This is a genomic window from Paenibacillus roseus, assembly GCF_016424485.1.
Lineage (GTDB): Bacteria > Bacillota > Bacilli > Paenibacillales > Paenibacillaceae > Paenibacillus_D > Paenibacillus_D roseus.
Genome location: NZ_JAELUP010000001.1, coordinates 115,344 through 173,014, shown reverse-complemented (window position 1 = coordinate 173,014; position 57,671 = coordinate 115,344). Strand labels below are relative to the sequence as shown.

Below are 57,671 nucleotides of genomic sequence, written 5' to 3'. Positions count from 1 at the left end.
CGGCAAGGTCTCGCAACGACGGTCCCAAAGCAACCGGGGCACATCCCTGATCCTTAGAACAGTAAGGCCATTAGGCTTATGCATATCGCTGGCTACCTTGGCCAGCAGCTTGTTGGGCGCTACGCCAATTGAGCAGGGCAGGGACCACTCGGCGCGAATCCGATACTGGATCATCTCCGCAATTTCCAGCGGCGTTCCGAACGACTTGGAGCCTGTAATATCCAGATAACATTCATCGATAGACACCCTCTCGACAAGCGGCGTATACTGACGCGCAATGGACAGAAAACCGCGCGAATACTTCCGGTACAGATCAAAATCCGGCTTGATCAGCACAAGCTCCGGGCAATGGCGCATCCCTTCCCTTACCGTCATTCCGGTCTTGACCCCCCGCTTGCGCGCAGCATAAGAACTGGTCACAATAATGCCCTTGCGTAGCTCCACACTCCCGGCAACAGCCGTCGGGACGTTCTTGTACCGCTCAGGCTCCTCCGCTTCATGCACGGAGCAGTAGAAGGCATTCATATCCAGATGAAGGATTACTCTGCCGTTAGCAGGGTAGTGCTCATGAACCGACTTCATGACTCAGGCATCCCCTTTTCTCACCATCTCAATTAAAATGATACCTCTATCCTTCCAGATGGGCAACCCGGGCACATACTCAGATTGGGGAAAAGTGAATACGTATTGAAAAGGAGCCCCGCAGGGCTCCCTTTATCGATGGCTGAGTCAGAATAAGAAATTGAAATTATTCGATTCCGAGCATCCGGTTAATCATGACTGCCGCTTGAGCACGGTTGGCAATCCCCTTCGGCTGGAAGGTTGTCGCTGTCATGCCGTTGATGACTTTATTCTCGGTCAGAAGAGCAATCGCATCCTTCGCGTATGCAGCCATGCTGTCCTGATCCTTGAATTTTGCCAGCGCGGCACTCGCATCAGTTGCAGTTTTGCCTTTAACGGCCTTCAGCACATTTGCGCTCATAATAGCCATTTCTTCCCGGGTGATGGCACGATTCGGATCGAATTTGTTGCCGCCTACTCCCTGAATCAAACCTTTCTCCACAGCTGTAGCCACATACCCATAATACCAGACATTCGCCTCCACATCCGTAAAGTCTACCTTAGCTCCCGCATCGAGCAGATCAAATGCTCTAACGAGCATTGCAATGAACTCGGCGCGTGTCACTTCCTTCAATGGAGCGAACTTGCCTTCTGCTACACCTTGCAGAACGCCCTTCTTCGTCAAGGCTTCGATTGCTTCATCAGCCCAGGAGGCCACAGGTCCGAGGTCGGAGAACACTGGTGTTCCAGGTGTCTCTGGAGTTCCCGGATTTTCCGGGGCAACAGGCGTCTCTGGATCGACCGGCTTTCCTGGATCAACAGGGTCAACCGAGTCAACCGGGTTGGATGGCTGAGACGGGTAGTATGGTGCTGCATAGTCTGATGCAGTTGCATTGTAAATCGCGTTGGCAACCAGACGGAATTGCTTTTGACCATGTGCGCGGTGAAGCGGTTCATTAGCAAAATACGTCAGGTTCAGCTTGCCTATATTGTAGGTAAAGGCGACAACCTGATTTTTAATCGCCTGGTTGCCTGGCCACCAGCCGGCTTTAAAGTAATCGGCATCGTTGCTTACAGTGGCAATAACATTAGCGCCGCTTGGAACGGACGTAATATAAGAACCGGATACTGTGTACAAATATTCATTGCTGTCATACGGCGCTGTAATGACATGATTTTGCGACAGTGCCGATTTGAACAATCCTTCGTGCGTTCTGGCTGTTGTCTTGAAGACGAATCCGTCCAGCAGTTTGGATTTATCAAGACTTTCAAGTTCTGCTCTGCCAAGACCAATATAAGGCTTTCCACTGCTGACCAGATCCTTATTAAAGTTGTTTACCAGCACATCGCTATCCGCTTGATTGTCAACGAGGTTAAAACCAAGCTCTTTCAGCACATACGTAGGGAAAACTCCTGCTGTCGATACTTTAGCTGATTTAAGCAGTTTCCCGGAATTACTTGCACTGCCGTTAAACGGTTCAACTTCAAGGAAGAATTTCGACGAGACAGATTGCAGGCTCTCTTTAGAAATCAGGAAATCTCCCATTTCATAGTTCGCTCCGCTGCGGGTCAACATCAGCACTCTTTTGTTAGAAGCCAGCAATTCATTCACAGCTTTAATCGCGTCATTGTTCGTATTGCGCAGGACATAGTTGTCAGCATCCACAGCAATGGAGGTTGCAGGGATTTCTACCTCTGTTGCAACTGGAGTAGTTTTATTCTTGAAGACGTCCGCTTCCCGTACAACATAACTGTTGAATCCGCGCATGTCCGGGAAGTTCTGAATAATATCCGCGTACAAGGCGGAGAAATCGGATACGTTAATTCCGTCATACAACACCAGATTTGCAAAGCTGCGCTTCACCTGATGCATGTTGATGATGTAGCTGCCCGCAGGGTATTCAATTTCGCCTACTTTGACTGCATGCGTGGACTGCTCCACTTTCACATCGTTGCGCTGCAAGTATTGAACCATGCGGTATGCCTCAAGTTGGTTCTTTTGCAGTTTTTTGTCCAGCGGCAGCACGTAATACTCAGGGAAGAAGTTTTCATGTTCTCCGCGCGGTCTGCCAATTTCCTGATTTTTGGCATTGATCAAATACTTGTCGACTTGCCTGTTGTCAACATTATTAATTCCACGTTTGTAGATTTCAAGCTGGTTAATAAAGAGTTTTTTCGTATTTTTAGCAATATAGTCAATTGCAGCAATTCCTCCGAAGAACAAAGCTTTGGAAGACTCCTCATTCAAGGCAGGAATTTCGATTGTGTGACCCAAAGCACCTTGGTGCATCGCATAGACAGCCGTGTAAGCCGGAGAAGCATCGTCCCAGCCTGTTACTTGCGAGCCTGGCTTTGGAACATAGTTTGGATCTTCAGCTTTTTTGCGGTTTTCCTCATACGGAATATGGTAGCTTGTATAGGATGTGTTCGCAATTCCCGCTTCGCCAAATGCCGTTGCCAGCTCAAGCATATTGTCAATGACAAGGTCATATTCAATGTTAGGATCATGCGGCGGCGTACATGGCTCAATAAGGAAGCCCTCTACAAATCCATGGAAATCCAGGAACGAGATTGGCGACCATTTGGCAATCTGAGCTGTTACAATTTGTGTTTCCACTTGCGTCTGGTACGAATTGTCGCGGTTCAAGTCAAATTTATTGGCATTTTCCCGCGTGTTCAGGTAACGTCCATCAGGGTTTTGCGTGTAGTTGATCAGGAAAAAGACATGCTCCAAAGCTTGATCGACATTAAAATCAATGGATGTTTCTTCGCCATCCTCGCCTGTTGTTTTAAATGTGACGATTTCGTCCTGAGACAAGGCTTTGAACAAATCCAGAATCGCATCGACGCCCGGCGCTTCATCCGGGTGAATATTGTTGATCCAGATTGGCACTTTGAACTCTGTATTGCCAGATTGAATGGCTTCCTGCAAAGTCGCAGGGTCCTGCTTCATTGCCGGCAAGGTTTCGTTTAGATACTTGTCTACAGTTGCTTTGTCTTTCGCCAGAACCGTGAACTGGATATCACGTCCCTGAACGGATTGGCCCAGAACAGTCGTATCCATATAACGATCATTCAGCTCATTAGCCTTCTTGGTGATTTCTTCGATAGCAGGCTTAATTTCATCAAATGTATGATAGCCGTCATAGACGTTCAGCTTCATTTGGGTGGCTGCAAGCGTCTGTTCACCATTGTTCAGCGCCAATGCATATGTTCCGAGCTGCGACGGGTACAATGAGCGTACTACACGGCTGGAGAGATCATTGGTGGGGACATCCTCATAGACAGTCTGGCCTTTATCATCTTTAATTACGTTGCCGTTTTCATCCTTTTTAGCTACGCGCAACGTGTACAACAAGTCGAATTCAATTTTAGCTTTAACTGTATCACCAGTAACGGCAGGACCTTCCACCAGCTTGATGAACGGATTGCCGTCATACTTGCCGGATGATGCCTTCCACTGCTTCCAGGCATTCAACGGCTTGTCGCCAAACGTGAAATTCAGTTTGCTTGCGTCAACCTCTTGCCCATTCAGTTCAAATTCCACATCAATAACACGTTTCTCCGTCATGGAGACCTTGTTATTGCTGACGGTCAAGCTTTGACCAGCTGCACGATCAGCTGCAATATTGGCATCTGCCTGAGCTTCATCTGTTTGCTCTACTTGACTATTCTCATCAACAGACGGATTCGAATTTTCAACTTCTACAGCCGGCACATTCGCCCCAGTTTCCGGTTGAGCTGCAAAAATGCTTGGCGTCACAACAGATAAAGCCAGCACTAATGCCAGAAACATGGAGGTAAATTTGTAAAACAATTTGTTTCTCGACACTCTTAAATTCCCCCTTAAATAAAATAGATATATAAAGTTGAACGAAAGGAACGGAAGCGCTGCTCCACTTTCAATTCGTCAAACTAATATAGCTGCAATCAATAGAAGGTGAGTCGTATACCAAATTATGTATACAATATAAATAAGATAATATATTAAAACGTAAGGTATTATAACATCGTAGATTTGCATCGACAAGGATATTTTAATGTTATTTTAATCTTTTCTTAATGTAAGTGAATTCATATGATAAAATTTACATAATATGTATTTAAAAAGAATCCTCTGCTACTCAGCGTCCCTCCACCTAGAGGTCAACCACTAATTTTGGTTTTGAGCCTTTTAAAATTTAGTATTTGTACGGAAATAGAGCGCAACCAAAGAAGGGAAGAATTCTGGAGGTCAAGGAGAAGTTTTCTCGCGAGAATGGAGAGGTCATAGATTGATTATAGAAAGGGGATTTTGAGTAATGAGTCTGATTCAAATGTGATACTCTGTACCGTAAACGGCTTGACCTCTTTGGAGGGCAGAGCCGTTTACGGTTTTCCTCGTGCAATACCCAACTAATATATGCCCGCCCAACCCTTCATTCTTCCGCTTTCTGTATTTTCGAAGGATTGTTAATCTTGTAAGGGACAGGGTGTTTCGTCAGCTTTTTGGGGATTACTTTGGCGTCGAAAGTCAAGATGTCGCCTACTTCAAGCTCCAGCTTTTTCAAAGTTGCACTGTAGCTGGACCAGGCATCACCGATTTCAAGCTCAGATTCCACAATTGAAACCTGCTCATAAATGATAACCTCATCTTCACTTTCTGTGAAATGATTCGGCACGCTGGTAAATTCCTTTACCGTCGCAGTCATTTTCACTTTTTCCTCCGGCAATTGAAGCTTCTGCTTTTTCTCTTTCTTCGTCTTGGGTTTAACAGGCGGCGCTTCGGCTTCATTCTCCACATTGCCGAATATGTCGACAGCCTGCCCTTCGGAGTCCTCGTTATCTGATGCCTTCTCGCTCACAACTTTGTCTGCAATCGGGGCAAGCTCCTCAAACTGAACTTCCTCAACCGGTCTGCTGTCTTCCCGCACTTCAGCTTTCGCATTGCTGGAATTATCGGAATCTGCGATGTCCCCGGCATTTTTAGAGTCAGACGTTCCCTCCGCTGAAATCTCTTCGGCAAGCGCGGAAAATCGTTGCCCGTAGTTGGCTGCCTGCATTTCCTTCAAATACGAAGGATGAATACAATGCCGCTGTCCATTCTCAAATTCAATCACTGCCGTCAGTTTATCCACAAAACCTACAATTTTGCACTCCAGATTTGCGCCGCCCGCTTTATAGAAAAAGGCTTTTGTCTTCGATGCCTTGTCCGACAGCAGTCCCCATTCCTTGCATTGTGCGATCTGTTCCTCTTCGTTCTCAAAAGCTTGGTAAAAGTCTGGTTTAATCGTAAATGCATGTGCTGTCACAATTACACGACCTTTCTGCATCTCTCAGCTTCATCCAAATTTCACGAGTTAATCTTCTACACTTACGTTACATTTTTCCCGGCAAAATTGCAATTCCATATCACGTATCCATATAAAGGCGCACATGAAAAAGACATGCAGACTTGAATTCAAATCCTGCATGTCTCAACTGTTTCCCGATCCCATAGCCCTAAGAGCAGAAAGCCAAGCAGAGCGGATTTTACAATACCTTTGACAAGAAATCTTTCGTCCGAGGATGCTGCGGGTTCTCAAAGATGGCCCGCGGATCGCCTTCTTCTACTATAACACCGCCATCCATAAAAATAAGACGGTCGCCTACTTCGCGAGCGAATCCCATCTCGTGGGTGACAATGACCATTGTCATGCCGTTTTTGGCCAGCCGTTTCATGACATCCAGCACCTCGCCGACCATCTCGGGGTCAAGCGCCGATGTCGGCTCATCAAACAGGATCATCGCCGGCTCCATTGCCAGCGCTCTGGCAATCGCGATCCGCTGTTTCTGCCCGCCCGAGAGACTGTCTGGATAAGCCGAAGCCTTGTCCTCCAGCCCGACAGACTTGAGCAATTCCAATGCAATTTTCTTCGCCTGATCCTTACTCTGGTTTTTCAATTTCCGCGGCGCCAGCGTCAAGTTCTCCATGACACTCATATGCGGAAACAGATTGAATTGCTGGAACACCATTCCCATCCGCTGGCGGATTCTGTTCAGGTCTGACTGCTTTTCGGTTAACTCTTGCCCCTCAAACCAGATTTGTCCGCCCGTCGGCTCTTCCAGCCGATTTATACAGCGCAGAAACGTGCTCTTGCCCGAACCGCTCGGCCCGATGACAACCACAACCTCGCCCTTTGTAATCTCGGTGTCGATGCCTTTGAGAATTTCATTTTTGCCGTAGGATTTTCGCAGGCCGCTTACTCTAATCATCGTTTTTGCAGCCTCCTTTCAAGAGCGCTGAGCAACTTGGATAGTGTAAACGTAAGCACGAAATACATGGCCGCAGCCACCAGCAACGGTTCGAGCGGCTTGAATGCGGCCCCCTGTACCGTTCTGGCTGTATACATAATCTCCGCCGCGCCAATCGTAGAGACCAGAGAAGAATCTTTCACAATGATAATGAACTCATTGCCGATTGCAGGCAGCATATTGCGGAATGCTTGCGGGAGAATAATATGCCGCAATGTCATGCCATGCGACATCCCCAGCGACCGGGCCGCCTCAGCCTGTCCCTTGTCAATTGCATTGATGCCCGCTCGGAAGACCTCCGCCATATAGGCTGCACTGTTGATGGTGAGAGCGGCGATTCCGGCCTGAAATTTCGTTAATTCCAGACCAAAAGGCACTAATCCGAAGTAAATGATAAATACTTGAACAAGCATCGGAGTGCCGCGGATAATCTCAATATAAGTCGAAGATAGGGCCCTGAGGACCCATACCTTCGAAATTTTCATTAAAGCCAGGAAGATGCCGAATATCGTACCCAAGAGTACGCCGAAGAACGACAGTTGCAGCGTGACCCAAGCGCCATATAAAAACATCTCCCAGTATTTCGCCATAAAAGAAAAGTCCAGCGACATCAGCTTCTACTCCGTCCCTAAAATTATTCGACCAGTTCGTTTGCCTCAACTACGAAGCGCTCAATATCCCCATTTTCGTTCAACCGTTTAATAGTAGCATTAATTTTAGCAAGAAGCTCCTGGTTGCCTTTCTTTACGGCAATTGCATAGCCTGTCTCATCTTCAGGAAGATCGAATTTCACATCTGTTGCAATAGTGATGTCATTCTGAGTAGCCGCATATTGTTCTGCAACCGGCTTGTCCACGATAACAGCGTCTACACGACCTGTTTTCAGCTCCATAATCAGTTCAGGAAGCTTGGTGAGAGAAGTCAGCTGCGCCCCTTCTACCTCTTGACCAATTCCTTCTTGCAGTGAGCCTTTTTGTACGCCAAGCTTTTTGCCCTTCAGATCATTATAGGAGTTGAAATTGCCGACAGCATCCTTTTTCACCAGTACACTTTGCTCGCCCACATAGTAAATATCGGAGAAGTCAACAGACTCCCTGCGCTCTGCAGTCGGGTTCATGCCGGAGATTACAAAATCAAGCTTGCCGGTATCGAGCGCCATCAACAAGCTGTCAAAATCCATATCTTCGATTTTCAGTTCAGCTTCCGCATCTTTTGCTATTTCTTTGGCAATTTCAATGTCAAAGCCGACAATCGTATCTTTACCATCGATTATTTTATGGAATTCATATGGCGCAAAATCAGCACTAGTACCAACGGTCAAAGTCCCTTTATTGCCAGATGCGCCTTGTGAATTATTCGTGGTCCCTGTGCTATTATCCTTCTGCCCGCAACCTGCAAGCACCGTTGTGAGCATGACTGCCAAAATCAAAAGTTTCTTCATTATCTTCATCTCTCCCGCTTTTTTAATATTTTTATATATTTATTGGATCAAAACCAAAATTAGTGGTTGCCCTCTAGATAAGGAGGGAACGCTGCGTGGCAGAGGATTCTTCCGATCGCTGTTAAAGCCCGATTGCTTTATAGGATAGAGGCTAGCAGGGGGAATCGGGCTTAAAGGCGACCACGTTCGTTTCTCCACAATTCCTCTGCCCCTTCGCTGCTCCCTCCTCGATGTCAACCACTAATTTTTAGATTGAGCCATATTTTTTAGGCCATACTACAAATTGCAAAAACATATAGCGTCATATATCCTTCCAACTTCGTATACAATATACATTAAATTATGCAAGCATCCCATTTTTATGTCACTTATTATAACATCATGAATAGTGATCAACAACTGGTTTTTTCGAATGCACTTCCTTGTAATTTGCCTGTTCGTGTTATCCGCCTAACATAAATCTAACATAATAAATTCAACTCCATCTTGTACAACAGGAGTTCCAGTGATAAGATGTAAACATGGATAAAGAATTACTTTCGTTAATTATTATTCATTAATCACCATACCTATACGATCCATTTTCAACCCGCCGGGGATTTCCAAATAGGAAAAACACTTGAAACGACAAGGAAAATGGACTCCATTTACTTGAATGAAGCTGAATAAGAATTTTGATCGATTTATGCAAAATCGTGTATGAAGCATACACACATGCGCTTCATTCTGCTTATATGACCTGTAAGACCACAAGGAAGAATTGAATTCGCGTGATCCAATAGAGAGCGGCATAGAACACTTGCAACCAAAAGTGTACACTACACGACGAGCAATAGTCAATGTAAACAGCTAATTGATTTGGACGCGCTTTCTATAATTTAGCAATTCAAGTTTGCGAAAGGGGAATCCGGCATGCAAGCGCCAAAATATCAATCTCTCAAAGATCATGTCTACGATTACATTGCTCAAAAAATTCAGGATGGAACGCTGCTTCCCAATCAGAAGATCAACGAAGCGGAAATTTGCAAAAAGCTGGATATAAGCCGGACACCTACCCGCGAGGCGCTATTTCAGCTTTCTTCTGACAATCTGCTGGATTATATCCCCCGCCGAGGTTTTATTGTCAAGCCGTTCGACAGCAAGGAGAAGCTCAACGCCTCACAGATTATAGGCGCCCTTGACGCTCTTGCAGCTACACTTGCGGCAGACAATCTGACGGACCAGGATATTAAGGAAATGGAAGCGATTGTGGATAAGATTCAAAACGATATCAGCCAGTTTGAATTTTCCGATTATTATAAGGACCAATATAAATTTCACAACGTTTATATTCGCCAATGTGATAACCCCAACGTGATTGAAATGCTGGATTCGCTGAAAAACAGCTTCATCCGCCAATCCTATTTGAGCAAAGACAACAACAAGCTTGCACTTGTATTAAATGAGGTCAATACCGAGCATCGCCAAATCATTGAATACTTTAAAACAAAAGACAAAGAAAAGCTTGAAGCGATTCTCAAGTATCACTGGCGCATCATTGACAACGAAATGCTGTAAATTCATGACCGAAGCCCTGCCTGATTCCCTTACTTGGATGTCAGGCAGGGCTTTGTTCTGTCCAATTTGGCCAGAAAAGCTATGCCGGACATATCTTTTCATTCAAAAATAACTTTGCGGTAACCAGACAAGTTTTAGGCTACCCATATGAAGTTGCTCCATGTTATAATAAGAAATTATGACTTCGTTCATGGTTATGAAGCCGGTCAATGATAGCATTCAGGAAAGGAAGCGTCCCGATGACACAACAAATCTCCATTTTCGATACGACTCTGCGTGACGGCACACAGGGCGAAGGTATCAGTTTGTCAGCCGATGACAAAATCAAAATCGCCCAAAAGCTGGACACGCTAGGCGTTCATTATATTGAGGGAGGCAATCCGGGAAGCAACAGCAAGGACATTGAGTTTTTCAAACGGGTCAAATCCTTGCAGCTTCGAGCCAAAATTACGGCTTTTGGCAGCACCCGGCGCAAAAACAGCATTGCCGAGCATGATGCAAGCCTGCTGCGCATTGTGGAATCAGGTGTGCCTGCGGCAACGCTGGTCGGAAAATCATGGGATTTCCATGTCCATACTGCTCTCCAGACCACATTGGAAGAGAACCTCTCCATGATTGCCGATTCTTTCGCATTCCTCAAGCGTAATGGAATGGAAGCAATTTATGACGCGGAGCACTTCTTCGACGGCTACAAGCATAATCCGGAATATGCCATTGCCGCCCTGCGCAGCGCGCAGGATGCAGGAGCAGACTGGATCGTGCTTTGTGATACAAATGGGGGTACGCTGCCTGGGGAAATCCAGGAGATCGTTACCCGTGTGCGGCAGGAGCTGACCGCTCCCATCGGGATTCATACACATAATGACTGCGAGCTGGCGGTTGCCAATACATTAGCCGCGGTAAGCGCAGGAGCCCGTCAAGTTCAAGGTACGATTAATGGCTACGGCGAGCGGTGCGGCAACGCCAACCTGTGCTCCATCATTCCGAATTTGCAGATTAAGATGAATTACCAATGTATTGAAACCGAGCAGCTTGTCCAGCTTACCAATGTTGCCCGTTACGTAAGCGAAATTGCCAACGTTCACATGCCGGTCAATCAGGCCTATGTCGGCAACGCCGCGTTTGCTCATAAAGGCGGCATCCACGTTTCCGCTATTTTGAAGGATTCCAAGACCTATGAGCATATCGCGCCTGAGCTTGTGGGGAACAAGCAGCGGATTCTCGTTTCGGAGCTGGCCGGACAGAGCAATATTATCTCCAAGGCGCAGGAGCTTGGACTGGATATTCATTCGAACAACGAGAAGACCAAACAAATTATTGATAAAATCAAAGAGTTGGAACACCAAGGCTATCAATTTGAAGGGGCCGATGCATCCCTTGAACTGCTGCTCCGGGAAGCGTTTGGTGAATATAAGGAAATTTTCAAGCTTGAATCCTTCAAAATGCTCGTTGAGAAAAGCAACGGAAAAATGGTGTCCGAAGCGATTGTCAAAATTAATGTCGATGGCGAGACCGTCTACACCGCTGCAGAAGGCAACGGTCCGGTCAATGCGCTCGATAATGCGCTGCGCAAGGCGCTGGTTCAATTTTATCCAAGAATCATGGATGTTCATCTCTCTGATTACAAGGTTCGGGTCTTCGATGAGATTGATGCGACTGCAGCCAAGGTTCGGGTTCTGATTGAGTCCACAGACTTCAATAATACATGGAGCACCGTCGGCGTCTCCAGCAATATCATTGAAGCAAGCTGGCAAGCGCTTGTAGACAGCATCCGCTATGCGCTTCTCAACTCTGCAAAACAAGAGAATTCCGGCAACGATCAGCGCGAACGCCTCGGACTGATTAATCATTAGGTTTGATGAACCAAACAGTCCGCATTCGCCAAGCGAACCGTGGAACCTTTCACGAAAGCTCTGCTATATAAGTTGAACGAAAGAAAGTCAGGCAAAGCCTGCGTGTGAAAGGTTCTTCCGATCGCTGTTGTTCCTGTTCATTTGTTCAACTTTTTATAACAAAACAACCTTCAAAGCGCTGAAAAACTGAACAGCAATTTGAAGGTTGTTTTGTTGTTAGTAATAACGTTTACTAAGGCATCACCTTGCATCCGGCTTATCGAGCAGAGCATCAATCCGCTTCTCCCATTGTTCCCGCGGAATGACGCCGAGAATTCGTTCCTGAACAACTCCATTTTGATCAATCAATAGTGTGGTCGGGAACGTTGTTACTTTGTACAGCTTGGTCGCAACTCCGTCACGGTCCATCAAAATCGGGAAATTCAGTTCAAAATCCTCTACAAACTGTCTCGCCTGCCGCTCTCTGTCGTAAGAAGTGGCATTTACCCCATATACGTCCATCTTCGTCTCATACTTCTTGGAAAGTTCAACCAAATCAGGCGCTTCCAACTCGCAAGGTCCGCACCACGAAGCCCAGAAGTTCAACAGCAGCAGCTTGTCTCTCCGATCCCCAACGGCATAATTCTGTTCATCAAGAGCCGGCAATTCCATGGGCGGCGCCAGATAGCCAGGCTTTGGCAGCGCCTCCTGAGTTCCCTGTACAGAGGAGAATACTTGATTTGTCTGTTTATCGTTCAGAAAAAAGTAGCCGAAAATCAAAAAAACGCAGGCCGCGACAATGATCCCAATCTTTTTCATACATTCAATCGCTCCTTTAGACTTCATAATAGCACGGGTTAGAATTGAAGCTCAAGCTGGTAGGTAGACAACAGCAGAAGAAATAAGAAGAATGTGATCGGATGGTGAACAATTTTCTCATGCAATTCTCCCACCGCGGTTATTAACTATTATTTTCGGTAATTGCAAACATTTTCATACCTTTTGTCGGGCATTTATCGAACTGTTTGAACTGGAAACTGATTATTTTGCCTTATTTATAAATGCTTATAATAAAAAAAGAGCGCCCGCAAGCCCCTTTATATCTTAGGACTTGTGAACACTCTCGAACGATAGCTAATGCTTGCTCAGGTACGCATACAAATCAGCCAGTGTCGTAATATTTCTTGACATAATTTCCTTCAGATAGGTTTGCCACAGCTGCGCCGTCATAATGGAATCCTGAAGCGCATGATGCCTCTCTGTCACAGGAATTCCTGCACTCTCCAGCAGTTCATCAAGCCCGTACGTTTCGCGCTTCGGCTCCAGCCACTTGGCAACCATCATCGTATCCAGCAATCGATGGGTCAAATTCACCTTGGATGTCCGCCACAGCGCTGCATTCAGGAATTGCTTGTCATGGCCGCTGCCATGAGCAATAAGCACTCTTTTGCCAATGAACTCCATAAAATCATGCAGCACTTGCATTAAATCCGGCGCATCCTGAGCCATTTCATTCGTGATGCCAGTCAATGATGTAATATGTCGCGGAACTTTGCGCCGGGGATTAACCAGACTGTAGAAGACGCGGCGTTCATCCAGCGGTTCATGGCCACGAACAATAATCCCCCCCGCGGATATAATCTCATCTCCATTGTATGGATAAAAGCCTGTTGTCTCCAAATCGAAGACCACGATCTCCAGTTCCTTCAGAGGAGTATCCAATACCGACTGTTTCCGCTGCTCTTTGCTTACGGACCGGATAAAAGCCATTTGCTGTGCATTTTGGGAGCCCATCATTGAGGCGATTGCAGGCGTAATTCCACCCATTTTATACAAATGCCACATACGTCCGACACCTTTTTGCTGTTTCATGCTCTCGCCTCCGCATTGCCTTGCCTTCTCAAGTCCGTCACGCTCTCTTTCCGTCTATCGCCTTTACCCGGACCCCAGGACTTCATTTACATTGCCTGCCATATTTTATTTGAGCTTGCCCAACGTCAGCTTTTGAACTTGTCTTTGCAATCTTTTGCCAACCTTGAGACTTTGCTTCAATTCCTCTGTCATCTCTTTTGTCAAATGATGATTGGCCAGCTTACCATTATTCATGTACATGCCGTCCTCATTATTCTCCGTGGCAATCATGCGCAGCTTCAGAAAAAACAAAAACGCCTCGCTGTAAGCAGCCGCTTCTTCTGCCGTCACAACCTCTGCCTGTTCAAGAGCGTGCAGCCGCTCCAACGTCGAGGTAGGACGAAGCTGGGACTGCACGGCCATGAGTCGAACAGCATTCACCATCGGAATATAAGCCCCATACTTGATGTCAATACTGCCAGCATCCTCTCCATACTGCTCTTTCAGCAATTGGCCGAACACCCCGATCAGCATCTTGTGGCGAATCGTATTGTCAAGCATCCGTTGTACAATGACCGGCTTGGCCAGCATATCGGAGTAATAATGCCTTTTTAATCTCTCCAGCAACTCTCCGCTTCCATGGATATGGCGGCAGTCCGCTACAATGAGCAAATAACGCACCGCTTCCCAATCCGCAGTCTCGAACCAGCTTTCAAGTTGTCGCTTCCATTCGCTTTCCGGCTGGCACCACTGTGGATTTGAACTGATCACATTGCCCTCGCACGGCGGGTAGCCGATCTCCTGGAGCAGAGCTACCGCCCTGGCCGACAGATTAGTGAAAAACTTCTGGGCCGCGAGCGTTTCTTCATCTGAATGCGCATCCTCATAAATAATTCCGCTATCCTGGTCGCTGGACAACGTCTGTTCCTTCCGCCCTCCGCTGCCAAACAATAAATACGCATAAGGCACGGGGGGAGAACCCATCCCCGACCGTGCCAATTCTGCTTCTGCCAGAGCTACAGTGCGCCGGATTAACGCATCATGAACTCCATTTAATTGTCTGTAGTATTCATCAAGGGGCAGCGAAGGGAAAAGAGCATCCATACGCCTGTGGGCCTCATCTCTCAGACATCGCAGCGCTGCGGTCAATTCCGCGGCGTCGATCTCCTGCAAGAGCTGCACAAGTACCGGATCCTTCATACGGCGCTCTCCCCCTCTTCAGATATCCTGTTGTAATTAAGCGTTCAGATTTTGCTGTGCTTTTTTCATTTGCTCAGGATAACCATACGCCCCATGCTCACTCAGGTCAAGACCGATAAGTTCTTGCTCCTCGGTTACCCGGAAGCCAATAGCCTTTTTGATTACATATAGAACTGCGAACGATACGATAAATACAAACACTCCGGCGACGACTACACTTTCCAATTGCACCAAGAGTTGTCCCCAGCCCCCGCCGTAGAACAAGCCCGCCTTGCCGACACCCGCAGTCGCAGCCAGCTCCGGCGTTGCGAAAAAGCCGTTTGCCAAAGTACCCCATACGCCAGCCGCACCGTGTACGGACAATGCAAAGATCGGATCATCAATTCTTAATTTCTCGAAGAACTTTTGGCTGAAGAATACGAGTACGCCTGCGATGAGACCAATGACAACAGCAGCCCAAGGCTCGACGAACGCACAGGATGCCGTAATAGCTACGAGACCGGCCAAACCGCCGTTCAACATCGTTGTAATGTCGGATTTACCCAGTAAAGCCCAGGAAATCAGCATCGCTGCCACAGCGCCTGCAGCTGCTGCAATTTGAGTATTGAACGCAACATATCCGAAAAATCCGGTTTCGATCGCAACGGTACTTCCTGCATTAAAACCAAACCAGCCTACCCATAGGAACAAGACAGCCAGCGCAGTATAGACTTGGTTATGCCCCAAAATTTGATTGGAAGAGCCGTCTTTATTGAATTTTCCGATACGCGGCTTCAGTAGAATTGTAGCTGCCAGCGCCGCAACCGCACCGGACAAGTGCACAACGGTGGAACCGGCAAAGTCTTGCGCGCCGTCTTCTGCAAGCCAGCCGCCGCCCCAGATCCAGTGAGCGACTACCGGATAAATGACACCGACAAATACAACCGTAAAGATCAAATAAGATGAAAGCTTGGCGCGCTCAGCGAAGCCGCCCCAGGCGATTGATAATGAAATGGTAGCAAACGCAAGCTGGAAAATAAAGAATACAGAATCGGAAAGACCAGCATTCTCTCCGTAGAGAATCGGTGGATTATAGAAGAACTTGCCTAGACCAAACAATAAATTTCCGTCCTCGCCAAACGCAATGCCATAACCAACTGCCCAATAGATCAATGAGCCAAGACCAAAGGTAAAGATCGTTTTGCCTGCGACGTGTCCGGCATTCTTCATGCGGGTTGATCCGGCTTCCAGCAAAATGAATCCGCCCTGCATCAAAATTACGAGGATGGCAGCGAGCATAACCCACAGCGAGTTCAAGCCGGTATTCAGCATCGCCGTGGATGGCGCATCTGCAAATGCCATTGCAGGGAACATGAGAATCATTGCACCCATTGTAAGAACCATTTTTTTGACCAAAACGACCACTCCCTCAATGTGTTATATTTCATTACATGATAAGAAAGACTTAATGTCATTATAGATAGTTAGACCTGTTTTGACAATAGATTTTCAAAAAAGTGCAAATAATCATCCGAAAAATCTAACATTTGTCCCTGTTTCAATAATCAATGTTAAGTTTTTTGCCCCGAATGCCTAAAAGATGGATATGTGAGGAGCCGCGTCAAGCGCGAACAGAAGAATCCTCTGCCCCATAGCGGCCCGTGCCCTGCTTTCATTCGTTTAACTCAAATAGGCACATATCCCTACATTCATGTCATACATTGTTCACAGATTTACCGGCTTTCTCAAAGCGTAACGTTTGACTGTACGGTTCTGTTTTCTGTATCATATAAATATAGGTTTTATAGGGCTATAGGTCCTGCAGAGAAATAATAAAGGGGAAATCCGTTTTGGAAAGGAGGATGAATCACTTGGGGATACTAAACTTTACCGCATAGGCGAGTTGGCCAAGAAAGCGAATATCAGCCCCCGCACCATCGATTTCTATACCTCTATGGGATTGCTGGAGCCGCAGAAGCGGTCCGAGAAAAATTACCGTCTGTACAGCAGTGAAACCTTGCTCCGTCTCAAACGTATAGAACAGATGAAGCAGGATAAATATACGTTGGAAGAAATTAAAGCCAAACTCGACCAATGGAACAAGGTTTCAACCGAGGAACAGGTTACACGCAAGTTAAGCGATATTCAGCTCCATATGCAGAAGCTGGAGCGGGAAGTTAAGGAACTTGAACCGGTCATCGAGAAACTTAAGCCCCAGCAGGCTAAACATCTGACGACGAAGCTCATGCCGCAGACAGCAGCCTGTATAGAAGCGCTGATGCTGCTGCTCGGCAAAGGTCCATTTATGTAAGCTTTACTTATATCAGTTCCGCACAACCTGACTTACCAATGATGGAGGCGATTGGATTATGTTTTTTCACCCGATGGATTTTTTGATTATTATTGCATTTGTGCTGTCGCTATGGGCGCAGTTCCGGGTTAAAGGAACATTCAACAAGTGGGCGGAAGTTCCCATTAACAGCGGTCTTACAGGCTATCAGGCAGCCCGCCGCATGCTCGACAATAACGGTCTGCATGATGTGCCGATTGAAGCCGTTCCCGGCCGTCTGACAGACCACTACGACCCGATTAACCGCGTTGTCAGACTCTCTGAGCCGGTATACTATGAGAATTCCATCTCCGCCGTTGCCGTAGCCTGTCACGAGGTCGGACACGCCATTCAGCACTCGGTTGACTATCCGATGCTGGTGCTGCGCCACCGAATCTTCCCGGTAGTCAACCTGACATCAGGCATCGCGCCGTTCCTGCTTATCGCGGGATTCTTGTTCCAAAACATGGGGCTTGTAGGACTCGGGATTATTTTCTTCTCCGCCGTTGTTGCCTTCCAATTGGTGACACTGCCGGTCGAGTTCAATGCCAGCAACCGTGCCCGTGATCTGATGATAGCCGAAGGCTTTGTCAGCAACGAGGAAGAGCAAGGTGTTGCCAAGGTATTGAACGCTGCAGCTTTGACCTATGTTGCCGCAGCACTGATCTCGCTGCTGGAGCTGGTCAAGTACATTATGATTTTCACGCAAAACCGGGACTAACAGTTCGATAGCAAAAGCCCCTTCCTTTTACGGAGGGGCTTTGCTTGTTTTTGCTCTCTATTTAGAAAAGTGATCCAGCAGATATTTGTAAAATACCTTAGCGACTAGCGGAAGCTTCTGATTGGAACGGCGGATAAGGCCAATTGTTCTCGTAACAATAGGGGATTCAATACGCACCTTGGCCGTCTGGAGCGGCCCAGCCTGATGCAGCGCCATCTCCGGCAACAGACTTACACCCATTCCCGCCGCCACCAGTCCGCGTATGGTCTCCGTCTCCTCTCCTTCAAAGCCAATGCTTGGAGTAAAGCCAGCCTTCTTGCAGGCCTCCCATACAATCGGCCGCAGAGAATACCCTTCTCTGAACAACACAAATTCATCATCCTTAAGCTCAGAGAGCACAATCGATTCTCTGCCCGCAAGCGGGTGCTTTGACGGAAGAACAGCGTACAGTTCCTCCGTCAGCAGCACTTCGCCAACGACTAGCTCATCGTTCTCCGGGAACGGGGAAATAAAGGCCAGATCAATCTCTCCTTTTACCAGATCGCGAATCAGCGATGGGTACATTCCCTGCTTGAACTTAAATCGTACATGCGGGTATTGCTTCCGGAAGCCGGATACAACTTGCGGAATAAGCTGTATGCCGAGGCTGTGCGGAAAACCGAGCCGAATCTCGCCGACCTCCGGGTTCATGAACTCATTGATTTCCAGAACCGCCTTTTCCAGATCTCCGAGCACCACCTCAATGCGCTTCAAAAATAACTGTCCTGCCGGCGTGAGCTGCAAGTTTCTGCCCTTCTGAATGAACAACGAGACGCCAAGCTCTTCCTCAAGCTGATGAATCTGCCGGCTGACAGCCGACTGCGCGACACGCAGCTCCTCTGCGGCCTGGGTTACATGCTCCTTCTTTGCCACTTTGACAAAGTAGTAAAGCTGCCTTAATTCCATAATCCGTTACGACGCCCCCCTGCAAGCATTCACTTATTTTTTCTGGCAAACTGGCTGTAGAGCAAGAACCCTGCAATCAGGCCGCCGACATGCGCCCAAATATTGATATTACTTACTAAAAAGGAGTAAATCAAACCAAATCCCAAAATCATAAACACTGTCTTGCGTGATGCTTCATCCAGCGAACTTTTTTGCAGAATCGCCAGGTTCAGATAAGCGCCAAATATTCCGTAAATTGCCCCTGATGCGCCCACAGTAACAAGCGCCGGATCAGAGCTGATCATATTGAACATCAGCGCACTCAGAATGTTGCCCACTATACCGCAGAGAACATAGAATATTGTATATCGGAAAGAGCCAAGCAACCTCTCCAGCGGCGGTGCAAACACCAGTGTAGAGAAGCTGTTAAAGAATAAATGCTCCCATCCGTAATGAAGAACAATCGAGGTGACATAACGCCACGGCTCCTGCAAGCCATAGGGATCGCCAGGAAAAGCAACAAACGCGCCAAAATTGATCAGATTGCCATTTCCCAAATAGTTGAGCATAAAAACAAGCACATTAAGCGCCAATAACGTAGAAGTTACCGGATAGAGGCGCAAGTAGGAGCGGAAACTTTCATACCGCAAAAAAATCATTCAGTCATCTCCCTTTCCTGCTTCACATTGGACAAGCAACATTTCTACCGATTATAATAAATGTGCAGCAACCCAATTACAAGGAGGCAATTATAATGGCGCAAGAACGCACAGGCGTAGCTACACTAAAAGGCAATCCGATTACATTGATCGGTCCGGAATTAAAGAAGGGCGACAAGGCTCCTGACTTCCAATTAAACAAAACTCTTACTGATGTTGTATCTTTGAGTGATTTTGCTGGAAAAATCAAACTGATTAGCGTTGTGCCCTCAATCGATACAGGGGTATGTGACTCACAGACCCGCCGTTTCAACGAGGAAGCCGCCGGTCTTGGCGACAAGGTGGCTATACTTACTGTCAGCGTCGACCTTCCGTTCGCCCAGGCCCGCTGGTGCGGAGCCGCAGGCGTTGATCAAGTAACGCTGTTGTCCGATTACAAAGACAATAACTTTGGCGAAGCATATGGCGTCCTGATCAAGGAATTAAAGCTCGACTTGCGCTCAATCTTCGTAGTGGACGAGAATGATACAATCCAATACGTTGAAGTATTGAAAGAAATGGCCGACCACCCGGATTACGAAAAAGCAATTGCTGCGACAAAAGAACTGATCTAATCGATCCAGGAACATGGATATGACGCATTTCTTACCGGTATGACGCATAAACGGCTGCCGCCGTCACTTCTACAACGGGGCAGCCATTACGCTTACCTGATAAAAAGCGAGTGAAGGTTATCCTTCCTCGCTTCTTTTTATTTTATGGGCTATCCACCTTATTGGCGGCCAGCTTTTTATCAAGTGTTCGATAGATATCTAGGATTACGCGGTAATTGGAACCCAGGTCGCCAAGCGAGCCGCGTGATGCTGAGTAAATATCGACTGCGGAAGTAATCGGGTTGATCCCGATAACCGAAACCGTAATATCCATCATTCTGCCGGTAACGGTTCTCTTCTCCAGTACAATCTCTCCAACCGATTCCACTTCATGAAGCAGCTTAAAGCCTTGCATCTTTTTCAAAGTGGATACGACCTCAGCCCACGCTTTTTCCTTCGACAACTTATAATAGTGAGATTTCAGTAAAGGGTCCTTCGCTCTATCACCTGTCTGCTCAAAGCTTCGCAGTATTCCAATTAGCGTCCGCTTTAACAACACCCATCTCCCCCTCAGACTCTATGTATAAAAAGACGGATACAACAAGCGCAGAAGACTGCCGTCGTGCTCAGAAGCGGCAGAAGCGTCTGGCGATAAATACAAGAATATGATAACAACTGATGTACTCTTATATTTAAATAAAGCGTATCCATAAGCGCAAACGGCTGTCATGTAAAAATTCAGCGGAGAATTCCATGTCTCGTCTTACAGAATCTCTACGGCGCTGCCTCCAATGATAAATGAAAGAAGCGGTCAAATTTTCAATCCTTGACAGCAGGCAAGAACGGTTAAGTCCGTTCAATACAATGTACGGCAGAACCGTTGCTGTGAGACCCTTATGTAAGTAGCCTAATAAAATCCAGCTATCAAATGCTAGAGAAACCCGCTTATGCCGTCCGACTTGCTTGTTTTTTGAACCCGCTCTCGCAGGTGGGTGTCCGCAGAAGTGTTTTTGAAGTCCCTTTTTGAGGGCATGTCAGCCGCACTCCAATCTAGGTCTCCCGTAAAACAGCCATTGGTTCAAAACAATGTTAAGCCGTAACGAACATCGCAGGATGTAATGAATATTATAGACCGTTTGAATTAAAAAGTAAACCGAATCCCCGCTGTAAATTCAAGGTTAAGGCTACTTTCTAACATCTTCCGAGATTTCAACGTCCTCTTCTTCCGCTTGTTTTTCAGCCTCGGCGCGCTCCTGTTGCTCCTTCAGCTTCAAATAAATCAAGTGGAAATTATAAAAGGATACAACTCCGATCAAACTTCCCATGAAAAACGGAATCAGAAAGGTAAACTGGAAGCTGATGAATAAAATACCGCCGCTTACGATTACGGTAGACAAGGAACGCAAAGGCCGACCGATCGTAATCAGAATGGCATTCTTGATCAATTGAAACAGCTTCATGTGATAGTGAACCATCATGGAGAAGAAATTGAACATGGATACAAACAGCAAAAAGATCAGCCCGATAAATACATAAGACAACAGCTGAAAATTGTTCAATTCATTCAGGTAAACCTTGTAGTCCACAAACATGATTACAAACAGCAGCGTATACAGCAGTCCGCCGAACATGCTTTGAACATAATTTTCCTTGTAGCCTCTGAAAAAGGTTTTAAAAAGCGGTACATCCACTTCACCCATAATCCACTTGCGAACAACCGCATACAGTGCAGCGGTTGCTGGGAAGAAGGTAAACGGCGCCACAATTGCTGCCCATATCAAAGAGGAATATAATTGGCCCTCATTTTGTGAGATGACCAATCCGCTGAAGATGAAAAATACAAATGGGATTGAACAAATGATCCACAAAACATTCGTTACGGACAACCGCATAATCCATTCGGATATTTTGTAGAAGCCACCCATCAAACCTCGCATTTCCATATGTGAAGCCCCCTACAGAAACGTTATCATGGTTGCAATCGGCAAATCTCTTCCCTTTTTAAAAACCGGGAATAATAACACGTTAGAGCCCTATCCGGTGCCATAGCGCGATTAAAATTCCCGGTTCACGATTAGACGTAGTTTAGTTATTTACATAGTCGTCGGAAGAACTTCTCTGACGACGGTACTCGCCATTGTTGCTGCTGCGTTGTTCCCCGCTGCGGCCGCCTTCATTGCGTCCGCGGTTGTCTCCGCGCCCGCTGTTGTTGTTGCGGTCACGATTATAACCTCCGCGGTTGTCGCGGCTGTCGCGGGACCGTCCGCCATTGCCGCTGCGATTGCCGCTGCCGAACGGTCCGCCGGAGAAACGGCGCCCGCTTGAACGGATATCCGGCTTGCGCTTCTTCGCACGAATCGGATCTTCCGGTGTCAACTCGATACTGACATCCTTCTTCTCGCCGGTCAGCAGCTTGATTGCAGCGGCCACAAGATGAACGGAGTCATAACGCTCCAGCAATTGAATCGCAATGCCTTTGTATTCCTGGAAGTCGTCGCTTTGGATAATTTCAATCAACCGCTCAGCTGTAATACGCTGTTTGCCTTCGATAGCTTCCGCCATGCTTGGCAACGGCTTTCTGGCAATTTTCTGGCGCGTTACTTTCTCGATGAAATGAAGATGATCGATTTCACGAGGAGTCACGAAGGACCATGCCGTACCTTCCTTCCCTGCACGACCGGTACGACCGATACGGTGTACGTAGCTCTCAGGGTCCTGCGGCAGGTCAAAGTTGATAACATGGGACACGCCGGATACATCCAGCCCGCGCGCCGCCACATCTGTAGCAACAAGCACATCGATGCTGCCGTCGCGGAATTTGCGCATTACGTTGTCCCGCTGGTTTTGGGAAAGATCCCCGTGCAGTCCGTCTGCGGAGTAGCCGCGTTTTTGCAGCGCCTCGCTCAGTTCGTCAACACGACGCTTGGTGCGTCCGAATACGATCGCCAGCTCAGGAGATTCCATGTCCAGAAGACGGCTCAAGCCTTCGAACTTCTGGCGCTCATGCAACTCGATATAAGCTTGATCAATAAGCGGAGCTGTGATGTTCTTCGGAATAACGGATACGTGCTCCGGATTTTTCAGGAAGCGTTGGGCCAGCTTCTGAATGTTAGGCGGCATGGTTGCCGAGAACAGCATAGTTTGACGCTCTTCCGGGACCATGCTCAGGATGCTCGTAATGTCCTCCATGAAGCCCATATCGAGCATTTCATCCGCTTCGTCCAATACAACAGTCTGAACATCGTCCAGACGGATTGTTTTGCGGTTGATGTGGTCAAGCAAACGTCCTGGCGTTCCGATAATAATTTGCGGCTTTTTCTTCAAAGCGCGAATTTGACGTCCAATATCCTGGCCTCCGTAAATCGGAAGGGAACGAGTGCCTTTGTAGCGGGATAGTTTCCCGATCTCCTCGGCTACCTGAATGGCCAGCTCCCGTGTCGGAGTCATAACCAGCGCAACAATACGATCCTCACTGACCGGAATTTTACTAATAAGCGGGATACCGAAAGCAGCGGTTTTTCCCGTACCCGTCTGAGCTTGACCAATCAGGTCGGTGCCTGTGATCGCGATCGGGATCGATTTGTCCTGGATTGGAGTGGATTCTTCGAATCCTAACTCAGTAATAGCTTGCAACACCTTTGGTTCCAAGCCGAATTCAGCAAATGTTTTCAAACGTATTCATACTCCTTCTTTTCTAAAGCTCCCAATGTAAGCGGAGATTAGTCCGCCCCTATATCTTGTTCATTATAACATAAGTTCATTGACGAATACCAGTAATAGCAAGCGGCGCATAATATTCCTTAACATGAATTGCATTTTTGTCTCACCAAGATTGTGAAAGGAGCAAGAATATGGAATGGCTTCGCTATACCGGAACAATGCTCACAATGATTCTCGGCTCGTTCTTGGTCGCCTTCGGATTTAACAGGCTGCTGATCCCCTTCGAACTGTTAAGCGGAGGTGTATCCGGGATCTCGATGATGATTGGCTATATCACTGGCGGCAATATCGGCTGGCTGTATTTCGTTCTCAATTTTCCAATTCTTGTATGGGGCCTATTCACGCTCGGGAAGCGATTTATATTGTGGAGCATCATCTCCGTTATCACCGCAACAGCCTGGCTCCAATTCATCCCGGTCAAGCAGGTCGTCGGAGATCCGCTTCTGGGCGCCATCTTCGGAGGCGTAATCGTAGGCTTAGGCAGCGGTTTGGCGCTTCGCAAAGGCGGTTCCTCCGGCGGCTTTGACATTATCGCTTCTATTGTGACGCGCAAGCGCGACTTGCCGGTCGGCATGATTATTTTCCTCCTAAATGGAATTGTTATCCTTGTTTTGGGATGGCTGATTCAGGACTGGGACTCAGCAATGTATTCCATGATCTCGATCTTTGCCGCCGGCAAGGTTGTCGACATTATCCATATCCGCTACGTAAAGGTGACGGCATTTATTATTACGAAAGAAACGGACAAACTAAAGAAGAAATTGCTCGAACGGCCTCGCGGCGTAACCGTGATTCGGACCCGAGGCGCCTATTCGGGAGACGAGAAAGATATGCTGATGACGGTTACGACACGCTACGAACTGGCCGAGCTTAGGAAAACCATTCTTTCCCTGGACCCGAGCGCGTTCGTCAGCATCGTAGAGACCGTCGGTGTCCTGGGTCAGTTCCGCCAGCCTGTCGGCTGATAACAGCTAAAAAATGGACGGGATGTTGAGTGGAATTTCCGAAAGTCACTATGTTTTTAAAAATCGTCCTGTTATAATAAAGGTATTCCGAGGTTTGTTAGTTTGATGCCAGACCGGTTTGCCCTGTTTTCTTTCTGTTTAACAAGCTTTAGCTACTGCAGGCCCTGCCTGAAGCTGGATAAGGCTTGTGTGCCACAGAGAAATAAAAGTAAAGTATGACGTTTAATACTTTCTTATTATTTCAAGGAAAGGGTGATGTTAGGATGGATATGCAAACTGTAACACTATCGCGGATTGTCGAAAAGCTGGTGCCGGAGTTGGTTCCCTTCCTGACGGAGCGAGAGCTGCAATTGAATATTGTGCTTCGCGACGGCCTCTCCGTATTGGAGCCAGAAGACGCGATTGAGATCGTGCACCACAGCATTTATGAGGTTCAAAAAGCTGTTCTTCTTCATTAAGATTGATAAAGATTGATAGCAGTATGACGGGAACGCCCCAGGCGTTCCCGTTTTTTGTCCCCTCGACCTGCAAAGTGAAGATTAATGCTGGCGCACTTTGGCGGCAAGCGCAAGGAAGAAATCAACAGTGCGCTGAATCCGCGCTTTTACTTCCTCTGTCCCCGGCTCGCCGTCCTCACCGAAATTGCGCTGCTGGCCGCCAATGGAAATCCATTCCGGGCTGTTAATACCGTGCAGGTTGCGGACAATAGTCTGCAGTTGGGTTAGGGAACTGGTTCCCACACTTCCTCCTGCGGAGCTGCATACAAGGACCAACTTGCCGTCAAAATGCTCGAAATTCAGGAAATCAAGAGCATTCTTCAAGACGCCGGATAGGCTTCCGTGATACTCGGGCGTGCTCAGCACGACTGCATCTGCCCCCTTGACTGTGCTTTGCAGACGCTGGACAGCAGGCGGAACATCCCCGTTGTCAGGCGAGTAGAATGGCAATGGCTCCTTGTGCAAGTCAATCAGATCAACCTCATAGCTTCTTTGCTCCACCACCTTTTTTACATACCGGGCAAGCAGTGTGCTGGTAGCTTGCTGGCGATTGCCTCCGGCAAGAATAGCTATTTTCATAAAAAAGTCCTCCTCGATCATATTTTTTTAAGTTCAATAACAAATTGACAGAAAAAAGAGCCTTATGAAAGCCATAAGACTCCGAATGATTTCTATTGGGACAAGCGGAGAGCAAGCTCGTAAAGATCCATATTGAACGGCTTTTTCGTATTTACAACAGTATCGATATCTGTTGCGACATACTCTCCGTTAATAATACCGCATGATTTGGCAGAATCGCCTTCCATGAGCTTGCGGACTGCAAAGTCGCCCAGACGGCTGGCAAGAATCCGGTCATTATGGGTCGGCGTACCGCCACGCTGAATGTGGCCAAGTACGGTGACGCGCGGCTCAATGCCATTGCGTGCCGTAATCTCACGCGCTACATCTTCCCCGCTGCCCGCGCCTTCTGCAACAACAATGATGCTGTGGCGCTTGCCGTGCTGGAAATTCTCCTGCATCCGAAGCGCTACCTGCTCCAAATCATACGGAACTTCCGGGACAATAATAGTTTCGGCTCCACTCGCCAATCCCGCATAGAGGGCGATATCTCCGCAATGACGGCCCATTACTTCAACGATAGAGGAACGTTCATGGGAGGTCATTGTATCGCGAAGCTTGTTGATCGCATCAACAACGATGCTAACCGCGGTGTCAAAACCGATCGTGAAATCTGTAAACGGAATATCATTGTCAATGGTGCCCGGCAGCGCCATCGTCTTGATGCCCAGCTTGCTCAGCTTGTTCGCGCCCTGATAAGAGCCGTCCCCACCGATTACAACCAGGCCGTCAATACCGCGATCGCGCAGAATCTGTGCGCCTTTCTCCTGACCCTCAGGAGTCATGAACTCCTTGCATCTGGCTGTTTGCAGTATAGTACCGCCACGCTGAATGATGTCGCCCACACTGCGCAAATCCATCGGTCTCAAGTCATTGTTCAGCAGACCCTGATAGCCGCGCTGAATCCCGTAAACTTCAATACCATGAAATAAAGCGCTCCGGACAACAGCGCGTACCGCTGCGTTCATCCCCTGGGAATCTCCGCCGCTTGTCAATACTGCAATTGATTTTACTTGTGACATGCTTGTCAATCCTCCTATTTATCCAACACTTAATCTATATTGCTTAGCGCGAATATACACACTGTTAAGCCAGAAAAACACCCTTGTCAACGGACTTTTCCGCATGAGCTGCCTCGAGATGCGCTTCACATCCCGCTGCTTTCTCACCTTCGGGTCCGATAAGTACAGGGCAAGCAGCCCTTCAATTACCATACGATGAAACGGCGCTGCGGGCAACACCCTCACATCTTCGCGGGCATTTTGCACAATATTCCCGATCCGGTTCACCATCTCGGACTGGTTGACATAATAATTGCAAAAGTTAAGGTCGCCGCCTTGGCGGTCCTCCTCCTGATCAATCAGATAATCCAATAATATATGGAGTCCGCAAACATGAGGAAAATAAGCGTCGCGGATCATATCTGCATCCTTTTGCTGAAGTCCGGTATGAGCCGCGGCCAGAAACAGCATAAACATGCCGAGCGTCGAACCTGTTGCCGCAGCAAATTCGTTCCACTGCAAATGGGGGTAGCTGTGACGTTTCTCCTCCCACCACTTCAGCAGGCGCGGCTCTCTCAAATCCTTGCGGATATGCTTGTGAACTTGAAGATCGGCGTAAAGACCAACCAGGTCGATCACCTGACGCTTGACTTGCAGATAGGAAGGAAGCTGTGCAATGCTGCCTCGGCATGTCTCTACCAGAGCCAGCAAATAGCCGCCATCGTCATGCTCCCGGCGAAGCGCATAATAATCTCTGGGCGTTGCGTCAAGATCAACCGCATCCAGCATGGACTGATGCAGAAGGCGAAAATCGTCGGGGTCAAGCGAGGTGCTCCGGTCACACAGATTATCCAGATAGTCACTGATCGTCTGCAAAGCGACAATAAGCGGAGTGAGCACGTGCCGGTTATTGAGGCTTGCCGCCGCATAGACCGCACCGCCCTGGCAATGAAATTTCTTGGACGCTATGCTGGCAAGCGCCTGCGTCCGCAGCTCACGATCCGGGATCGCCTCCGCGCGCCGTGTCCAGCCGTCAAGCAGGTGTTCCACTTCGGGAAGCACATACTTGTATACACGGTACATCAGCTGCAGCGGGCTCTTGGGAGCCCCGTGCTTCATAGCGTTCAGACTCTTCAATGCGGGCGTCCTCCCTAATCAAATAGTTTATCCGGAATGACGTCTTGGCTCCATATCCTGATGTGTTCGATACCAGATATGCAAATCATGAATTTTGCTGGCCAGCTCAGCGATCTCCGAATTCAATCGGCAGGAAGTCCCAAAGTCTTCCTCCTCGTAAAGCCTGGCCTGCTTTTCATTAATCGTCCTCTCAAGCGCCATAATCCGATCCGGAATATGTCCGCGAACCGCCTCCCAATAGGCTAGAATAGCTGCCTGAGTGTTCGACTCATAGCTGTCCCATCCCTGAATCAGGCTAGGCAGTTCAATTTCCAGGCGCTCATCCCATTTGAAGTGATTCCCCGTCATCAATTTTAATCCTCCAACCATTAATGTACCATTTCAAACGTTACAAATCCAGCGAAATTGAACGAAACCAGGCCGTAAACGGTTTCACATTGTACCTGAAAAATTACGCAGACAACATATCCGCTTGTCTCTGATCATGTTATACTGTTTACCATGCTATTCATCATCTGTCGACGCTTGAAAGCGCGGCAGCGACCACTATTGCAAGGAGTGACCGGACATGTCTTCCGAACAGCCTGAGCATTCAGTATCCCTGGCAAGGATAGGGGCCTTTTTTCTGCCGCTGGGCATATCGGCCAGCCTGGTTACGATTTCTCATGTTATTATCAATAGTACGCTGACGCGGTCCGCCGATCCTGAGCGGGTTATCGCCAGCTATGCGATTGCCATGAGCATGCTGATGCTGGTTGAGCGTCCGGCTGTGCTGCTGCGGCAGACTTGCTCAGCGCTTGTAAGGGATAAGATTTCATTCCAGGCCATGCTCAGAGTTGCGCAAATTGTATTTGCCAGCAGTCTGGCGCTTGGCCTGATCATTTGTTATACACCAGCCGGAGCATGGGCTGTCCGCAACGCATTCGGTCTTGAGGAGAGCCGAGTTGCTGCAGTTATTGATGTATACAAGGTACTGATGTTTGTCAGCCTGTTCTCCGGCATTCGCTGTCTCTATCACGGGGTCATCATCTACCATCTCCGTACCAAGTGGCTGACAATCGGCATGGCAATCAGGCTTGCGGGCATGTATGTATTGTCCCTCTATTTTATTCAGACCGGGGTAACCAGCGGCAGGGATGGAGCGGTTATTTTTTTATGCGGCATGATGATCGAGGCGCTCGTCAGTTTTTTGGAAGGCCGGGCCCTCGTGCGGAAAATGCCGGTCAAGGCAGAGCAGCATCAGATCGAAAACAAGCGGCAGGTATTCTCTTTTTTCCGTCCCCTGCTGTTGTCGACCCTGGTTACATTATGGATTTTACCCGCAATTAACGCCATGCTCGGCAAAACGTGGGAAGCCGAGCTGTCGATCGCCGCATTCGCCATAGCTGCCAGTCTGGTCAGCCTGTTGATCAGCTTTTTCAGCTATTTCCATCAGATTGTACTTAACTTTTACCGAATTGATCCGGCTGCCGTCCGTAAATTCACCTTAATGCTGGGCTTTGTGCCTGCCATTTTGCTATTTATTCTGGCTTATACTCCGGCCGGCGTCTACATTCTTGAACACATCATGGGCGTGCAAGGCAGACTCCAAGCGGAAAGCTTGCGCACACTGAAAGCTTTTGCGCTACTTACGATACTCATGCCCTGGCTCGACGCGCTAAACGGATTGGTGCTGGTCAGGGGGCAGACCAAGCTGATGCTTGGATCGCAAATCGCGAATCTGAGTTTTACGCTGTTGACCCTGATTTCACTTGTGTGGCTCGCGCCTCACATGAACGGCACGATCGGAGCCTGGGCCCAATCCATTGGCATGCTGGCTGAATTCAGCTTCATCGCCCTGGCGCTTCGCTATATTAAGCCCATGGATACAGCTCTTCCGGGCAAAGTTTGACCGCCTCGCCAGCTGCCGGGACTGAAGCTGGCAGGAAAGCTTGCATTGCCGCTTCTGCTTAAGCACTGTTTCACATACATTTATTGCTCAAAGGGGAATCACAATCATGGCAACTACACCTGCGCTGGAGTCACCGGAGTCCGATCTATCGCCAACAGCCTCCAAGGAAGTGGCCAGGATGCGGACGTTCAGCTTTGCTTTCTATACGACTACGGCCGTCGTCATCTCCTATTTCCCGCTATACTTTCAGGACCGTGGCTACTCGGAACAGCAGATCGGAATCTTGTATTCGATCGGTCCGGCACTCGCTATTTTTGCGAATCTACTGGCCGGTATGGCAAGCGACCGGTTTCGGACCATCCGTAAAATTATGATGATCCTGCTGGCCGGACAATTGGCGATGCTGTCGCTTCTGTTTACTTCGGCCGATTTTATAGCTGTCTGTTTTATCATGGCCGGGTTTTATTTTTTCCAAACCCCGCTGAACCCATTAAATGACAGTCTGATCTTGTTGTCAGTCAAACATACAGGACGCAAATATCCGTCCATACGTATTTTCGGATCGATCGGATTTGCCGTAGCCGCGCTAGTCATCGGGCAATTCCTCAAGTCCAGCGGATCAGGAGCGACGATGGTTGCAGGTATAGTCACCATTATCATCTCCCTTGGGCTGTCATTTACATTGAAGGATTATCAGCAGACCAGCGCGCCTAAAGTGCAGTACAGCGGCTTTCTCAAGCTGGTAAGCAAGCCGGATGTGATCATTTTTTTCCTGCTGCTGCTGCTTCTGTCGATTGCGCACCGGATGAATGACGGCTTTCTTGCCGTGGCAATGCGGCAGATGGGGGCGGATGAGTCACTGGTAGGAATGGCATGGATGGTGTCTGCGGTTAGTGAAATCCCCGTACTTTTCCTGCTCGGCAAATATGGGCACAAGTTCAAGGACTTGCCCTTGCTTGCGTTTGCAGGACTCGGCTATGCGCTCAGGTTCTGGCTGCTTTCACGGGTTGAAGCTCCCGAATGGGCAGTGCTGATCCAAGCCTTGCACAGCATATCTTTCGGCGTCTTTTTCTCGACAGCACTGAGGTATATGACGCATCTGATTCCGGATGAATTCCGCGCCTCCGGACAGGCGCTGTTTGCCGTCATCTGGACCGGTATTGCCGGCCTCCTGAGCGGTTTGATTGGCGGATATGTATTGGAGGTATTTGGCCGGGGGACTTTCTTCGAAGCCGCCGCATGGCTGGCTCTTCTGGGGGCCGCAGGGTTCCTAATCAAGCATATTCGTGCTAAATAAGCAGCGAGGGATAGGTAGTAACAGATTCAAAAACAGCAAAACTCCCGACCTCAGTAGGGCGGAAGTTTTGCCGATATATCAATATTTCCTATAATATAAAAGGTTTATCCAAACCAATTATCTTATAATTTAGTTACGTTAGCTGCCTGAGGTCCACGATTGCCTTGAGTAATATCGAATTCTACAGATTGACCTTCTTCGAGTGTCTTGAACCCGTCGCCTTGAATTGCGGAGAAGTGTACGAATACATCGTCGCCGTCTTCAATAGAGATAAAACCGTAGCCTTTTTCTGCGTTAAACCATTTAACTGTACCTTTCAAATGAACAACCTCCTAAAAATGACCGCCGATTTAAACCGACGAGTAGCTTTATTATACTGTATTTTTATGGATAATGCAATTTCAACCTCCAAAATTTTTACAATCTCATGGCCCAAGCGTAAACGGCTTTGCCGTCCTTTGACGAGCAAAAAACTTCGTTTCGTGGTGAAATATAAGCTCATTTATAGAAGGAACTTTATAAATTTCTTATATTTTCAAAAATCCGTCCAAGCCAGGCTGAAAATTGAAGACCTTAATCATTCTGAAGGTGTCTTGGCCTTTGGTAATTTTCAAATAAAAATGGGAATTCGGAATGAATGGAAGATTGGAGGGACAAAACTCGGGGTTGCCCCATAGCGGCGTACAGTCTCCAATATATTGTCAAGCATCGGGTATGGCTCGTAACGCAAATTTAGCAAAGGGTAAATCCGGATCGTGCCTCCTCTACCCATCTCTTCTCATCTCATCTCAACTGGAGCCCCATTCATTTCTATGAACAAGTTGAACGAATCGTGTGAATTTCAGGAAACGAGGCTCATCACCCATGCCAGCACAGCTTTGGCATTGCATTCCACCCTCTTTTTTCGCTATGATGATAAGAAAAGGAAGCGAGGAATAATTAGCATATGTTCAAGAAATACGAAATTTATAAAAAAGACAACTACAATATGCTCAAGGTTGAAGTGCGGGGCAAAACAATTATTGTCCGTGAAATCTCCGACCAATGGGGAGAGGACTGTCACACCTTCGTCAGCCGCCCGCAAATGATGCACTGGGCAGAGAACCGGTTTCGTCCCCAGGACTTTATCGGAAAGGAAGAAGAGCGGGAAGCGATTCTGACCGCTTTCAAGGAAATTTGATCGTTATTCGGGAGGACGAAGTATGGATTCAACATCTACGCTGATTTTTATTATCGTTGCCTTTTGTTTGGGTGCAATTATCATTATGAAGAAAGATCAGATTCCAGCCGGAATGAGGCGCGGCCTTGCACTGATTTCAATCTTGATGCTTGCCTTTGCTTTCTTCCTGATTGTGTATAGCTTCTTAACGATGTAAATCGAATGAGGAGGTAATTAGCTGCAAACTCGCGGGGAGGGTTTAGCCAAATTTAATGCAAATTTAATGACTCCATTCATGAAGTAGAGGAAATTGGAACATACTAGGGCAAAATGAAGGAGTTGTGAATGCCCTTGAAATGGATTTCCCTGCTTCTGTCAATTGGCCTGCTATCCTCCTCCGCAGTCCCGGAGCATCTCGGTACCGGCAACGAACATCAGCCGCAGTCAAGCAATGAAAGTACAATGATACATATCCTGAGGAGGAACAAAATGAGTAAATTACCTAAGCGTTCAGAAGTCAAGCCGGAACACCGCTGGAAATTGGAAGACCTTTTTGCCGATCAGACCGCTTGGAACAACGAATATGCGCAAGCCCAAGAGCAAATCAAGCAAATTGCCACCTTCGAAGGCACATTGTCCGATTCTTCAAAGCTAAAGGCTTGCTTTGAGCTTGAGGACCAGCTTTCCTTCCACGTGGAGCGCCTCTATGTGTATGCCAATATGAGCCACCATGAGGACATGGCCGAACCAGGCAACCAGGCGCTGTCCGATAAAGCCAAGAAGCTTAGCGTGCAATCGGGCGAAGCGACCTCATTCATTACGCCTGAAGTACTCAGCTTAACGGATCAGCAGTTGGCAGCATTCATCAAAGACCCGCAGCTGCAACCATTCCGTCAAACCTTGCTGGAGATGCAGCGCGAGAAAGCTCATGTATTGTCCAAAGCAGAGGAGATGCTCCTTGCGCAAGTCGGCAACGTCAGCCAAGGCCCGGGCAACATTTTCTCCATGCTGAATAATGCTGATCTGAAATTCCCTAAAGTGCAAAACGAGAACGGCGAAGAGATTGAGCTGACGCATGGCCGTTACATCCAATTTTTGGAGAGCAAGGACCGCGAGGTTCGTAAAAATGCATTCAAGGCGATGTATGAGACATATGGCAATATGAAAAATACGCTGGCAGCTACGCTGAACGCCAATGTAACGAAAAATGTATTTTACGCGCGCGCCCGCAAATACCCTTCCGTCCTGGAAATGTCCCTGTTTGGCGACAACATTCCGAAGGAAGTGTATACCAACCTGATCGATACCATTCATCAGCATCTTCCACTCATGCATCGCTACATGAAGCTGCGCAAAAAGCTGCTGAAGGTTGACGAGTTGCATATGTATGACCTGTTCTCCCCGCTGGTTGAGGAGTTCAAATTGGATATTACGTATCAGGAAGCCGTCAAAACCGTAAAAGAAAGCCTGAAGCCCCTTGGCGAGGATTATCTGAATGTGCTTCAGGAAGGCTTCGACAACGGCTGGATTGATATTTACGAGAATGAAGGCAAGCGCAGCGGTGCTTACAGCTGGGGCGCTTACGGCACGCACCCGTACGTTCTGCTCAACCATAACGACAACCTGAACAGCATGTTCACGCTCACGCATGAAATGGGCCACGCGCTGCATTCTTACTACTCGGACAATAACCAGCCATATCGGGATGCCCAATATACCATCTTCCTGGCAGAAGTAGCCTCTACGCTGAATGAAGCGCTGCTGATGAATTACCTGCTTGAGAAGTCCACCGATCCGAAGGAAAAAATGTATCTGCTCACCTACTATGCCGATCAGTTCCGCACGACGGTATTCCGTCAGACGATGTTTGCCGAGTTCGAGAAAATTATCCATGAGAAAGTCGAGCAGGGCGAATCGCTGACACCGCAAGAACTAAGTAAAATTTACTATGATCTCAACCTCTTGTATTACGGTGAGGATATGGTTGTTGACCAGGATATCGAGATGGAGTGGGCGCGTATTCCTCACTTCTATACCAGCTTCTACGTGTATAAATATGCGACCGGTTTTTCCGCCGCTACCAGCTTCTCCAAGCAGATTCTGGAAGAAGGCGCGCCAGCAGTCGAGCGTTATCTCGGCTTCCTGAAGAGCGGGGGCAGCGACTACTCGATCAATATTTTGAAGACGGCTGGTGTTGACATGTCGACACCGGAGCCTGTCAGTCAGGCCATGAGCGTGTTCGAGGATTTGATCAAGCAGATGGAACAGCTGGAGGGCTAGAGTTAGCGCCCTAGAGAAAATACAATATCGTTAAAGCAAGGGCCGCTCTCGTCACGAAATGACGGAGCGGCCCTTGGCTAGATAATCAACAGAGACAACAGCGCGGCCATCCCTCCGGCGAAGGCAGAGGAAACAAAATTAACGGCGTCGTTATTCATCCAGGACCAGCCGCGGGTACGAACAGTCTGCACATCGCAGTGGGTACGGCGCTCCGTCTCCCGGCCGCATGCCGGGCAGCGGTACATGACTTGTCCGGTTGCGCCGATCAGGGAATCTACGAAGGCGCCGGCGAGACCGCTTAACGCTGCGGCGACAACCAGGAGGGCGACGGCCGCAGGTGCAAGCTGGGTCTGAACCTCCGCCCCCGGTGAGGAAATCGGCCCTGCCTGGCTAAGCAGAGCGGCGCAAAGGCCGATAAAGGCTGCTCCGCCCCCTGCTGCCAGACTTCCCAGCAAGGTCACCCCGCCGCTCGTTCCTGCCGGCACTACCCTGCCGCTCAGCAATGCACGGGGCTGGCGTCTGCTCAGCGCCCCGATCTCGGTCGCCCATGTATCCGCATTGACGGAGGCCATTACTCCGGTGAAGGCAAATAGCCAGATTGGATCAGGGTGCCATGCATGGGCAGCGCACAGGATCAGACCCAGCCCCCCATTGGCCCATACCTGCATCCCGTCGCGCTGGCTTCCCTTCGCATAATTGGTTTCTGCGACATGCTTCGCGCGTGAATTGCGCTTCCACTTGGACCAGAGCGTGGATGAGATGAAAAAAGCGATCAACGTTCCGAACCAGACCGGACCACCGAGTACAAAATAAGCCGTTCCCATCGTTGCGGCCGCCCATGCTCCCGAAGCAGAAAGCGAGGAACGGCGATAGGCCAGCCATGAAATCGCAAGACTGCCCGCGAGTCCGGCAACCAACCGGAACCAGGCATATGTGAACCATTCTGCAATCATGCGCGACCCTTCCTCCTTTGCAGGAATTTGGCATTTGATGTCGAACATTAGAGCCATAGTTGAATACCATTTCGACCGGGGAGTGTACGTTTGGTGGAAGATGTAACCCTGTTCAATGAACCAATGGAGTCATTGTACGATGAACTGAGCGCAGAACAGATGCTGCGCATTATCTTTAATTATACAACAAAAATCGCCAACGAACGCAATCTGCAGCGTGTGCTCATACTGATGGCGGATATGGGCCGGGAAATGATAAGAGCAGACCGCTGCACAGTCTGGATTATCGACCATAGCCGCGGCGAGCTGTTTACTAGAGTTGCCCACGGCGTAGAAGAGCTTCGCGTCCCGCTCGGCTCCGGCTTTGTCGGCCATTCCATTGCCACGGGCAAGCCGCTGCTGATTGAGAATGCAGCCGAAGATGCCCGTCATAATGAGGAAAATGACAAACTTACCGGCTACTTGACCCGAACGGTAATTACTGTCCCCTTTGTCGGGAGCGATGGACAGATTATCGGAGCCTACCAAGCGGTTAACAAACTTGCCGCCAACGGTGTATTCAGTCGCCAGGACCTGGAGTACTTGAAGCTGGCCGCCTCTTATGCTGGAAAATCTCTGGAATCCGTTATGCTTCATGAAGAAATTGCATCTACACAGCGGGAGCTTATACTAGCACTTGGCGAAATCGGCGAGAACCGGTCCAAGGAAACCGGATATCATGTCAAACGGGTGGCAGAATACTCCTATATTTTAGCCCTCGGACTCGGCTTTACCCAATCAGAAGCCGAGCATCTCAAAATGGCCTCGCCCATGCACGATATCGGTAAAATTGCCATTCCTGATTCTATTTTGCAAAAGCCGGGCAAGCTCACCACAAAAGAATACGAACTGATGAAAACCCATACGTCCATTGGCTATAACATGCTGGGCAACTCCAAACGGGAGCTGCTGCAGTCCGCCGCTTATATCGCCCACCAGCATCATGAAAAATGGGATGGAAGCGGGTATCCGCAAGGTCTCAAGGAGCAGGATATTCACCTCTATGGACGAATTACGGCTGTAGCCGATGTATTTGACGCACTTGGCAGCGACCGCGTCTACAAGAAAGCCTGGGAGCTTGAGCGGATTATAGCTCTGATGAAGGAGGAACGGGGTCGGCATTTTGATCCCTCTGTTATCGATGTCTTTTTCGCCCAGTTGCCAAGCCTGCTGACGATTCGCGAACAATACAGGGACAAGCTCCCCTCCCCTTCGGAGCTTGCTTAGTCCTGCTTCCGATTCAGCTCTTCCTTACACAAACTTCAGCCGCCTGCGCTCCGGGCATGACGACGGATGCAGGCGGCTGAAGTTTTTCTCGCAGCAGGTGAAAAAAGCTATATGCCAAGCGCCCGGGCATAGCGGTCCGGGTAGTTGGTACATATCATTAAACTCCCGTCCATCTGCATCAGCCTGCGCATCGCAAGCGCGTCATTAACTGTCCAGGCCATCACCGTCAGCCCCGCTTGATGCCACTCCTGCAATCGTTGCGGGGTAATCTGTGTATAGCCAATCGACAGAAAGGCAGCCTGCAAGCGATTCAGTTCGGCAATAAGCTGGCTGGGAGAGGCATCAATGATAAGCCCGGTTGTCATTTCGGGGCTTATTTTTTTTACATTGTAAAGAGCATCGGGTTCAAAGGAAGTGATGACGGTATCAAACTGCAAATTATACTTGTACAACAGTTCGACAACCTTTTGTTCGATGCCGGGATACTTGCCGCTCAGTGTTTTCAACTCAATGTTCAGCCTGCAGCGGCCTGCCGTAGCCATGAGCAACTGTTCCAGTGTCGGTACAGGCTCCCCTTCAAAGGAGCGACCGAACCAGCGGCCGGCATCCAGCTTTGCCAGTTCCTCAGCCGTATAATCGGCCACCTTCCCTTTGCCATTGGTCGTCCGGCTAAGCCGATCGTCATGAATAACAACCGGGATCTGGTCCTTGGACAACTGAACGTCGATTTCCATCCACTGTACAAAAGGATACGCCATCGCATGGCGAGCTGCGATCAATGTATTTTCAGGCGCTTCCCCCGATGCGCCGCGGTGAGCCACACATAAGTTGTTCACAAGCTTTCCTCCTGACCTATTGTAAGCCGCCCCGTTGTGAGCGGGAGCTCAGGTTCCCTTCCGCATCGATTTGAACACCGTAGGAAATGGATTCTATCCGTCTCAGCAGCGCTTGCGCCTCTTCCCCCTCAAGTAACGCAGGCTGTGAGGCCACTGCCTTCATGGGATGAAGGCGCATCTGACAGTCTCCGCTGCGGCTGCACTTGGCGTCGAGCACTCCGGTCTCCGCCGACTTTTCATTGGATGTCATATTGAAAATAAAATTGCCCATGCTGTAGGCAATCCATTTGCCTTTATATTGCTCAAAGCCTTGCAGTACGTGCGGATGCGAGCCAATAACCAGATCAGCGCCGGCATCAATGTATTCTCTGGCAAAATTGCGTTGATAGTTCTCAGGGTGATCTGCCCGCTCTACCCCCCAGTGAACCATTACAACAACAAGGTCCGCTTCCTGCTTGGCCCTTTCGATTGCTGCCTTGGCACGGGTAGTGTCATAGGTTTCCGCAACACCTGCCCGATACTTCTCCGCTTTCCATTCTACGTTTGGCACAACTCGGCTTATGCCTATGTATGCAACCTTGATTCCCTTGGATTCCAGAATCACCGGCGCGAATGCTTCCGTATCATTGTTCCCTGCCCCTACATAGGGAATACCAGCCTTGTCCAGATGTTTCATCGTATCCAGCAATCCTTCAACGCCCATATCGAGCGTATGATTGTTAGCCAGCGTGACCACATCAAATCCGGCTTCTTTGAGCGCAGGCAGCGACTCCGGCTTGCCTTTGAAGACGAACTGCTTGCCTTCCGCAGGAGTGCCCCGAGTCGTAAACGGACTCTCCAGATTGCCCGCAGTCAAATCCGCATCAGCCAGATAGGATAACGATTTCGCATACGGATAATCAAAGCCCTCTTCATCAAGCTTCTTTTGCACCGATCCTGCAAGCAGAATATCCCCTACAAAGGCCAGCAACACCTCTCCTTGACCTCCATACTGCGGACTCGCAGGCTGCTGTTCAGGCGTTAAGCTGTTCTCTTCGGGATTAAGCGGAGTATCCGTCCCGTCGCCAGACAATCCGCCGGGATTCTGTACACTGTCATCCTGGTCTGGCAGTGATGAATTGTCCTGCGGAGGCTGCTCCTCTTGATTTTGATTTTGCCCATTGCCACTGTCGGCCTGTCCATGATTATTCGCGTTGCTGGGGTTATGACGTTCGGCAACCTCGGGCGTACGTCCCGCTCCATTATTCCACAGACCGTTATTGTTTCCCCATAGCAAGACGGCAAAAACGATAATCAGCCCTGCCAATACTCCATTTAAAATCAGGAGACGCTTCATTCTTCTTTTTCTCCTGCTTTTTTGCTGCTTGTGCTTATCTGATCTGCTGATAGACATGATTGCTTAGACCCCTTTTGACTTACAATAACGTTTCGTTCAATATCCTCCATTATAACAGGTATCCTGTAAGGTATTACACTGCTAAAAGTCCTTATCCTGCATATTGGCCAAATTAAACACGTATAAGGAGAGCTTTTTGTCGGGCAAATATAGCACTCTCGACGAACTTAAAGGACTTCGAGAACACAATTAAACGGCCTCAGTCCAATGAAATTCAGGACTAAGACCGCTTAACGAGGTTTTATCATTTATTCTGTTACTTGACGGGGTGCAGTTTAATCGTCCATCCCGCCACAGACTCGCAACTATTCAACTAAATTCTCTAATGTAAGCTCTCCAATATCGCAAACGCCGCTTCCTTGCCCTGACGGATGCAATCCGGCAGGCCAACTCCATCGAAGGCCGCCCCTGTAACCCATACGCCCGGAAGCTGTTCTTCAGCACGCTTGCGCAGTCTTGCTACATTCTCCACATGCCCAACCGGATATTGCGGCATGGAATGGCGCAAGCGCGTAATTTCTGCGAACAGCGGCTTCGCGTCTACATCCATAATTTCTTTGACTTCACGCCGGACAAGAGCGAGGAGCTGCTCATCATCAAGCTCGACAACCTCTTCTGCCCCCGCACGCCCAAGATAACAGCGGAGCAGCACCTTGTCTTCCGGGCTGGTGTGCAGCCATTTGGTCGAGGTCCACGTACACGCCGTAAGTTGTCGGTCCTCTACACGAGGAATGACGAAGCCGGAACCGTCGAATTGAAGCCCGAATTCTGCCTTGTCGAATGCCAGCACCACATTGGCTACCGAAATATAGCTTACCGCTTCCAGTTCGCTTACATCCATCAACGGACGCAGAAGCGACGCTGCTCCGAATGCCGGGACCGTGACGACTACCGCATCAGCTTCCAATCGTTCACCGCTTGCCAGCTCCACTGAATAGGCAACCCTTCCATTGTCCTGGGGCTGCTTATGAATCGCAGAAGCCTTGACGCCAAGTCTTCGGTCTGCATCAGAGAGCGCCTGATCAAGCGCGTCCACCAAGGCTGACAACCCGCCACGGAAGGTCAGAAACATGCTGCCCTTTACATGCTCCGGAAGGTCATTGCTTGCTGCTGCGGCAACCGAGGCTTTTCGGCTCTCTTGCATGCCGCGAATCAGGCTGCCATGATGCAGCTCGGCTTCCCGAAACTGCGGGAACGTAGCACGGAGGCTCAATTTGTACAGGTCTGCAGCGTAAATACCAGCCAGCAGCGGCTCGGCTAGCAGCTGCACGGCTTCCCGGCCGAGGCGGCGCTCGAGGAAGCCGCCTACTGATTCATCCTCGCTGCCCTCCTGCGCCTCCAGCACCAGATCCTGCAATACCCGCTCCTTGCCGCTCTCGGACATCAATGCCGTCGCCGCCAGCCCGTCCAGATCAGTAGGAACCCCCAGCATCAGTCCCTGCGGCATTGGATGAAGCTTGCCGTCATGCAGAATAAACGATTTTCGCCCATTCGGGTTTTGAGCAGTCAGCTCCTGCTCGATGCCAAGATCTCTTGCCAAATCCACTATTGCACGCTTGCGCGCCAAAAAGGAATCCGGTCCCTTCTCAATAACAAAGCCGTCCTTGTGCAGCGTATCGATCTTCCCGCCTAGCTCCGGCGCTTCCTCCACGATTGTCACCTGAACCTTGCGCCCCGATTCCCGAGCCTGGCGCAGGATATAAAAAGCGGAGCTCAGGCCGCTGATCCCCCCGCCAATAATGACAATTCGATCGGTCTGTCCTGTTCCCCGCATCATTTACCTCTCCCTTTAACCTGGAACTCGCCTCAACAATCTTTTGCGAATTCGATACCTCTGTAGTTGTCTTGCTGAATTCAAGCTTATTTTGCGTTGATCACGGAATCCGCCAATACTTCCATATAGAGCGGGTCCGTATTCAGCATTTCAATCCGCTCAAACTGCACGCCCAACTTGCCCGCTTCCGCTTTAGCCTCAATATCGAGATCATAGAGCACTTCCAAATGATCGGATACAAATCCAATTGGCGCTGCCAATACCTTCTTTGCTCCTGACTGGCCAATCTCCTGCAGCGTGTCCAGAATGTCCGGCCCGAGCCATGGCTCATGGGTTCTGCCTGCGCTCTGCCACGTAAACTGCCAATTCTGAACTCCCGCCGCCTCAGCGACTGCTCTGGATGTGGCCAGCAATTGCTCAGGATAAGGGTCCTTCATCTGGATAATCCGCTCCGGCAGACTATGGGCGCTGAACAGCACTGTCACATCGTGGGCGGGCGGCTCGGAGCCAAGCTTGCCGACTCCATCTATGATTCTTGCAGTCAGAGCTTCAATCAGCTTGGGATGCAGATGGTATTCCTCGACAAAATTCATTCGAACGCCCACCGATTCTGCGGTTTCATTCGCCCGTTTAATATAGCTGCCTACGCTCATCGTGGAATAATGCGGCGCAAGCACAATGCCAACGGCTTCCGTAATGCCATCTTCGCGCATCTGCTTCACGCCGTCCTCGATATAGGGCTTCGCGTGCTTCAACCCCTGATAGCAGACATAAGTATCCGGGGAAAGACGGTCCAGCGCGGCCTGAAGCCCTGCTACCTGACGATCGGTATTTTTGCGAAGCGGGAAGAATCCCCCGACAATGGCCTCATAACGTCCGGTCAGATCGGCAAGCTGCTCCTCCGAAGGCGGATTGCCGCGGCGGATATGGGTGTAATACTCCTTTACGTCCTCCATGCTCTCCGGTGTCCCGTAGGACATGACGAGCACGCCGATTTTTGGCTGGGCCACGGCTAATCAGCTCCTTTGCCCGCTGAGTGCGGTGATTTTCTGTTGCGAATACTGGTGAATAAAGCCTGTCAGCTCCCGCAGCTTGTCCAGCGACGCTTCCGGGAACAGCCCGTGTCCTAAGTTGAAAATAAAGCCCGGCTGTTCCAGTCCCTGATCGATAATGGCCGCCGCATACTCTTCGATGACTGCTTGCGGCGCAGTCAGTACAAGCGGGTCCAGGTTGCCCTGCACCGCATAATGGCCGCCCAGCCTTCTCCGTCCCTCAGCAATCGATACGCGCCAGTCCAGACCGATCACATCGGCCTTCACATTGCCGAGTACCGGCAACAGCTCGCCAGAGCTTACGCCAGGGAAATAAATTTTCGGCTGGCTAAGGTCGGACAAGGAGTCAAAAATGCGCTCGATGGTCGGCAAGACGAATTTTTGGAAATCATATGGGGAAAGCGCGCCGACCCAGCTGTCAAATAGCTGGAATGCCTTGCCGCCCGCAGCGATATGCGCTCTCAAATATGTGATGACCATATCACCGAGCTTCTCCATTAATAAGTGCCAAAGCTCAGGCTCACTGTACATCATTTCCTTGGTGCGGATGTAATTTTTGGACGGGCGGCCTTCAATCAGATAGCTGGCAATAGTGAACGGCGCCCCTGCAAAGGTAATGAGCGGGACGCTCAGCTCGCGATCCAGAATACGGATCGTGTCGATGACATGAGACAAATCGCCGTCCACATCAATCGGCTTCAGGCGCTCAACATCCGCCTTGGTCCGAATCGGGTTATGTATTACCGGACCGATATTTTGCACAATATCAAAATCAATGCCGATGGAAGCAACCGGATTCATAATATCGGAATATAAAATAGCGGCGTCGACACCCAGTTTGTGTACAGGCATCATCGTCACTTCGGCGGCCAGTTCCGGCTGGCGGCAAATTTCGAGGAGAGAATATTTCTCCTTTATTTTACGATAATCCGGATCATAACGGCCTGCTTGCCGCATATACCAGACAGGCAGCTGGTCCACGCTCTCCTTGCGGCAAGCCCGGATAAACCGGTCATTATATGTCATCTGTGCTCCCCATTTCTTACGTATTATCTTCCATTATGCCCTTTTTGACCAGAGCTAACAACCGCTGACCGTTAACGAGTATGACAATACTTTGACAATGTGGGCGTGGTCCGGGAGGCAGACCTTGCCAGCTGTGATATACTAGGACTTGACTCGTATTTGCCGAAATCGTTTGGACTCAATCAGCAGCATAGGAGGTGCATTGCGGGCAATGGAACAATGGAAAGTCAATCTGATCGTCCTCTGGTTCGGACAATTCCTTGTCATGGCTGGAATGACGATGATTGTCCCTTTTCTGTCTCTTTATTTGCAAAATGATCTCGGCCTGCAAGGTGAGCATACCATCGGTACATGGGCGGGTCTTATTTTTGCAGGCAATTTTGTGACATCCTTTGTGTTTCAGCCGCTGTGGGGCAAGCTCTCGGACCGTTACGGCCGCAAGGTCATGCTGCTGCGCTCGGGCTTCGGGATGGCGGTAGTCATGACGCTGATGGGTTTCGCAACTTCTCCTTGGCATCTGCTGGCGCTGCGCCTAATCAACGGTACGATATCCGGCTTTAATCCGGCATCCATCTCGCTCATCTCTTCTACAACCCCGAAGGAAAAAATGGGCTATGTAATGGGGACACTGCAATCCGGCGCTATCGCAGGAACTATTTTGGGCCCGTTCTTCGGCGGCATAATGGCCGATGCCTTCGGCTACCGGCCGATTTTTTATATTACAGGGGCTCTTCTGTTTCTCGCGTCTCTGCTGGCGATGTTTACGGTGAAGGAAAATTTCGATAAGGAAAAAGCGCAGGCGATTCCCCAGATTTCAGTCGTTCAGGGACTCCGCGAGCTGACAAAGGTTCCGCAATTGACCGCTCTTTACGCCGTTACCTTTATGATTCAGTACGCGATGATTTCGCCAATGCCGCTCATCCCGCTCTTCGTACAGCATTTGCACGGAACGGCGGAGAACGTAGCATTTTGGGCAGGCTTTGTCGGTTCGGTCACCGGGCTGTCCAATATGGTGTCTGCGCCGCTGCTTGGCAAGCTCGGGGACCGGATCGGACCGGAGAAGATACTTGGCATCGCCCTGTTTGGTTCTGCCATTCTGTTCATTCCGCAAGCGTTCGTAGGCGCCGTATGGCAGTTGCTGATCGTACGATTTCTGCTTGGCATCTTCCTCGGCGGCCTCCTTCCAACTGTGAACTCGCTAATCAGACGTTTCACGCCGGAAGGGAGGGAAAGCCGGGCATACAGCTTCAACAGCAGCATGCTTAGCCTTGGCAGCATGGTCGGTCCCGTGACGGGCGGCCTAATATCCGGCTGGGTCGGGATCAGCGGCGTCTTTCTCATCTCCTCGGCGATGTTTTTTCTCAATTTCCTGTGGGTGCGCCGCTCACTTTACCACAGCGATGGACAATCCGTCATACGCGGGGATTAAGGTGCTGATGAGACGCTCGTCTGTCGCCAGCCGTTCATTGAAGCTGCGCATGGCGTGGACGGAAGGCCCTTGCTTGTCCGGGTCGGTCACCCGTCCTCTAAGGAGTGTATTATCGGCGACGATCAGCGCCCCCGGACGCGCCAGCCGCAGCGCATGGTCCAGATAGACCGGGTAGCCTTGCTTGTCTGCGTCAATGAAGAAGAAATCGAAGCTTCTGCCTTCGCTCTCAAGCTCCCCCAGGCTCTTGGCAGCATCGCCAATTCGGTAGATTACTTTGTCGCCCAGCCCTGCTGCAGTCAGGTGCCTCCTGGCAACATCGGCATAGGCCGCTTCAAGCTCCAGTGAAGTAAGGCTTCCTCCCTCCCGCAGGCCGCGGGCCAGACAGATGCCGCTGTACCCGCCAAGCGCACCGATCTCCAGTATATTCTGCGCTCCCGATGTATAGGCAAGCATGGTCAGCATTCTGCCGAACGCGGGCTGGATCGAAATTTCCGGCATACCGGCTTCGCGAATGCCCTCCTTGGCTCTTTCCAGGTGCTCATCCTCGCGGAACAAATCCGCTACATACTTTTCAGCTGCTTCCATATTGATTTCCTCCCTGTTTGTCAATCCATCTACTTTATCCTATACTTGATTGTATGTTGTTGGGCCTGTGATTACAATCTTCGCAATGGTAAACACAAGTCAAGCTGAGATTACGGAGTGAAAATGATACCTATGACAAAGATTCAACTGATTGCAACCTGCCCGATGGGACTTGAGGCGATTGTCGCCCGCGAATTGAAAGATCTGGGATACGAGCATACGAAAACGGAGAATGGCCGGGTTAATTTCGAAGGCGGTTATGAGGATATTTGCCGCACGAATCTGTGGCTGCGGACGGCGGACCGGATTTTGGTCAAAATGGGCGAATTCCCGGCCCGCACCTTTGATGAATTGTTCGAAGGGACGAAAGCGCTCGATTGGCCGGACTGGATTCCCGAGAACGGTGAATTCCCGGTAGAGGGCCGTTCCCACAAATCGCAGTTGTCCAGTGTTCCTGCCTGTCAGGGCATAGTGAAAAAGGCGATTGTAGAAAAAATGAAGCAGCAGTACAAGCATGAATGGTTTCAGGAAAACGGCGCGCGTTATGTGGCCGAGGTTTCTTTGCTGAATGATATGGCGCTGCTTACGCTGGACACGACCGGACCGAGCCTTCACAAGCGCGGCTACCGCAAGGTCGCAACCGAAGCGCCGCTCAAGGAAACGATGGCAGCGGCAATCGTGTTGCTCAGCCGCTGGCGTCCGGACAGGCCGCTGTATGACCCATTCTGCGGCTCCGGGACGCTGCCGATCGAAGCCGCATTGATCGGCTGGAATATTGCCCCCGGCATCCGCCGCAGCTTCAGCAGCGAGCATTGGCCGATTATTGGCGAGCAGCGTTGGGAGCAGGCGCGCGAAGAAGCTTACGATTCGGTGAAGGATGACATTCCGCTGGAAATTACCGGCTCGGATATCGATTCGAATGCGATTGAGATTGCCAAGGCTGCCGCCAAAAAAGCCGGACTTGGCGCGGAGTTGTCATTCCAGCCGCAGCCTGTGAACAAAGCTGTCCCGCTTGGCGATTACGGCTGCATTCTCACGAACCCGCCTTACGGGCAAAGACTTGGAGATGACAGGGAAGCGGAGAAAGCCGTGCGTCAGCTAGGTGCAATGGCTAGTCGTTTGCCAAACTGGTCTTTATTTGCCATCAGCCCGGCGAAGAGCTTCGAGCATTACTTCGGACGGACAGCAGACAAGAAGCGAAAACTGTATAACGGACGGATCGAGTGTGCGCTCTATCAATACTTCGGCCCGCTCCCGCCCCGCAATCAAAATATCTAGACCTCGTTATAAATAGCATAAGGAGCTGAACATGCGGCCCGGCCGCAGACGTTCAGCTCCTTATGCTATATGTGTTATTCGTCCGTTCTTATCCCCGTCCAAGGCATTCCGCCTATTTGACAAACTTACGAGCCAGCTCTACAGCTTCATCCTCTGTAGGCGCAGTAATGTAGCGTCCGTTGATAAAGACGAAAGCTTTGCGCGCGCATGGACCGCAATACGATTTGCAGCCGACGCGGATTTCCGATTCCGGGTCCAGCTTCTTAAGCTTGGACAGCGCCGTTTTGACCTTCATATGCTTGCATTTATCACAAATGCGAATATCATTAGCCATTTACGTTTCCCCGATCTTTGCTTCTTCCGCGGGTCAGTGATCCCCGTGGTTGCCCTTGGAAGGGTTCGTAATGGCAAAGCCTTCTTCCGGCACATAAAAATAATCAATCCGAATTCCATCCAGGAACGGATCATCCTTGGCGAGAATCACATCGATCTCCTTGTCTGTCGACACTACAACATCCGCTTCCGTCGGAACATCAAGCTGCATGCCGTAGTGGGCGTGATCACCGTGAGCGTGCGTCACAAAAACCCGCAGCAATTTGCCTTCATTCTCAGCCTTGTCCAATTCAAGCTGCAGCACCTTTGCAGCATTACGGGAAATTTTACATTTCATCTTCTTCCAGCTCCTTTTATCTGTATTGTAATGAAATCGGGCCGGAAGTTCAACCGTGATTGCAAACCTGCCAAAGCTTCTCTTTCACATCTTCAGGACGGTGTTCCGTGCTTGCCCTCCATCCACCGGGCAAACCACTGTGCAGCAATCATCGTCACCGCAATATCATCAATCGGCACAAACGGCAGCACATCCGGGAGCACCCAATAGAGCAGCACCGGAACGACAAACAGCAGCTTATGATGCAAAGGCACTTGCCTGGACACAAGCAGCCGGTAGATGCGGACAAATACCTGTTTCCAATGACGGAGCGAAAGCAGCTTGCGCATATCGAGCGTCCCCTCCTTTGTTACCGTCATTATAGCATACCGCACCTGCCAGCAATCCATTACAACTTACAGCTTGACTGCTGCCAATAGTAATTGCTGTATATTTGCATAGATTTTATCAAATTGCGCTATCGGCAACGGATTCACACCAAGTCCGGCCTCAACCGTAAATCCCGGTCTGCCGAACTCCTGAATGAACCAGTCCTTGAAGCCAGCATCGCTGCCTTCCAGCTTAACCGCCTTATATCCGCTGGCTGCGGCAAGCTTGCCCGCAAGATCCTCCGCTGCAGCCGGCTCATAGCCACGGTAATTCCAATAGATTTCCTCCCCTTGGGTATGAAGGGCCAGAACGGTTGCAAATTGCTTTTCCTTTGTAAATTCGTACAACGTTCGCGCTTCCGGCTCGCCGAGCGGCGCCAATCCCGGATAATCACGGGGACCTGGCCCGTCATGACCGCGACGACTTACTTCCTCTTCCCAATGGGCGGGAAACTGATCATTCAAGTCCACCCCATTGATATTGGCCTTCCATTCGGAAAAATCTTCGCTTCCCCGATTGAGTCTCTTCAGCTCCGCATACCTTGGATGAGTCTTGCCTACTCCCCCTTGAACAAGCTCAACTCCGTCAGGATTCACCATCGGAACAATCCATAAGGTCACCTGCCGGCTCAGTGCTTGTATGTCCAATTCCTCTCCTTCACTCCTGATGAGAAGCTTCTCCCCCAGCGACAAGGATCGCGCGACATCCTCTATAAATCGCATCGCAAGCAGTGACGTAATCCATTCATTGGCATGAAAGGAGGCATTGATCTGAACGGCCTTGTCCCCCTGGCCGATACGAAGCGCATGAATGGCTCTGCCGCTCACACTCCGACCGATATTTTCACACCAGATAAAAGGGTAAAGCCGCTGCAGCCTGGCAATTTGATAACACAGGTCCGGGTAGCCATAGTCATGACTCGCCTGGACGATTCGTTTGGTGATATCAGCGGAATTCGGTTTGGCAAGAGGGTTTTGCGGCAATGGAAGCTGCAGTTGCAAGCCAGCAACGATCACCGTCCCTTGCTTGAGGAAAGGATTGGCTTCGTAAAGCGCCTCTTCCGGCACACCAAAACGCCCGGCGATACGTCCTGCTGTATCACCGGGCTGAACCATATAAAACGGTAAATTGTACAAAGCTCCGCCTCCCGTAAAATGACGTATTTTTCATTTTTATGCGGGACAATCGGGCTTATGTCTGGTATCTGTCTATCCACTGCCTAACCGATCTTCGGAACTTGCCAAACAACCGGCGTCAGCTCAATTTCCTTATTCAGCCATTGCTGCGCAATGGACTTGAACATTCGCGGGTCCCCACTGCAGCAAAAGTGGTGAATCGGCACAGGCTCATTGCGGGACAGCTTGCCCTGATCATGCAGAATCGTGCTGATTTCACGGGCCGTCTCATCCGCAGAACTGATTAATGTGACTTCCGGTCCCATGACCTCGGAGATTGTATCGGCCAAATACGGATAATGGGTACAGCCGAGAATGAGGCAATCTATCGAGCTTCCCTTTAGTCCGATCAACGAGCTTTCTACCGCATCATACGTCTCTGCAGAGCGGAAATTGCCTCTCTCTACGAGAGGAACAAACTTGGGGCAAGCCTTGCTGAGCACCTCGATATCCGGTCTAAGCCGCTTCAGAGCTGCATCGTAAGCGCCGCTGTTAATCGTCCCCTCGGTTCCAATTACACCGACGTAGCCTGTCTGGGTGCGTCCGATTGCAGCTCTCGCTCCGGGATAAATCACACCAACAACAGGAATATTAACCTTGGAGCGAATATCCTGCAGGGCTACTGCTGTTGCCGTATTACAGGCTATCACAATCATTTTCGGGTCATATTGAATTAAATAGTCGACAATTTCTCTTGTAAAACGAAGCACTTCTTCGGAAGGACGAGGACCATAGGGTGCACGTGCCGTATCCCCGAAGTAAATAATTTTCTCACGAGGCAACTGGCGCATAACTTCCTTGACGACTGTCAAACCGCCAACCCCTGAATCCAGTATAGCTATGGGTTGTTGCACAGATACACCGCTTTCCTGATGTTAGTAACGAAATGATTTGTCAGGGCTTCGCCGTCCTGCTGGCGGACAAAGCGTGCGCTCTCCTATTTCAAAATAGAATATGAAGAACCATTCCAAAACGTACCTACATCTTAGCGCATAATCAGACAAGGTTCAAGTTGATATCAGCCTAGTCGCTTAGTTCGAAATTGAATGGTTGACTTTGGAATTGACTTTGGAATCAGGTTGCCCCTTGATCCGTCAACTTGCAATGAATCGGAAAGCAGCCCGATCCGAAATTGCTTTCAGACCGGGCTGCTTTCCAATTCATTCTCAGGAGCGCGCCTCATCATCCAGCACGGGTTCCTCCCTGTCAGATTCAATAGTTTGAACAGCCGAGACTTCAACTGTTCCGGCTTCGCCTTGAGCTCCGCGTTGGTCTTTCCATGATTTCAGATTATGAATGGCATGTGTGGCCGAGTCTTTCGTTTTGCCTGCCAAATGAGTCGTTTGCCGCCCGATCTGCTGTGCCAGACGAACGGTTTCATCTTTTACCTGACCGGCAAGTTGAACGGTTTTCTCGCTTACCTGGGTTGCGCCGTCTGCAATGTCACGACGCAGCTCCTTGCCGGATTTCGGCGCAAGCAATAAAGCGCCAATCGCTCCAGCAATGCTCCCTGCAAGAGCCGCCAGCAGGTAGCCTTTCGTTTTTTTGCCACTTGTCATTGATCATTCGCTCCTTTCCTATTTATCGTGCCCTTCGTCCTGCCCGGATAATGCAGAGGATTTTGATGCAGCGGAACATTTCTTTTGCCACCAATGCCAGGCCGTCAGACCTGCTTCAGCCCAGTTCAACGCTTCTTCGATGTGAGGACCGTATTTATTGGCTGTCTGTTTCACCCTTGCAGTTGCCGTCCGTGTCACGGCAGATGACAGTTCATTGACCGCGCCCGCAGTGCGGGTGAATGATTCCCCAAGCAAGGACGCTGAATGAAGGAAGCCCTTCATTTGCTTTCCTGTCCCGGCCACAGCCTGTTCTGCCTCCGTCAGCACCCGGCGAAGCTCCCCTAAAAGTCCAGCCGTTTGCTGCTGAAGCAGCTTGGTTTGGTGTGCAATTCCTTTTACATCCCGGACGATTGAGCGCATGGAGAAGATCATCGCTATAACTAAAACGATAAAGGCTGCTGTAGCAATACTGGCGCAGATAATGAGTATCATAGCGGTGTCCCCCTATTGGCTTTCTAGACGAATGCCCAATTCGTACTGACAGTATAGTCAGCATGGGCTTGTTTTGACACTGCCTGATTTGCAATTTTTAAATTTATCTTTCTCGGTTGGTGCTGAAGCCAAGCATGGTACGCAGCGGTATCAGGCTTCTTGTATTGAATAGTGACATAACGATCAATAAAAATTGAAATAGGCAGTAAGTAGAATACGCAGATGCTCATCATGAGCATAGCGCCTATCGTAAATTGCCTGACAAATGAGTAATAAAAATAGTTTCTAGCTAAATCAGGATTATAATGAACGGCTGTGGCAATAAGTGAACCTGAATTTCGAAAGTACGGTCCTTGAAAACATGAAAAATGCTCCGAATCTTTGGTAGAATGGTGTTTGTCCAGAACACATCACCCAAAGAGAGGAGCACCTTGTAGGTGAAGTTTACCACACCCATCAGCAAAATCAAGACAGAATTTTCTCTGGAGAATGCAAGCAGCTTCGGAGGTATCAAAATCTTTCTGGAATACCTTGAGAAAATCAAATTCTCTACAGCATTAAACCACATCTCTTGTGGCAAAGGACGTAATTCTCTCTTTCAAGTTTCTCGTATTTTGCTTTATCTCGTCGTAGGCTGGATGCTTGGTTGCGAGCGTCTTTTTCATTTTCGCAAACTGCAGCACGACTCGCTTCTGAAGCGATTTATTGGCGGGCGTTGCCCGCACCATACCTTGCTGTACAAAGAACTGGTTCGTCTGCGTTCATCTGCGATCCGAACTCCGAACGCTTAATCAGACCGTTATTGGGCCCTGCATGCCGTCAGCTCTCATTCTGGATCTGGACTCGACGGTGGAAACCGTATATGGCGATCAAGCTGGCGCAGCGATAGGCACAAACCCGCAAAAGCTATCACCCCCTGCTAGCATTTGAAGGGCCGTCTCGCTTGTGCCTGAATGCTGTGCTCCGACCGGGGAACACGCACTCCTCTACGGATGCCGCTTCATTTTTAGACGAGTTCGAACTCCTTGGCGGACGTTCCGTGACGTGCGCCCGATTCGACAAGGGCTTCGGCGGTGAGGCGTTCTGCAGCCTGTGGGAGGGCAAGAAAATCGGCTACGTCGGCAAGCTCAAATGGACGCAATGCCTTGCGAAGCAGGTTGAAGCCTGCCGGTACTGGAAACGATTTGTCGATGAAGACTGGATGATCGAAGGGATTAGGCTCATCTATCAAGCAACATCCTGGAAAAAGCCCCGCCGAGTGGCGATCATTCGCAAAGCGCAGGTCATCGATGGCAGACAGACCCACTTCGTATTCGATAGCGACTGGCAATACGAAGCCATCGTAACCAATCTGGAATGGGAGCCGATGGACCTGTGGCGGCTCTACAATCAGCGCTGCTGCATGGAAAACTACATCAAGGAAGGCAAAAACGGGGTTTCGATTGACCGGATTGCGACCAGCAATTTTGAGGGAATGAAATCGATCTACTCATCAAGCTGCTGACGTACAATCTGTTCGAGCGGTTCAAACGTGACTGCTGCAAACCCGTTCATCATGGCTACACGATTGCCCGGTTCCGACTGGAGTTCTTTCACTGCGCCGCCACACTGATTCGGCATAGTCGCAAGGTGATTCTTAAATTGGCAAAAGATTTTGCAAATCGGTATATCTGGCAGCGAATCGAAGGCAGGATCGTCATGCTGGAATGACTTCTTCAACAATTTTACATGGAAATCGTGAAGCCTCTTCTATGGCGAGGGGAAGAACCATCCGCATTTTTCGGATGGGGTCTAATCCGTTGGGAAATCCCCTTCTTTTTACAGCCTTAGGGCCGCTGCTTTAATGGTTTGCCCTTGTTATCATGGACTTTCGAAATTCAGGTTTATTTATTTTTTTTCACTCTTATACTTATTAGAATCTGAATAATCCACAAAAATATACTTAATGCAGCTATTATTAAGGTAAAAAAAAGATTTCTTTTTAATTCAAAAAAAAGGATTAAGAGGATAAAACATAAAGAAGAGGGAATTATACTATAAAGTAAAAAAGAAATTAAAGCTATCTCACTAGTCTTATGACGGTACTTAATACTAACAAAACGATCTATAAAAATTGATATAGGTACCAGATAAAAAATATATATAGACAAAATAATAAGAGTACCTACCGTAAATTGTCGAATAAATGAATAGTAAAAGTAACTTTTAGCTAATTCAGAATTATAATTCAAAGCTGTGGCAACAAGTGAAATAAGGACAGCAGCAGTTACGCACGCTAAAATTTTTCTAAACATGAATATCCCACCTAAAAAATTGATACCCCCTATCTCTATTAGATAGGGGGGCAATCGTTATTTGTGTTAGCTAGAAACGCTAAAACTTTTTGCTAACGAACTTGGTGCAGCTAGGTATTCAAAACCTTCATTTGTATGTGTAAATAAAGTAATGTTTGTAACGTTATTAATTCTAAGATATAACTCATGTGAAGGAGCTCTGTCATGTACACCAGTAAAACTATAAGAACCGTTCTTATAAGTTTTAGCTCGCAGTTGATAATCAATAGTAGCAGTAGATACTGCATATGGATTTCCTGATTTATGGTATACGGTTACATCAACTAAACTTGCTGTTTTACTGTTCACAATTCGATTTATATTAGAACCCGAATCAGTCTTAGTACCTACTAAATTATAATTCTCATCATAAGCATTGGTAGGGTTTACATTTTTGTAGAAAGCTTCACTTGAAGTAGAGTCATTATAAAAAATACTATCTCCAACTGTTTTAGTTCGATAACTTTCAGATGTCGAACTAAAACCTCTATTATCGCCTGAGAAGTATTTAATATCAGTACCCCAAGTAACATAATTGAACCAAGGGTCTTCTACAAAAGCATTGGCTATAAAGGTTTTATATGTCCATTTAAAGGAACGTTCAATAGTCGAACTAGCTAATTGTGGTATTACTAGGGAAGCGTCTACCACTTTGATTATACTATAAGGCTTAACGGAAATAGAATTCAATTCTTCTTCACTTAAACTTTTTCCTTTATTAATAAAAAATTGTTTAATTTCTTTTTTCTCAATATCTGACACAGGTAATGAAAATTGGATTTCATATACAATATAAGGATCAGTCATTCTAGACGTATCTATAAAATTATTCTCCTTAATAGTATCTAACAATTCGTTATTTTTATATATCTGGTATTCCGTCACACCTTCTATTTCAGTCCATTCCAAGCTTACACTGTTCTTAGAGAACACAGCATTTAAACTAAGATCTACATCATTTATGTCATCACTAGTTATTGAGTAAAAGTTATTTTTTTTTGTCTGTGCCGAAATATAATAAACGGATTCAAGCACATTTCCTACGTCGAATGTACTAACTCTATATTTATAGAGACTGTCAGCGGTCAAGTTATCAATTGTTACTTTATAATCTGTCCCAGAGTAAATAATTTTCTCCAAATCATCATTTAAATCCTCAATTGTAAATTCGGAATCAAAATTTATAAAAGAAAGTACTACAGAATTTTGCGTAGTATTTACTGTAATTAAACTTTCCGATTCATCTTTACTGGCAAATATAGTTATGGAATTGTTATATGAGAATAATAAAACAAAAACAATAAAAATCTTCACGTAACGAATTCGAAGCATTTCATTTCCACATCCTTATTGATATTTTAATAAAATTAATAATAACTAGCGCTGCAATAGTATCTTTTAAACTTTATTACTTTCTTGTTAATCTGCATTCCAACATAAAATAATCATTTGAAATTGATACAAAAGGTAGATTTTACTATATTATTTTCATTTGATAAAAGTTCCTTAAAAATCTATAATTTTCAGTATAATTAACTTTTCTTGATATGTTGTTTTAAAGCCTTTTAGGCCTTATCACATCGCATAAAAAGTAATCTGGTTGCAACCGATTTTAAATGGCTCTCAACAAGAAGAAAATGAATTTTTAATCTGTGAATTATTGAGAAGCAAGACTTAAAGAGCGTATGCTTTTTTTTGAACAATTATTTCGATCCCACTGATGATGAGATTAATGCCATATACCGAAGTTGCTTGATATTCAAGACCTTTTCAAGTGGATAAAGCAATACTTGAAAATCAAGCATTTCTATGGTATAAACGAACAATTGTTACAGTTTTACGCGCTGCAAGGCTCTTATGGCTACTTTGTAGGGGAGATGTGTCATGCAACACCAAGAAGGTCTAAAAAATAACAATAAAACGAAAGACGTCAATCATGGTAATGAAAATAACTCGACAAATTGTGAAGAATAAATCTCAAATGAACAATTCTACCTTTTTAAGGTGTCTTACTTTTTGGCTCAATCTAGAAATTAGCGGTTGAGCTTTTCAACTCGGTAAACGTAGTCGATTACATTCAATTAAAATGTCAGCTTTGTAGCACTCCGATTACGAGTAAAATAGTGCCGGCGTTGATAAGCTTTGATGCGATTGTGCCGCCCTTCCACGGTTGCGTTGATTCCACGACAACGATGGTAATTCACGATCTCATCCTGCCAATGCGCATGGTTTTCAAGGTTCTTCTCACGGCATCATGGTCGATGTTTTCGCCTTGCTCCAACCAGCTTATAAAACCCTGATGGGAAACGCAAATATTCGGTGAACAGCCATACCATTACGAAAAGGCTTCTTTCCATTCCCATACGCTGCGTAACAGCGGAGAGAAGGCAAGCAGAATGTTCAACTGCGCCTTGCTCTTTTCGGACAAGCTGCCCACGGGTAGATTCAACAGGCAATGGTGACTTTTCAAGATCGCTTTAGCTCTGAAGGACAGAACCTGCTGCACCAACTTGCGAATCTCCTGGACACTTTGGATGACATAGACGTGAATATGGAAGCTATCCGCAATGCGAATGGCATTCGCTGATCCACGTATGATACATCTGAGCCAAGTCCATCACAACTGCTTTGGGATTCAGCATCAGAAAGTCGGGATACTGGCGGACATAGGTACGTAGGTCTTCGAGCTTGCGGCCTGCCAGAAGATCCAACATCGTTTAGCGCAAAAATTGTGTATGCCAGTAGTGTAGGTGTGGCCTTTTTTTCGTAAAGTCGTCGATTCCTAGTACCGAGCCTGATGTGGTCCTTGGCATCACGCCAAGCCTGCTCCATCAAGCGTTCGCTTTCGATTGGAAGGGCGTCTTGATGCATCCGCTGTACCGTACTGGCAGGCGCTTCTTGTATGTGTGCGCTATGAGCAGACATGGAGCCAAGGGCTTGTTCGACCGTCCCGGCGTGGGAGGCTCGGCTGTACCGCTGCTTGGGGTCCGGAAAGTCTAGTCCAAAAGTTGCTTATTCGGTAGTACGAGCAAGCCATGAGAATGGATGAAACATGCAAATAGCTCTTTCTCCCAAAGACACTCAGATGCCGAATTTTACTTGGTTTGTTCCGACTATCATGCTTCACATCCGTTCCGAATCGCAAGTGGGACAAGGTTGCTTGCAAGCTACAGGTGATTCCCCCAGATGAACTTCCTGGGTATTCATGGAGAAAATCTTATGAAGTTGTAGCTCTGGTAATCGAGCATTTCGTTGATATACTGGAATGACATCTGTTATTTCCTTTTTCTTGTTGTTTAGTAGGACTTACAACAATAAAGTATTTGCAGATGTTATCCTCGTTCTACGCTCATTTGATTTCGTCAACCACTAATTTCGGTTTTGAGCCACCTTTTTCATTACATTCCGAAAATTCAATTTTCGGAAACAAAATTATTTTATACAACGCTAGTTACTATATAGTATATAATATATGGAATTTTTTTAAAACGAAAATACTTTGCGGTAAACCACAACTAATATTGCGTTTTTTTGAAGTTTACATATTTCCAGGATAAGTCTTCAAACTTGATTCACCCTAAACCATGGAAATTTGAAATGTAATCGAAGAACGTTTACAACAGCATTAAAAATGCAAACGATGCAGCTCTTTAAAAACGGGAATCCCGAGCAGCGATTGTGGAGAAGTATAAACTCACAGCCTCCGCTTTGGAGCGCTGGATTAAGCAAGCTCAAGAGACAGGTTCTTTCAAGGAGAAAGACAACCGTTCAACGGAAGAAAATAAGCTTATCGCTCTACGAAAAGAAGTGCAGCGGTTAGAAATGGAGGTGGATATTTTAAAGCAAGCCGCGCTGATCATGGGACGAAAGTAGCTATCCTCCAGAACAACCGTGATCAAATACTCGGTATCCGCAATGTGCGACGTCCTGCAAATCGCAAGAAGTACGTTCTACTACGAAGCGAAAGCACCAACCGAGGAAGATGACGTCACCGGGCTATAGTAGACATCTTTCAAAAGAATCGAAAAGCTTACGGGACTCGAAAGCTCAAAGTAAAACTCCTGGAACGCGGAATGGTGGTTTCCAGACGTCGAATCGGTCGGGTCATGAAGGAACAAGGACTCGTATTGACGTACAGCATCGCGCAATATAAGCCGCAGAAAGCCGCGTTCAATGAAGAACTCACCGCCAATACCCTGAATCGTGAATTTGACCAGACCGAGGCCAAGCGATTTGTCGTCAGTGACCTGACTTAGGTGAAAGTCCAGAATCGATGGCACTACATCTGCGTTCTGGTCGACTTGTTCAACCGTGAGATCATTGGTCACAATGCAGGTCCCCATAAGGACGCAGCTTTGATTTCTCCCGCATTTGCAACGGTCACGGGAGATTTGCGTCACATTCAGTGGTTTCATACCGACCGCGGCAATGAGTTTTAAAAATCAGAAAATGGATGAGCTTCTGCAAACATTGAAATTGGTCGATCCCTGAGTGTAAAAGGCTGTCCGTACGACAACGCCGTGGCTGAAGCTACCTATAAAATCATGAAAACGGAGTTCGTGAACCAGATGAGCTTCCAGAGCCTTTGCCATCTGGAACTGGAATTATACGACTACATTAACTGGTTTAACAAGCACCGCATTCATGGGACATTTAGGCTATTTGACGCCTGTTCAGTATCGCCATGCAGCCCTTAAAAAAGTTGTTTGATTTACTGTTGACAATCCACCGGTTGTTGTTTAAGAAACCGATTCTCGACTTTCAATTTTCTGACTTCCGACTTACTCAGGATCTCTACCGTAGCTACACTGTTTGCCGACAGGTGTTCCAGTCGGTGACCATTCCGATACCACACTATCCAGCTTTTCAATGAGGTCTCATTTCATATGTTGAGCTGCTTCAGGACTTCTTTCACCAAAATACCTTCAAACCTCACCTCAATGGATTTCATTTTCACTTCCACTGGGCTGCTGACTCTTTGTTGCGAACGTAA

Annotated in this window: 51 protein-coding genes, 1 other RNA gene and 3 pseudogenes (1 of these 55 only partly in view); 17 read left to right on the top strand and 38 right to left on the bottom strand. The window is 48.3% G+C overall.

Features of this window, described 5'->3' with window-relative positions; genetic code table 11:
- From JFN88_RS00770 to JFN88_RS00745, 6 genes are all read right to left on the bottom strand, one after another.
- On the bottom strand, positions 1 to 582 hold the start of the coding sequence (locus tag JFN88_RS00770) for a DNA polymerase IV (RefSeq protein WP_199017378.1). Its footprint begins 711 nt before the window's first position; 582 of the gene's 1,293 nt are visible here — the first part of the coding sequence; it begins with the start codon at positions 580 to 582; the stop codon falls past the left edge of the window.
- A 166-nt stretch (positions 583 to 748) separates the two neighbouring features.
- A complete protein-coding gene (locus JFN88_RS00765; protein WP_199017377.1) occupies positions 749 to 4,393 on the bottom strand; it encodes a M14 family metallopeptidase in 3,645 nt (1,214 codons plus the stop codon).
- A gap of 586 nt (positions 4,394 to 4,979) precedes the next feature.
- Complete coding sequence (locus JFN88_RS00760) at positions 4,980 to 5,873, bottom strand: hypothetical protein (protein WP_199017376.1); 894 nt, start codon at positions 5,871 to 5,873, stop codon at positions 4,980 to 4,982.
- A gap of 199 nt (positions 5,874 to 6,072) precedes the next feature.
- On the bottom strand, positions 6,073 to 6,795 hold the full coding sequence (locus tag JFN88_RS00755) for an amino acid ABC transporter ATP-binding protein (protein WP_199017375.1): 723 nt from the start codon (positions 6,793 to 6,795) through the stop codon (positions 6,073 to 6,075).
- The gene (locus tag JFN88_RS00750; RefSeq protein WP_233167301.1) at positions 6,792 to 7,445 is read right to left on the bottom strand and encodes an amino acid ABC transporter permease; all 654 of its coding nucleotides are present in this window, start codon (positions 7,443 to 7,445) and stop codon (positions 6,792 to 6,794) included. Before JFN88_RS00750 ends, JFN88_RS00755 begins: the two co-directional genes overlap by 4 nt.
- Before the next feature lie 23 nt (positions 7,446 to 7,468).
- Positions 7,469 to 8,275, bottom strand: a complete 807-nt coding sequence (locus JFN88_RS00745) for a transporter substrate-binding domain-containing protein (protein WP_199017374.1) — start codon at positions 8,273 to 8,275, stop codon at positions 7,469 to 7,471.
- A 912-nt stretch (positions 8,276 to 9,187) separates the two neighbouring features.
- On the opposite strand from JFN88_RS00745, the gene JFN88_RS00740 reads away from it, so the two are divergent.
- Positions 9,188 to 9,832, top strand: a complete 645-nt coding sequence (locus tag JFN88_RS00740) for a GntR family transcriptional regulator (protein ID WP_199017373.1) — start codon at positions 9,188 to 9,190, stop codon at positions 9,830 to 9,832.
- 239 nt (positions 9,833 to 10,071) lie between these two features.
- Positions 10,072 to 11,685: a citramalate synthase gene (cimA, locus tag JFN88_RS00735; protein WP_199017372.1), complete on the top strand. Its 1,614-nt coding sequence runs from the start codon at positions 10,072 to 10,074 to the stop codon at positions 11,683 to 11,685.
- A gap of 240 nt (positions 11,686 to 11,925) precedes the next feature.
- Here cimA and JFN88_RS00730 read toward each other — a convergent pair whose 3' ends face one another.
- The 4 genes from JFN88_RS00730 to JFN88_RS00715 form a co-directional block, all read right to left on the bottom strand.
- The gene (locus tag JFN88_RS00730) at positions 11,926 to 12,483 is read right to left on the bottom strand and encodes a TlpA family protein disulfide reductase (RefSeq protein ID WP_199017371.1); all 558 of its coding nucleotides are present in this window, start codon (positions 12,481 to 12,483) and stop codon (positions 11,926 to 11,928) included.
- A 315-nt stretch (positions 12,484 to 12,798) separates the two neighbouring features.
- Positions 12,799 to 13,536 carry a 3'-5' exonuclease gene (locus JFN88_RS00725; protein WP_199017370.1) on the bottom strand — a complete coding sequence of 246 codons (738 nt, stop codon included), beginning with the start codon at positions 13,534 to 13,536 and terminating at the stop codon, positions 12,799 to 12,801.
- Positions 13,537 to 13,641: 105 nt separating this feature from the next.
- Positions 13,642 to 14,715: a DUF294 nucleotidyltransferase-like domain-containing protein gene (locus tag JFN88_RS00720; protein ID WP_199017369.1), complete on the bottom strand. Its 1,074-nt coding sequence runs from the start codon at positions 14,713 to 14,715 to the stop codon at positions 13,642 to 13,644.
- 36 nt (positions 14,716 to 14,751) lie between these two features.
- A complete protein-coding gene (locus tag JFN88_RS00715; RefSeq protein ID WP_199017368.1) occupies positions 14,752 to 16,110 on the bottom strand; it encodes an ammonium transporter in 1,359 nt (452 codons plus the stop codon).
- A gap of 487 nt (positions 16,111 to 16,597) precedes the next feature.
- Here JFN88_RS00715 and JFN88_RS00710 point away from each other — a divergent pair, with 487 nt between their 5' ends.
- Entirely contained in the window at positions 16,598 to 17,005 is a 408-nt protein-coding gene (locus JFN88_RS00710; protein ID WP_233167300.1) for a MerR family transcriptional regulator, read from the top strand.
- A 58-nt stretch (positions 17,006 to 17,063) separates the two neighbouring features.
- Positions 17,064 to 17,744: a zinc metallopeptidase gene (locus tag JFN88_RS00705; RefSeq protein ID WP_199017367.1), complete on the top strand. Its 681-nt coding sequence runs from the start codon at positions 17,064 to 17,066 to the stop codon at positions 17,742 to 17,744.
- A 57-nt stretch (positions 17,745 to 17,801) separates the two neighbouring features.
- Here JFN88_RS00705 and gltC read toward each other — a convergent pair whose 3' ends face one another.
- Complete coding sequence (gltC, locus tag JFN88_RS00700; protein ID WP_199017366.1) at positions 17,802 to 18,689, bottom strand: glutamate biosynthesis transcriptional regulator GltC; 888 nt, start codon at positions 18,687 to 18,689, stop codon at positions 17,802 to 17,804.
- 29 nt (positions 18,690 to 18,718) lie between these two features.
- Positions 18,719 to 19,327, bottom strand: coding sequence for a rhomboid family intramembrane serine protease (locus JFN88_RS00695; RefSeq protein ID WP_199017365.1), 609 nt, complete (start codon positions 19,325 to 19,327; stop codon positions 18,719 to 18,721).
- Between the two features lie 95 nt (positions 19,328 to 19,422).
- Between JFN88_RS00695 and tpx the strand changes: the two genes are divergently transcribed.
- Positions 19,423 to 19,941 (top strand): thiol peroxidase, encoded by a 519-nt coding sequence (tpx, locus tag JFN88_RS00690; RefSeq protein ID WP_199017364.1) that lies wholly within the window; start codon positions 19,423 to 19,425, stop codon positions 19,939 to 19,941.
- Positions 19,942 to 20,083: 142 nt separating this feature from the next.
- Here tpx and JFN88_RS00685 read toward each other — a convergent pair whose 3' ends face one another.
- The 4 genes from JFN88_RS00685 to cshA all read right to left on the bottom strand — a co-directional run bounded on the left by JFN88_RS00685 (position 20,084) and on the right by cshA (position 23,592).
- The gene (locus tag JFN88_RS00685) at positions 20,084 to 20,476 is read right to left on the bottom strand and encodes a DUF1499 domain-containing protein (RefSeq protein ID WP_199017405.1); all 393 of its coding nucleotides are present in this window, start codon (positions 20,474 to 20,476) and stop codon (positions 20,084 to 20,086) included.
- Between the two features lie 378 nt (positions 20,477 to 20,854).
- Positions 20,855 to 21,038, bottom strand: a non-coding RNA gene (gene ssrS, locus JFN88_RS00680) — 6S RNA.
- 66 nt (positions 21,039 to 21,104) lie between these two features.
- Complete coding sequence (locus tag JFN88_RS00675; protein ID WP_199017363.1) at positions 21,105 to 21,863, bottom strand: YesL family protein; 759 nt, start codon at positions 21,861 to 21,863, stop codon at positions 21,105 to 21,107.
- Positions 21,864 to 22,005: 142 nt separating this feature from the next.
- Positions 22,006 to 23,592 carry a degradosome RNA helicase CshA gene (gene cshA, locus JFN88_RS00670; protein WP_199017362.1) on the bottom strand — a complete coding sequence of 529 codons (1,587 nt, stop codon included), beginning with the start codon at positions 23,590 to 23,592 and terminating at the stop codon, positions 22,006 to 22,008.
- 179 nt (positions 23,593 to 23,771) lie between these two features.
- Between cshA and JFN88_RS00665 the strand changes: the two genes are divergently transcribed.
- Together JFN88_RS00665 and JFN88_RS00660 are read left to right on the top strand one after the other, a co-directional pair.
- Complete coding sequence (locus tag JFN88_RS00665; protein WP_199017361.1) at positions 23,772 to 24,605, top strand: YitT family protein; 834 nt, start codon at positions 23,772 to 23,774, stop codon at positions 24,603 to 24,605.
- 263 nt (positions 24,606 to 24,868) lie between these two features.
- Positions 24,869 to 25,063 (top strand): hypothetical protein, encoded by a 195-nt coding sequence (locus tag JFN88_RS00660; protein WP_028562489.1) that lies wholly within the window; start codon positions 24,869 to 24,871, stop codon positions 25,061 to 25,063.
- 81 nt (positions 25,064 to 25,144) lie between these two features.
- Here JFN88_RS00660 and JFN88_RS00655 read toward each other — a convergent pair whose 3' ends face one another.
- The 4 genes from JFN88_RS00655 to JFN88_RS00640 all read right to left on the bottom strand — a co-directional run bounded on the left by JFN88_RS00655 (position 25,145) and on the right by JFN88_RS00640 (position 28,206).
- Positions 25,145 to 25,681, bottom strand: coding sequence for an NADPH-dependent FMN reductase (locus JFN88_RS00655; RefSeq protein ID WP_199017360.1), 537 nt, complete (start codon positions 25,679 to 25,681; stop codon positions 25,145 to 25,147).
- A gap of 92 nt (positions 25,682 to 25,773) precedes the next feature.
- Positions 25,774 to 26,742 (bottom strand): 6-phosphofructokinase, encoded by a 969-nt coding sequence (gene pfkA, locus JFN88_RS00650; protein WP_199017359.1) that lies wholly within the window; start codon positions 26,740 to 26,742, stop codon positions 25,774 to 25,776.
- 18 nt (positions 26,743 to 26,760) lie between these two features.
- The gene (locus tag JFN88_RS00645; RefSeq protein ID WP_199017404.1) at positions 26,761 to 27,840 is read right to left on the bottom strand and encodes a tetraprenyl-beta-curcumene synthase family protein; all 1,080 of its coding nucleotides are present in this window, start codon (positions 27,838 to 27,840) and stop codon (positions 26,761 to 26,763) included.
- A 45-nt stretch (positions 27,841 to 27,885) separates the two neighbouring features.
- A complete protein-coding gene (locus tag JFN88_RS00640) occupies positions 27,886 to 28,206 on the bottom strand; it encodes a hypothetical protein (RefSeq protein ID WP_199017358.1) in 321 nt (106 codons plus the stop codon).
- A 220-nt stretch (positions 28,207 to 28,426) separates the two neighbouring features.
- Between JFN88_RS00640 and JFN88_RS00635 the strand changes: the two genes are divergently transcribed.
- Together JFN88_RS00635 and JFN88_RS00630 are read left to right on the top strand one after the other, a co-directional pair.
- Entirely contained in the window at positions 28,427 to 29,749 is a 1,323-nt protein-coding gene (locus JFN88_RS00635) for a multi antimicrobial extrusion protein MatE (RefSeq protein ID WP_199017357.1), read from the top strand.
- Between the two features lie 106 nt (positions 29,750 to 29,855).
- Positions 29,856 to 31,046 carry an MFS transporter gene (locus JFN88_RS00630; protein WP_199017356.1) on the top strand — a complete coding sequence of 397 codons (1,191 nt, stop codon included), beginning with the start codon at positions 29,856 to 29,858 and terminating at the stop codon, positions 31,044 to 31,046.
- A 122-nt stretch (positions 31,047 to 31,168) separates the two neighbouring features.
- Here JFN88_RS00630 and JFN88_RS00625 read toward each other — a convergent pair whose 3' ends face one another.
- Positions 31,169 to 31,366, bottom strand: a complete 198-nt coding sequence (locus JFN88_RS00625) for a cold shock domain-containing protein (RefSeq protein WP_199017355.1) — start codon at positions 31,364 to 31,366, stop codon at positions 31,169 to 31,171.
- Positions 31,367 to 31,992: 626 nt separating this feature from the next.
- Here JFN88_RS00625 and JFN88_RS00620 point away from each other — a divergent pair.
- From JFN88_RS00620 to pepF, 3 genes are all read left to right on the top strand, one after another.
- Positions 31,993 to 32,226, top strand: coding sequence for a hypothetical protein (locus JFN88_RS00620; protein WP_199017354.1), 234 nt, complete (start codon positions 31,993 to 31,995; stop codon positions 32,224 to 32,226).
- A 22-nt stretch (positions 32,227 to 32,248) separates the two neighbouring features.
- Entirely contained in the window at positions 32,249 to 32,422 is a 174-nt protein-coding gene (locus tag JFN88_RS00615) for a hypothetical protein (RefSeq protein ID WP_199017353.1), read from the top strand.
- 272 nt (positions 32,423 to 32,694) lie between these two features.
- Positions 32,695 to 34,485, top strand: coding sequence for an oligoendopeptidase F (gene pepF, locus JFN88_RS00610; RefSeq protein WP_199017352.1), 1,791 nt, complete (start codon positions 32,695 to 32,697; stop codon positions 34,483 to 34,485).
- A 77-nt stretch (positions 34,486 to 34,562) separates the two neighbouring features.
- On the opposite strand, the gene JFN88_RS00605 is transcribed toward pepF, so the two are convergent.
- A complete protein-coding gene (locus JFN88_RS00605; protein WP_199017351.1) occupies positions 34,563 to 35,438 on the bottom strand; it encodes a DUF92 domain-containing protein in 876 nt (291 codons plus the stop codon).
- Between the two features lie 93 nt (positions 35,439 to 35,531).
- Here JFN88_RS00605 and JFN88_RS00600 point away from each other — a divergent pair, with 93 nt between their 5' ends.
- On the top strand, positions 35,532 to 36,704 hold the full coding sequence (locus JFN88_RS00600) for an HD domain-containing phosphohydrolase (protein WP_332908406.1): 1,173 nt from the start codon (positions 35,532 to 35,534) through the stop codon (positions 36,702 to 36,704).
- 107 nt (positions 36,705 to 36,811) lie between these two features.
- On the opposite strand, the gene JFN88_RS00595 is transcribed toward JFN88_RS00600, so the two are convergent.
- The 5 genes from JFN88_RS00595 to hemE form a co-directional block, all read right to left on the bottom strand.
- Positions 36,812 to 37,540: a glycerophosphodiester phosphodiesterase gene (locus JFN88_RS00595; protein ID WP_199017350.1), complete on the bottom strand. Its 729-nt coding sequence runs from the start codon at positions 37,538 to 37,540 to the stop codon at positions 36,812 to 36,814.
- A gap of 16 nt (positions 37,541 to 37,556) precedes the next feature.
- Positions 37,557 to 38,876 carry a CapA family protein gene (locus tag JFN88_RS00590; protein ID WP_233167299.1) on the bottom strand — a complete coding sequence of 440 codons (1,320 nt, stop codon included), beginning with the start codon at positions 38,874 to 38,876 and terminating at the stop codon, positions 37,557 to 37,559.
- Between the two features lie 382 nt (positions 38,877 to 39,258).
- Complete coding sequence (gene hemG / locus JFN88_RS00585) at positions 39,259 to 40,710, bottom strand: protoporphyrinogen oxidase (protein WP_199017402.1); 1,452 nt, start codon at positions 40,708 to 40,710, stop codon at positions 39,259 to 39,261.
- An 86-nt stretch (positions 40,711 to 40,796) separates the two neighbouring features.
- Positions 40,797 to 41,720 (bottom strand): ferrochelatase, encoded by a 924-nt coding sequence (gene hemH, locus JFN88_RS00580; protein WP_199017348.1) that lies wholly within the window; start codon positions 41,718 to 41,720, stop codon positions 40,797 to 40,799.
- Positions 41,721 to 41,726: 6 nt separating this feature from the next.
- Positions 41,727 to 42,788 (bottom strand): uroporphyrinogen decarboxylase, encoded by a 1,062-nt coding sequence (gene hemE, locus JFN88_RS00575; protein ID WP_199017347.1) that lies wholly within the window; start codon positions 42,786 to 42,788, stop codon positions 41,727 to 41,729.
- Between the two features lie 211 nt (positions 42,789 to 42,999).
- Here hemE and JFN88_RS00570 point away from each other — a divergent pair, with 211 nt between their 5' ends.
- Complete coding sequence (locus JFN88_RS00570) at positions 43,000 to 44,217, top strand: MFS transporter (protein ID WP_199017346.1); 1,218 nt, start codon at positions 43,000 to 43,002, stop codon at positions 44,215 to 44,217.
- On the opposite strand, the gene JFN88_RS00565 is transcribed toward JFN88_RS00570, so the two are convergent.
- Positions 44,173 to 44,802: an O-methyltransferase gene (locus JFN88_RS00565; RefSeq protein WP_199017345.1), complete on the bottom strand. Its 630-nt coding sequence runs from the start codon at positions 44,800 to 44,802 to the stop codon at positions 44,173 to 44,175. The two genes, JFN88_RS00570 and JFN88_RS00565, sit on opposite strands and share 45 nt — an antisense overlap.
- A 132-nt stretch (positions 44,803 to 44,934) precedes the next feature.
- Between JFN88_RS00565 and JFN88_RS00560 the strand changes: the two genes are divergently transcribed.
- Positions 44,935 to 46,080 (top strand): THUMP domain-containing class I SAM-dependent RNA methyltransferase, encoded by a 1,146-nt coding sequence (locus tag JFN88_RS00560; RefSeq protein ID WP_199017344.1) that lies wholly within the window; start codon positions 44,935 to 44,937, stop codon positions 46,078 to 46,080.
- A gap of 112 nt (positions 46,081 to 46,192) precedes the next feature.
- On the opposite strand, the gene JFN88_RS00555 is transcribed toward JFN88_RS00560, so the two are convergent.
- The 7 genes from JFN88_RS00555 to JFN88_RS00525 form a co-directional block, all read right to left on the bottom strand.
- Entirely contained in the window at positions 46,193 to 46,414 is a 222-nt protein-coding gene (locus tag JFN88_RS00555; RefSeq protein ID WP_199017343.1) for a YuzB family protein, read from the bottom strand.
- Between the two features lie 33 nt (positions 46,415 to 46,447).
- Positions 46,448 to 46,750: an iron-sulfur cluster assembly accessory protein gene (locus JFN88_RS00550; RefSeq protein WP_199017342.1), complete on the bottom strand. Its 303-nt coding sequence runs from the start codon at positions 46,748 to 46,750 to the stop codon at positions 46,448 to 46,450.
- 92 nt (positions 46,751 to 46,842) lie between these two features.
- Positions 46,843 to 47,079: a hypothetical protein gene (locus JFN88_RS00545; RefSeq protein WP_199017401.1), complete on the bottom strand. Its 237-nt coding sequence runs from the start codon at positions 47,077 to 47,079 to the stop codon at positions 46,843 to 46,845.
- A gap of 66 nt (positions 47,080 to 47,145) precedes the next feature.
- Positions 47,146 to 48,255, bottom strand: a complete 1,110-nt coding sequence (locus JFN88_RS00540; RefSeq protein ID WP_233167298.1) for a M14 family metallopeptidase — start codon at positions 48,253 to 48,255, stop codon at positions 47,146 to 47,148.
- 83 nt (positions 48,256 to 48,338) lie between these two features.
- On the bottom strand, positions 48,339 to 49,148 hold the full coding sequence (gene racE, locus JFN88_RS00535) for a glutamate racemase (RefSeq protein WP_199017341.1): 810 nt from the start codon (positions 49,146 to 49,148) through the stop codon (positions 48,339 to 48,341).
- Between the two features lie 312 nt (positions 49,149 to 49,460).
- Positions 49,461 to 49,853 (bottom strand): YtxH domain-containing protein, encoded by a 393-nt coding sequence (locus JFN88_RS00530; protein ID WP_199017340.1) that lies wholly within the window; start codon positions 49,851 to 49,853, stop codon positions 49,461 to 49,463.
- 18 nt (positions 49,854 to 49,871) lie between these two features.
- Entirely contained in the window at positions 49,872 to 50,345 is a 474-nt protein-coding gene (locus JFN88_RS00525) for a DUF948 domain-containing protein (RefSeq protein WP_199017339.1), read from the bottom strand.
- Positions 50,346 to 50,782: 437 nt separating this feature from the next.
- On the opposite strand from JFN88_RS00525, the pseudogene JFN88_RS00520 reads away from it, so the two are divergent.
- A pseudogene (locus tag JFN88_RS00520) lies at positions 50,783 to 52,055 on the top strand (IS1380 family transposase).
- A gap of 173 nt (positions 52,056 to 52,228) precedes the next feature.
- Here JFN88_RS00520 and JFN88_RS00515 read toward each other — a convergent pair.
- From JFN88_RS00515 to JFN88_RS25540, 3 genes and pseudogenes are all read right to left on the bottom strand, one after another.
- Entirely contained in the window at positions 52,229 to 52,639 is a 411-nt protein-coding gene (locus JFN88_RS00515; RefSeq protein WP_199017338.1) for a hypothetical protein, read from the bottom strand.
- A gap of 66 nt (positions 52,640 to 52,705) precedes the next feature.
- A complete protein-coding gene (locus JFN88_RS00510; protein WP_199017337.1) occupies positions 52,706 to 54,010 on the bottom strand; it encodes a hypothetical protein in 1,305 nt (434 codons plus the stop codon).
- A gap of 717 nt (positions 54,011 to 54,727) precedes the next feature.
- Positions 54,728 to 55,950 (bottom strand): annotated as a pseudogene (locus JFN88_RS25540) (transposase).
- A gap of 359 nt (positions 55,951 to 56,309) precedes the next feature.
- Here JFN88_RS25540 and JFN88_RS00500 point away from each other — a divergent pair.
- A pseudogene (locus JFN88_RS00500) lies at positions 56,310 to 57,388 on the top strand (IS3 family transposase).
- The last annotated feature ends 283 nt before the right edge of the window (positions 57,389 to 57,671 follow it).

Coding starts and splice junctions, on each gene's coding strand:
- JFN88_RS00760 (WP_199017376.1), bottom strand. CDS start 5,873: ATGCAGAAAGGTCGTGTAATTGTGACAGCACATGCATTTACGATTAAA.
- JFN88_RS00755 (WP_199017375.1), bottom strand. CDS start 6,795: ATGATTAGAGTAAGCGGCCTGCGAAAATCCTACGGCAAAAATGAAATT.
- JFN88_RS00750 (WP_233167301.1), bottom strand. CDS start 7,445: ATGTCGCTGGACTTTTCTTTTATGGCGAAATACTGGGAGATGTTTTTA.
- JFN88_RS00745 (WP_199017374.1), bottom strand. CDS start 8,275: ATGAAGAAACTTTTGATTTTGGCAGTCATGCTCACAACGGTGCTTGCA.
- JFN88_RS00740 (WP_199017373.1), top strand. CDS start 9,188: ATGCAAGCGCCAAAATATCAATCTCTCAAAGATCATGTCTACGATTAC.
- cimA (WP_199017372.1), top strand. CDS start 10,072: ATGACACAACAAATCTCCATTTTCGATACGACTCTGCGTGACGGCACA.
- JFN88_RS00730 (WP_199017371.1), bottom strand. CDS start 12,483: ATGAAAAAGATTGGGATCATTGTCGCGGCCTGCGTTTTTTTGATTTTC.
- JFN88_RS00725 (WP_199017370.1), bottom strand. CDS start 13,536: ATGAAACAGCAAAAAGGTGTCGGACGTATGTGGCATTTGTATAAAATG.
- JFN88_RS00720 (WP_199017369.1), bottom strand. CDS start 14,715: ATGAAGGATCCGGTACTTGTGCAGCTCTTGCAGGAGATCGACGCCGCG.
- JFN88_RS00705 (WP_199017367.1), top strand. CDS start 17,064: ATGTTTTTTCACCCGATGGATTTTTTGATTATTATTGCATTTGTGCTG.
- gltC (WP_199017366.1), bottom strand. CDS start 18,689: ATGGAATTAAGGCAGCTTTACTACTTTGTCAAAGTGGCAAAGAAGGAG.
- JFN88_RS00695 (WP_199017365.1), bottom strand. CDS start 19,327: ATGATTTTTTTGCGGTATGAAAGTTTCCGCTCCTACTTGCGCCTCTAT.
- tpx (WP_199017364.1), top strand. CDS start 19,423: ATGGCGCAAGAACGCACAGGCGTAGCTACACTAAAAGGCAATCCGATT.
- JFN88_RS00675 (WP_199017363.1), bottom strand. CDS start 21,863: ATGGAAATGCGAGGTTTGATGGGTGGCTTCTACAAAATATCCGAATGG.
- JFN88_RS00665 (WP_199017361.1), top strand. CDS start 23,772: ATGGAATGGCTTCGCTATACCGGAACAATGCTCACAATGATTCTCGGC.
- JFN88_RS00660 (WP_028562489.1), top strand. CDS start 24,869: ATGGATATGCAAACTGTAACACTATCGCGGATTGTCGAAAAGCTGGTG.
- JFN88_RS00655 (WP_199017360.1), bottom strand. CDS start 25,681: ATGAAAATAGCTATTCTTGCCGGAGGCAATCGCCAGCAAGCTACCAGC.
- pfkA (WP_199017359.1), bottom strand. CDS start 26,742: ATGTCACAAGTAAAATCAATTGCAGTATTGACAAGCGGCGGAGATTCC.
- JFN88_RS00645 (WP_199017404.1), bottom strand. CDS start 27,840: ATGAAGCACGGGGCTCCCAAGAGCCCGCTGCAGCTGATGTACCGTGTA.
- JFN88_RS00640 (WP_199017358.1), bottom strand. CDS start 28,206: ATGACGGGGAATCACTTCAAATGGGATGAGCGCCTGGAAATTGAACTG.
- JFN88_RS00635 (WP_199017357.1), top strand. CDS start 28,427: ATGTCTTCCGAACAGCCTGAGCATTCAGTATCCCTGGCAAGGATAGGG.
- JFN88_RS00630 (WP_199017356.1), top strand. CDS start 29,856: ATGGCAACTACACCTGCGCTGGAGTCACCGGAGTCCGATCTATCGCCA.
- JFN88_RS00620 (WP_199017354.1), top strand. CDS start 31,993: ATGTTCAAGAAATACGAAATTTATAAAAAAGACAACTACAATATGCTC.
- JFN88_RS00615 (WP_199017353.1), top strand. CDS start 32,249: ATGGATTCAACATCTACGCTGATTTTTATTATCGTTGCCTTTTGTTTG.
- pepF (WP_199017352.1), top strand. CDS start 32,695: ATGAGTAAATTACCTAAGCGTTCAGAAGTCAAGCCGGAACACCGCTGG.
- JFN88_RS00605 (WP_199017351.1), bottom strand. CDS start 35,438: ATGATTGCAGAATGGTTCACATATGCCTGGTTCCGGTTGGTTGCCGGA.
- JFN88_RS00590 (WP_233167299.1), bottom strand. CDS start 38,876: ATGAAGCGTCTCCTGATTTTAAATGGAGTATTGGCAGGGCTGATTATC.
- hemG (WP_199017402.1), bottom strand. CDS start 40,710: ATGCGGGGAACAGGACAGACCGATCGAATTGTCATTATTGGCGGGGGG.
- hemE (WP_199017347.1), bottom strand. CDS start 42,788: ATGACATATAATGACCGGTTTATCCGGGCTTGCCGCAAGGAGAGCGTG.
- JFN88_RS00570 (WP_199017346.1), top strand. CDS start 43,000: ATGGAACAATGGAAAGTCAATCTGATCGTCCTCTGGTTCGGACAATTC.
- JFN88_RS00565 (WP_199017345.1), bottom strand. CDS start 44,802: ATGGAAGCAGCTGAAAAGTATGTAGCGGATTTGTTCCGCGAGGATGAG.
- JFN88_RS00560 (WP_199017344.1), top strand. CDS start 44,935: ATGACAAAGATTCAACTGATTGCAACCTGCCCGATGGGACTTGAGGCG.
- JFN88_RS00555 (WP_199017343.1), bottom strand. CDS start 46,414: ATGGCTAATGATATTCGCATTTGTGATAAATGCAAGCATATGAAGGTC.
- JFN88_RS00550 (WP_199017342.1), bottom strand. CDS start 46,750: ATGAAATGTAAAATTTCCCGTAATGCTGCAAAGGTGCTGCAGCTTGAA.
- JFN88_RS00545 (WP_199017401.1), bottom strand. CDS start 47,079: ATGCGCAAGCTGCTTTCGCTCCGTCATTGGAAACAGGTATTTGTCCGC.
- JFN88_RS00530 (WP_199017340.1), bottom strand. CDS start 49,853: ATGACAAGTGGCAAAAAAACGAAAGGCTACCTGCTGGCGGCTCTTGCA.
- JFN88_RS00525 (WP_199017339.1), bottom strand. CDS start 50,345: ATGATACTCATTATCTGCGCCAGTATTGCTACAGCAGCCTTTATCGTT.
- JFN88_RS00515 (WP_199017338.1), bottom strand. CDS start 52,639: ATGTTTAGAAAAATTTTAGCGTGCGTAACTGCTGCTGTCCTTATTTCA.
- JFN88_RS00510 (WP_199017337.1), bottom strand. CDS start 54,010: ATGCTTCGAATTCGTTACGTGAAGATTTTTATTGTTTTTGTTTTATTA.